We start from the raw sequence: 56,218 nt of genomic DNA on the forward strand, positions 1-56,218 counted from the left end.
AGCGGGTCAATACGATCATGAACGAAACCAGCAACGCGTTCGAGGAGCAATCGTCAGGCATCGAGCAGGTGAACGCCGCGGTCATCCAGATGGAGCAGACGATGCAGCGCAATGCCGCGCTGGTCGAGGAGGCCGCGGCTGCGGCGCTGTCGCTCGACGAACAGGGCTCGCGGCTGAGTGCGGCGGTTGCGCAGTTCCGTCTGCGTGACGCAGCGCTCGCCTGACGCACCGATGCTTGCGACCGGAGCGCGATCGTCGGGCCGCACGTGTGGCCGACGCGGTGCGCCGGTGTCGAAGCGGCACGGTTCTGGTGCGCACATCCTGACTGCCGACGTCGACGCGCTGCATGCACCGGCGTGGTGAAGCACGACAATCGGACGATCGCCGAACCCGGTGCGACGCGTTCTGCGTTCATGGCCCGCGAGGCGATGATGTCGCCGCCGCAATCCTTGTCGGCCAAGGCGGACGCGTATTTTCTCGAACGTTCTCCACAGGGTTATGCACGGAAATTGTGGATAACTCGAGGAAGACGAAGGACCGCCGACGGTTCGCGCGCGCGGGCGTCGCCATGCGACATCACGTACCGCGAATTGCTTTGCCGGAATGATCGTTTCGTGGCTGTCGAGAAAGGGCATAGCATGAAGACCCCTCTCGATTGGCCGCGCTATGCGTGGCCAGTCATCGCGACCGTACCGGCCCGACATGACGACACTGAACGACTATCTCCAACAGAAGCGCGACGCCTGGCTTGCGAAAAAAGAAGCCGCCCGCAGCCATCCGGATCTCAAGGCGACCCCGCTGAAAGCGACCGTGCGCGCGCTGGGCCGCAGCGGCGTGCGGGAGATCCGCATACGCGATTTCCAGGTGATCAGCGACAGCCCGCCCGATTTCGCGGGCTACAACCTCGGGCCGGCGTCGCCGGAGCTGCAACTCGGCGTGCTGGGCAGCTGCCTGACGCACATCACGCTGATTCAGGCCGCGGAGCGCGGCCTGAAAATCGACTCGATCGAGGTCGAAGTGACCGGTGACCAGCATCCGCTCGCGCAGCAACCGGGTTTCGAGCATGTGCCGGTGTTCCCGCACAACCTCCGCTACACGCTCGATATCGTGTCGCCCGAACCGCCGGAGACGATCCGCGCACTGCATCAGGCGGTCGAGGTCCTGTGCCCGATCTTCAACCTGCTGCGATTGCCGCAGACGATCGACGGCGAGTTGCGGCATACGCACGGTTGAGGTGCGCCGGTGCACCGGTGTGTTGCAGCCTGTCGCGCCGCTGCGGGGCGAGCAAGCGCACGATATCCTGCGTACCCTATCGGCGCGCGGATATGACTGCGATTCCTGTCGCACCGGTATTCCATGACGGATGCGTCGTCCCGGTGCCGTACGCATGCCGAGTGAGTCAGCCGGCGTGAAGTCAGGCTTCAGGGGGGTGAAGGTCACGCGTTCGGTGCCTCGTCTCGTCGGCACGATCCTGAAGCTGCTGGAATGCGTCCAGCAGCCGCGCGCGCAGCCCGGCCAGCGTCGGGTCGCGGCGATCGCGCGGCCGGGAGACCTCGACGTGGATCTCGTCATCGATGCGGCCCGGGTTGGGCGCAAGCATCAGCACGCGATCGCCGAGATACAGCGCTTCGTCCAGATCGTGCGTGACGACGATCGCAGCCATCCGGTGCCGCTCGACGACATCGAGCAGCAGCGTCTGCAACCGCATCCGGGTGATGGCGTCGACCGCGCTGAACGGTTCGTCGAGCAGCAGCAGGTCCGGTTCGCCGAACAGCCCGCGCGCGATTGCCGCGCGCTGGGCCATCCCGCCCGACAACGTGGCCGGCAGTTGCCGGGCAACCCCGGCGAGGCCGACTTCGTCGAGCAGCCGTGCGACGGACGGCTCGCGTCCGCCTTGCGGGCCGGCCGCAAAGCCGACGTTGTCCGCGATCGATAGCCACGGCAGCAGCCGCGGCTCCTGGAAGATCACGCCAACGCGCGGGGAGGGGCCGTCGAGCGCGATGCCGCCCAGCGTCACGCTGCCGCGGAAATCGGCGTCAAGGCCCGCAACGATCCGCAGCAGCGTGCTCTTCCCGCAACCGCTCGGGCCGACCACACAGACGATCTCGCCGCGCGCGACCTGCAGCGCGACGTCGGCGAGGATCGTGCGATTGCCATGACGCTTGCGGGCGATTCGCAGGTCGAGCAGCGGTGTCGTGGTACCCGCCGTGTGCGCGGAAGGACGCGTGCTCATGTCGGCACCTTGCGTGGCGTGTGGTCGAACGCGTCGCGCCAGCCGAGCCAGTGCGATTCGATGCGCGCCATCGCGCCGTCGGTCAGCTTGCCGAGCAACGCCAGCAGCAGGATCGCACCGAACACGAGATCGGGGCGCCCGGTTTCCCGGCCGTCGCTCAACAGGAAGCCGAGGCCACGCGTGGCCGCGATCAGCTCCGCCGCGACCATGAACATCCACGCGAGACTGAGGCCGGTGCGCAAGCCGGTGACGATCTGCGGCAGCGCGGCCGGCAGCAGGATGCGACGGAACAGCGCGAGCGGGCCGAGCCGGTACACCGCACCGAGCTCGACGAGCTTGCGATCGACGTCGCGAATGCCGGCGACCACCGCGAGGTGGACCGGGAAGAAGGCGCCGATGGCGATCAGCGTGATCTTCGGTGCTTCATCGATGCCGAGCCACAGCAGCAACACCGGCACCCAGGCGAGCGACGGAATCGCGCGCAGCGCCTGGAACGTCGGTTCGAACAGCGCGTCGATCCGGCGGCTCAGGCCCATCGCCGCGCCGACGACGAGCGCGAGCCCGGCGCCCGCGGCAAATCCCGCCGCAACCCGCAGCGTACTCGCGCCGACATGGCGCGCCACGCGCATGACGCCCATGCGCGCGAGCGTGGCGAGAATCTCGCTCGGCGCCGGGACGAGATGATTCGGCAGCCAGCCCTGCCGCACGACGACCTCCAGCAACGCGAGCGCCGCGAACGGCAGCGCGAGGCCCGCGATTCGCCATCCGCGCAGCGGATCGCGCCGGACGGCGCGTGACGCAGCGGGGCGGCGGGGGGCGAGCGCATCGTCGCGGGCGGCGGTATCGGTCATGGGCGGCAGGCTCAGCGCGACGCGCCGACGAGCGGGCGCGCGAACGCCGGATCGATCAGCGTATCGACGATCTTCGCGGGATCGACGCCGGGCCTGGTCAGCTGTTCGGCGGTCAGCACGGGCGCCGCCGCCTTCAGCGCCGCGCGCTGGGTGTCGCCGGGAACGGGATCGCTGAAGTCGTTGCGCTGCAGCTGCAGTGTCGCCACCGGCAGCGATACCTTCGATGCGTCGGCGACGATCTGCGCGGTATCGGCCGGATGCGCGACGATCCACTGACGCGCGCGATCGTAGACCTTCAGTACACGCGTGACGGCCTGCGGGTACTGGCTGGCGAACGCGTCGCGGACGTTCAGGAAACCATAGGTGTTGAATGCAACGTTGCGATAGAGCAGGCGAGCGCCGTCGTCGAGCTGCGCCGCGGCCATGTGCGGATCGAGGCCGGCCCAGGCATCGACCTGGCCGTTCGCGAGTGCGGTGCGCCCGTCGGGATGCTGCAGGTTGACGATCTCGACATCGTCGCGGGTCAGGCCGACCGTGTGCAGCGCGCGAAGCGTGAACAGGAACGGATCGGTGCCGCGCGTCGCGGCGATTTTCTTGCCCTTCAGGTCCGCGAGCGAGCGGATCGGCGAATCCTTGCGGACCACGAGTGCGGTCCATTCAGGGCGGGAGAACACGTAGACCGTATGAATCGGGTTGCCGTTCGCGCGGGCGAGCACCGACGCGAGACCCGCGGCGGAACCGAAATCGACCGCGCCGCTGTTCAGGTATTCGAGGGCACGATTGCTGCCCAGGCTCAGCACCCAGCGAATCGACGTGCGGTCGGCCTTGAATTCGTCTTCGAGCCAGCCGAAGTGACGGATCACCAGGCTCTCCGGTGAGTAGTACGCGTAGTCGGCGCGGATCTCCGCGGGTGTCGCGGCGCGTGCGTGCGCCGCGACGAGGCCGGCGAACGCGGCAACGAGGAGGGCCGCGGAGTGCCACGCGCGGGGCCAGGACAGCTTCATCGGGAATGCTCCGGAAGAGCGGCAAGGTGCCGCGAACAGTCAGGGTGACCGGCTAATGTAACGAAGCATCGGCGATCCGCGAACGAAGAAATCCGCGATTGAACATGTACGCTGCTGCTAAGCGCGGACGGCGAGCAACTTAATGACGCACGCCGAATAATTTATCGCTTTATATCGGTTGGGATAAGCGGATCGGAAGAACAGAATGCATGCGGCCGGAACGTGATGGCGGCGCGTGTCGAAAGGATCGCGGTAGCACCGGGTCTTTGTCGGTCGCGCATGTTGAACGCCCGACTTCCGGCTCCATGCGGACCTCGCCGATCATTCGGCGGAAAACTAAGGAATGCGATGAGTTCGATTGATCTGAATGCTGTCACGCCGGTATCGTCACCCATTCGCTCTGCAAGCGACGTCGCGCGCCTGATCAACACGGTGGGCAGCCCGGTCAGCCATGCCCGGATGATCGTATTGCTGGCGCTCGGCGGCGTCTTTCTCGATGCGTACGACCTGACGACGCTCTCCTACGGGATCGATGACGTGGCGCGCGAGTTCGGCCTGACACCTGCGCTGACCGGGCTGGTCGGGTCGGCGATCATGATCGGCACGATCTTCGGCAGCCTGATCGGCGGATGGCTGACCGACAAGATCGGCCGCTATCAGGTTTTCATGGCCGATATGCTGTTTTTCGTGGTCGCGGCGATCGCGGCCGGGCTGGCGCCGAACGTCTGGGTGCTGATCGGCGCGCGCTTCGTGATGGGGCTTGGTGTCGGCATCGATCTGCCGGTCGCGATGGCGTTTCTCGCGGAGTTCTCGAAGTTCAACGGTCGCGGCAACAAGGCGTCGCGGCTCGCGGCGTGGTGCCCGATGTGGTACGTGGCGTCCTCGGTCTGCTTCCTGCTGATCTTCGGGCTGTATTTCCTGCTGCCTGCCGAGCACGCCGGATGGCTCTGGCGCGCGTCGCTGATCTTTGGCGCGGTGCCCGCGCTCGTCATCATTCTGTTCAGGAACCGCTTCATGAACGAATCGCCGCTGTGGGCCGCGAACCAGGGTGATCTGGCCAATGCCGCGCGGATTCTGCGCGAGTCGTACGGGATTCACGCGCACGAAGCGGAGGACGCCCGACGCGCGCCGAGCCCGCCGCCCGTGCGAATCCGCGTGCTGTTCCAGCGCCCGTACCTGGGGCGCACGATCGTCGCCAGCGTGATGAATCTGTGCATCCCGTTCGAATACACGGCGATTGCCTTCTTCTTGCCGTCGATCCTGTCGCAGTTTCTCGGTGCGGGTGTGTTCGAAACGATCGCGGCGTCGCTGGCGCTGAACGTCCTGTTTGCGTTCACCGGCGGCTTGCTGGGCATGCGCCTGGCCCGTCGCCATGCGTCGCGTCATGTCGCGATCGCGGGATTCGCACTCCAGTGCGTCGCGCTCGTGGCGCTCGCGCTGGCGGGGCATCCGCATGGTGCAGTCGCGATCGGCTTCGTGCTGTTGATGCTCGGGACCTGGCTGTTCGCCGAAGGGTTCGGGCCCGGCGCGCAGATGATGATCTACCCGACGCTGTCGTATCCGGCGGCGATCCGCGGCACCGGCGTCGGCTTCGGGCGTTCGCTGTGCGGCATCGGTCAGGCGCTCGCGCTGTTCGTGCTGCCGATCCTGCAGGCCCGGCTCGGTACGGATATGTTCTGGGTCGTCGCGATCAGCGCCGCTACGCCGATCGTGTTCCTGCTGATCGTGCGTTACGAGCCGACGGCGCGTGATATCGACGACGACGGCGGTGCTTGAGCGAGGTCGCGGTCGCGCGTCATTGGGAACGCGAGCGCGCTGGGTGCGCGCGTCGTCGTTGCCACGACCGCAATGCTCGCCCGCTCGATGTGCGAGCGCGGAAGCAGAGTGCACGTAGGCGTCGCACCGGGTGGCGAGTGAGGGGAGAGGGGCGATCGGGCGGCGGATCGGGCGAGTGGTGGCCCGACGCACCGGTTTCTGCTCATCGTGAAGCCGGCCGGCCCGCACGCGGGCCAACCAGCCGATACATTGCCGTTACGCTCAGGCCGCTACCCGCTCGGCATCGCGCTTGACCTGCTCGATGTCGCGGAACTGCGCGGCCGGATGTTCGTCAGGCAGCCGCGCCGATCCGCCGAACAGTTTCTCGCGCAGCGTGCCGGGCGCATAGCCGGTCGGATACACGCCGCGCCGCTGCAGCTCGGGGACGAGATGACGCACGACATCCTCGAAGGTTTCGTGCGCCAACGCATACGCGAGATTGAAGCCGTCCACGTCGGTAGCGGCGACCCATTCCTGCAGGATGTCCGCGACGGTCGCGGCCGAGCCGACGAACACCGGGCCCAGGCCGCCGATGCCGCCCCAGGCCGCCAGTTCCTCGATCGTCCATGCGGTGTCGCCGCCCGCCAGGTGCTCGACCGCCGACACGATCGCATTCGTTTCGACGCGCCGGACGGGATCGCCCGGCGCGTACTGGCCGAAGTCGATGCCGGTCCAGCCGGACATGAACACCAGCGAACCGTCGTACGACACATACTGGCGATATTCGTCGAACTTTGCCTGCGCTTTCTCGTCGGTTTCGTCGACGATCACGGTGACGAGGTTGTAGATCAGGACCTTGCTCGCGTCGCGCCCGGCAGCCGTGGCCTGCGCGCGCACGTCGGCCACGTAGCGCGCGAGCTGCGGGCGGGTCGGCGCGGCGACGAACACGCATTCCGCGTGTTGCGCGGCGAACGCCTTGCCAGGGCCGGACGCGCCGGCCTGGAACAGCACCGGCGTGCGCTGCGGCGACGGTTCGCACAGGTGGTAGCCGGGTACGTCGAAGAAGCGGCCCTTGTGGCCGATCTCATGCACTTTCTCCGGATGCGTGAACACGCGGCCGTCGCGATCGCGGACGACCGCCCCGTCTTCCCAGCTCCCCTCGAACAGCTTGTACAGCACCTCGACGTATTCGGCCGCGACCGCATAGCGGTCGTCGTGCGTGCGCAAGCCGTGATCGCCGACGTTCTTCGCGCCGCTTTCGAGGTAGGACGTGACGATGTTCCACGCGAGCCGGCCCTTCGTGTGGTGGTCGGCGGTCGACAGCCGGCGCGCGAACGTGTACGGGTGCTCGAACGTCGTCGATGCGGTGATGCCGATGCCGAGATGCTCGGTCGCCATCGCGATCGGCGCGGCGAGCTGCAGCGGATCGTTGACCGGGATCTGCGCGGCCTGTTGCAGCGCGTGGTAATTGCTGCCTTGGTAGACGTCGTAATAGCCGATCACGTCCGCGATGAAGATCGCATCGAAAATCCCGCGTTCGAGCACGCGCGCGAGGTCGGTCCAGTAGTCGAGATCCTTGTACTGCCACGACCGGTCGCGCGGGTGGGCCCACAGCCCGGGCGACTGGTGGCCGACGCAGTTCATCTCGAACGCGTTGAAGCGGATGGTCTTGCTCATCGGGCGGCTCCTGTCGCTGCCTGCGTGTTCGCGCTCGCATCCACATCCGCGCCTGCGCCGTTGCCGATCTGCCAGACGAACGGCGGCGTGCGCCCGTTGATGACCCAGTCGCCGACGATCCGTGCCTTGTAGACGAGCGGATTGTGCGACGACACGGTGCGCGCATTGCGCCAGTGACGATCGAGCGCCGTCGTGCTGCGGGTCGCGGAAGCGCCGAGCGCGTCGAACAGGCGCGTCGCCGCGCGCAATACGAGTTCCGACACGACGAGCTGGCTTTGCGCGGATTCGATCTCGGCCGCGACGTTCGCATCGTGCTCGGCCGTTGCGTCGCCGCCGAAGTGCGCTTCGTAGGCCTGTTGCAGCGGCTGCGCGGCGCGCAGCGCGAGCGCGTCGGCCGCATAGGCCCACGACGCGATCTCGCCGATGACCTGTTGAAGCTGCGCGTCGTCGGCCGCGCGCGGGGCGTTGCCGTGGCTGTATACGCGGGTGCGGCGGCGTACCAGGTCGCCCGCGTCGCGCACGATCGCGTGGCCGATGCCGGCCAGCGTCGCGACGTGGAAGAGCTGGTAGAACGCCGTCTGGTACTTGAAGCGTCGCGCGAAGTCGGTGATGTCCCGTGCGTCGACCGCCGCGTCTTCGAAGCGCGTGGTGCCGCTGCCGGTCGTCGTCTGGCCGAAGCCGTCCCAGTCGTCTTCGCGGATCACGCCGGGCTGCGCGGTTGCCACGGCGACGATCACGTCGCGGCCGTCGTCCGCGCGTTGCGCGAACACGTCGATCCAGTCGGCGAACAGGCTGCCGGTGCTGTAGAACTTCCGGCCGTTCAGCACGAACCGGCCATTCCGTTCCGAAACCTTCGTGATGGTCTGGCCAAGCGCGACGTCGCCGGTTTCCGTCCACGCATTGCCGACGAGCTGGCCGCTCGCGAAGCGGTCGAACCACGTCTGGCGATCGGCGCCGGGCGGCGCGTTCAGCCAGTCCTCGACGAACGCGAAGTGCCCGCGCAAGGCCTGCGGCAGATTGGAATCGGCGGTGGCGAGTTCGATCAACAGCCGGAACAGCTGCGGCAGCGACGCGCCGGCGCCGCCGTCGTGCACCGGCAGCCGCACGGCGCCGAAGCCGGCGGCCTTCAGCCAGCCGATCGCCTCGTGCGGCAGCTCGCGGCGGTGCTCGCGTTCCGTGGTGCCGGCCGCGATGCGTTCGAAGATCGGCCTGAAGCGGCTGGCAAGCGCGTCATAGTCGGCGCCGGTGGAAAGGCGGGTTGCTGCGGGAGACGAAGTCATGCGGAGTCCTTGAAAGGCGGGGTCGTCGATGCCGGCAGGCCAGTATATGAAGCGCGCTGCCGACGATCCAATAACGGATTCGCACATCGTTATCGCCATCGGGCATTACGCCGGCGGGGCGGCGTGGTGTCGATGCTGAAGCGTCGATCTCACCGCTGACGCGCGGTTTCCTGCCTGCGGCGTGCCGGATCGTTTGTCGTCCGAAGGAATATCGTTGTGCGAATCGATCGGTTTGCCGGCATGCGGGGCGCTGCTAGATTGAATCTTTCCGTCAATCAGCAGGAGAGCCCGATGTCAGAGACGAGCGCCACGATCCAGGAACGGCCGGCCGATACGCAACCTCAGGCGGCCCGCGTGATCGCCGACGACGCGCAGGCCATCGCGGCCGCGCATGCGCTTGCGCAGCGGCTCGCGGAAGGGGCGGCCGAGCGCGACCGGGCGCGCCGACTGCCGCACGACGAGATCGAATGGTTCTCGCAATCGGGGCTGTGGGCCATCACGGTGCCGAAGGCCTATGGCGGCGCGGGCGTATCGCATGTGACGCTGACGGAGGTCGTGAAGATCGTCGCGGCGGCCGATCCGTCGCTCGGGCAGTTGCCGCAAAATCATTTCGGGCTGGTCGACGTGATCGCGCTGACCGGCACCGACGCGCAGAAGCGTCACTTTTTCTCGGAAGTGCTGAGCGGCAAGCGGTTCGGCAACGGTTTTTCGGAGAAGGGCACGAAGCACGTGCTCGACCTGAAGACGCGCGTGCGGCGGGACGGCGACGATTACGTCGTCGACGGCACCAAGTTCTATTCGACCGGGGCGCTGTTCGCGCATTACGTGCCGGTGCTCGGCCTCGACGACGAGCGCCACGCGTGGCTCGCGTACATTCGCCAGCCGACGCCCGGGCTGACCGTGATCGACGACTGGTCGGGGTTCGGGCAGCGGACCACCGCGAGCGGCACCGTCGTGCTCGACGAGGTGCGCGTGCCTGCGTCGCACGTGCTGCCGGCCCAGCGCGTGTCGGATCTGCCGACGTTGAACGGCCCGCTGTCGCAGATCATCCAGGCCGCGATCGACGCGGGCATCGCGAAGGCCGCGCTCGACGATACGCTGGCGTTCGTGCGCACGCGCACGCGGCCGTGGGTCGACAGCGGCGTCGAGCGGGCGGCCGACGATCCGCTGACGATTCGCGAGATCGGGCACTTGCACATCCAGCTGCATGCGGCGGAGGCGCTGCTCGAGCGCGCGGCGCGTACGCTCGACGAGATCGCGGCGCGCGACGACGTGACCGAGGGCGATGTGGCGCGCGCGTCGGTGGCGGTGGGCGAGGCGAAGGTGTTGACGACGGAGATTGCGCTGCTCGCGGGCGAGAAGCTGTTCGAGCTGGCCGGCACGCAGTCGACGCTGGCCGAGCACAACCTCGACCGGCATTGGCGCAATGCACGCACGCACACGCTGCACGATCCGGTGCGCTGGAAATATCACCTCGTCGGCAACTACTACCTGAACGGCGTGCGGCCGGCGCGCCATGCGTGGAATTGAACGCGTGGCGACCGTGGTGTGATGGCTCGGCGAGGGTTGAGCGCATCGCCGCGGTCGAATGCCTCACGCGATCATGAGCGAACCCGGCAATGCGTTCGTCGAAGCGCAATCGCCGGGTATCGGGCGGATGAATGCTGCCAGGCGGGTGTGACTGTCACGTCGCGGCGACGCGATGAAGTCACCGCACCCGATGCGTCGGCTTACCGGGGCGAGTCAGGCAGCGTGTAGTCGAAGCGGTACGAATGCTGGCCGTTGTCGATGGCAATGGTCATCGAGCCTGAGAGCCCCAGCAATTCTCCGGTTCCGGAATCGGGCACGACGGTGATCGATTGCTGCGGCTGCCCGCGCGTCATCGTGGAGCTGTGCTGCAGGACAAAACTGCCGTGGCGGCCGCCCAGCGCACCTTGCACGGTTTCCATCGCCACATAGCCGGCGGAGCCCTGGACGCTGCTTCGAAACGCGAGCATCTCTCCCTGACTGACGGCTTCCAGGTCGCCGTGATACTGCTTGTCCAGCGACATGCGGCCGAGCCCGGCGTGTTCCGCGACGGTACTCAGGGATTCCGGATTCAGCTTCACTTCAAACGGACCATTGGCCAGCAATGTCATCGCAGCGCTCCTCGTCGAATGGGCAACCCGGACTATAAACCAGCCGGATTCCGCCGGAGTAACGGTTTGCGCGATAGGGCGGAATCGAATACGAATCGGACGGCCTTCAGCCGCGGCGGCAACTGAAGGTCGCGGTGGCGTTGTCGGCGTTCAGCTGCGGATGAACGCGAGCAGATCGGCGTTGATCGTCTCGGCGTTCGACGTGGGCATGCCATGCGGGAAGCCGGCATACGTCTTCAACGTGCTGTTCCTGGCCAGCTTCGCCGACAGGAGACCGGAGTCGGCATACGGGACGATCTGGTCGTCGTCGCCATGCATCACGAGAACGGGAATCGTGGTGCTTTTCAGGTCTTCGGTGAAGTCGGTCTGCGAGAACGCGACGATGCCGTCGTAGTGCGCCTTCGCGCTGCCCATCATGCCCTGCCGCCACCAGTTCCAGATCACGCCTTGCGACGGTTTTGCGCCGTCGCGGTTGTAGCCGTAGAACGGGCCGGCCGGGACGTCGTAGTAGAACTGAGCGCGGTTTGCCGCGAGTTGCGCCTGGAGGTTGTCGAACACCGCTTTCGGCAGGCCGCCCGGATTGCTGTCCGTCTGGACCATCAGCGGCGGAACGGCGCTGATCAGCACGGCCTTGGCGACGGGGTCTTCGCCGTGACGGGCGACATAGTGGATGACCTCGCCGCCGCCGGTCGAATGGCCGACGTGCACGGCGCCTTGCACGCCGAGGTGTTTCACGACCGCGGCGACGTCGTCCGCGTAGTGATCCATGCCATGACCGTCCCAGACCTGGCTGGAGCGCCCGTGGCCGCGACGGTCGTGCGCGATCACGCGGTAGCCCTGTGCGAGGAAGTAGAGCATCTGCGCATCCCAGTCGTCGGCGCTGAGCGGCCAGCCATGATGAAAGAAGATCACCTGGGCGTCGCGCGGGCCCCAGTCCTTGTAGAAGATGTCGACGCCATCCCTCGTTGTGACGTATCCCATGTCTGCTCCTGTTCGGTGGGCGATGTCGATCCGTGACGGTCCTGCCGTTCGCGGTGGTCGCCAGGCGGGCGCTGCGTACGCGGCGGCATCGGCCGTCCGCCTGCCTTGGCGATGCACTCACTCTAGGTTTAAAGTTAGGTTTAATGTCAATGCGCTGGCGAGGCAGGTATGAGAATTGGGGAGCTCGCGAAGCTCAGTGGCCTGACGGCATCGCGGATCCGTTTCTACGAGGCTGAAGGGCTGCTCACGGCCGTGGAGCGCGGCACGAATGGTTATCGCGACTACGGCGACGATGCGGTGTGGATGCTTGAGATCATCGCCAGCGCACAGAGCGCCGGGTTCTCGCTGGAGCAGATTCGCCATCTGCTGCCGGTGAAAGCCGGCAACTGGCAGCATGACGGGCTGGTGGAGGCACTCGAACGGAAAGTCGCCGAGATCGAGGCGATGCAGAAGCGCCTCAAGGAGAACAAGGCGCAGCTGCTGGTTGCGATCGACAGCATCAAGAACCGGCCGACCGAGCTGAACTGCTCGGAGCGTACGCGATGGGTGATGGACCGGTTGCGCAATTCGGGCGAGGTGTCGACATCCGGCAAGGGGCGTCGCACGGCCGTCAAATGATCCGACATCGGCGCGGCGAGCGCCTGCCGGTCGCCCGGACGCAATCCGACGTGCCCCTCTACGCGGGCCCTTGACCTTAAAGTTGACTTCAATCTTAGAGTGCTTGCTGACGGCAGTGAGTCAGCGGGCATCGGGTGTTGCCTGCCACGGTCGATCATCGACGAGAGGCGACGAACATGGAAAGGCGGTTGACACAGGTCGAATTCGGACCACACAAGGTCGACGTGCCCGAAGGCGGGTACTACGACCGGTTCCGGATGAACCCTGACCTCGACGAGGTGGCGCGCGATCCCGCGGCGGGGAACATCGACTTTTTCCGTCGGATTCCGAAGCGTCAGGTGGAGTCGAAGGTCGGCCCGACCTGGGCGCCGAATTTCTACTATCGTTCCAGCAGCATTCAGCTGCTGTTCCTCGCGCCGCTCGAACGCCTGCGGACCACGCTGCCGGTGCCGCTCGAGCCGCTGCGCGCGCTGCCCGGGTACGGGCTCGTCGCGCTGACCTTCTTCTCGTATTCGGTGTGCGACAACGATCCGTATGACGAAGTGTCGGTCGCGGTGGTGATCCGGCGGCCCGGCGCGACAGGGTCGCACGCGCTCGAGCTGATCGACTCGATGCGGCGTCGGAGCTTCTTTGCGCACGTCCTGGCGCTGCCGGTCACCACCGAAATCGCGCGGGTGCGCGGCGTGCACGGCTATCAACTGCCCAAGTGGCTCGCCGATATCGACGTGAACCTCGGCGCCACCGCCAGCGCCCGCATTGCCGGCCCGGGCGGCCGGCCGGACCTGAGCCTGAGCGTGCCGATGCCCGAGCTGACCCGCGTCGCGTCGCAGTCGCACATGGGCACGTCGACGATGATCAACCGCATCGACGGCGAATGGCACCAGACATGGGTGCAGACGAATGCGCTATCGTTCGCCCAGCGCCTGCTGCCGCGCAACGTCGAGCTCGTGCGGCACGGCGGTCCGTTGAGCCAGCTGCTCGACGGGCTGGGCGCGTCCACCATCCTGCGTCTCGACGTGGTGAAGGACGCGCAGCTGGTGCTGAACCTGCCGACTCCCTTGAAGGCCTTCGATGAACCCGGAAAGCAACGCTGACACCACGCAACGCCGCGGCACGCCGGCGCCGAAGGCGTCGCCCACGACCCGTCCGATCCACGATCTCGTCGTGTTCGGCGCCACCAGTTTCGTCGGGCAGATCCTGGCCCGCTACCTGTCGGAATACCTGTCGGGCTCCGGAGAGGCGCTGCGCTGGGCCATTGCCGGCCGCTCCGAGGCAAAGCTCAGGCAGGTCAGGGATACGCTGGGCGCGGCCGGGCAGTCGGTGCCGATCATCGTCGCCGACGCGGCCGACGAAGCGCAGCTTCGAGCGCTTTGCGCGCAGACGCGGGTGGTCGTGTCCACCGTCGGCCCCTACGCGCTTTACGGGGAGCCGCTGGTCAGGATCTGCGCGGAAACCGGCACCGACTACTGCGACCTTACCGGCGAGACGCAGTGGATCAAGCGGATGATCGACAAGTACGAGCCGGCGGCCCGGCAATCGGGCGCGCGCATCGTCCATTGCTGCGGCTTCGATTCGGTGCCGTCGGACATGGGGGTGTTCTTCCTGCAGCAACAGGCGCGACAGCAGTGGGGCATGCCGGCCACGCAAGTGAAGATGCGTGTCAGGACGCTGAAGGGCGGCGCGTCGGGCGGCACGGTGGCGAGCGTGATCAACGTCGTCCGGGAGGCCGCGGCCGATCCCGCGTTGCGCAGGGAACTGCTCGATCCTTATTCGCTGTGCCCGAAGGGGCATGGCTTCACGATGCGCCAGCATGCGGTGCGGTCCGCCGCGTTCGACCGCGACTTCGATGCGTGGATCGCGCCATTCGTGATGGCGGCGATCAACGAGCGTATCGCGCATCGCACCAATGCGCTTGCCGGCAACGCGTACGGCAGCCGCTTCACGTACGACGAAGCGGTGATGACGGGTACGGGCCTCAAGGGCCGCCTGACCGCGGTGACGATGGTGGCGGGCCTCGGCGCGTTCATGGCGGGTGTCGTCGTCAAGCCGGTGCGCAGCCTGATGGAGCGCTTCCTGCTGCCGAAACCCGGCGAGGGGCCGAGCGCTGCGGCACGACTGGCCGGCCGCTACGATCTGCGGTTCTTCGGCCGTGCCGACGACGGGAAGACCTTGCGGGTGAAAGTCACCGGCGACCGCGATCCGGGCTACGGCTCCACCGGCAAGATGCTCGGCCAGGCCGCGATCAGTCTCGCACTGGATTGCGCGGGCGACGGCGTCAAGACCGGTCGCGGCGGCGGCTTCTGGACCCCCGCGACGATGTTCGACACGCGCTACATCGAGCGCCTGGTTCGCCATGCGGGGTTGCGTTTCGAAGTGATTTGAGCGCGTGCCGTTCGCCATTCGACAGGAAGCCGATAAAGATCGGATTGCGAATCAATATCAGGAGACAGCTGACAGTCACGACGGGGCAGAGGGCCGGACACGATCCGGCCGGGGAGTATCGGAACATGAAGATCGGGGAACTGGCGGAACGCACCGGCGTGACCCCTTCGCGCATCCGCTTTTACGAACGCATCGGTCTGTTGACGCTCGTCGAGCGCGAAGCGAACGGCTATCGCACTTATCCGCAGGAAGCGGTGACGGTGCTCGATCTGATCACGGCCGCGCAGCAGGCGGATTTCAGTCTCGACGAGATTCGCACCTTGATCCCGGCCGACCTCGCGCAATGGCCATGCGATTCGTTGCTGGCTGCGCTGGGCCGCAAGGTGCAGGACATCGAGGCGCTCGAGGCGCAGCTCGCGCAGCGCAAGGCACGGATCCTGTCGAGGATCGCCGAAATCGCCGCGAAGCTGGAGTCGGTCGATTGTGCAACCCGTGCGCAACGATGACTGCCGCGGATTCCACCCGGGCATGCGGCGGATCGCGGAAGCGGTGACGCTGCAACGGTCGCCGTCGATCGTGGCGAAGCAGTTGTGCGCCGGTCGAGCGGCGCTTGAGCCGCCGCCGGCGCATCACGTCACAGCAACGCGACGACCTGTTCCGCGGTCGCTTTCGCCGACTGCGGATTCTGGCCGGTCACCAGGCGGCCGTCGACGACGACGTTCGACGTGAACGGCAGCAGCGCCTTCTCGTAGCGCGCGCCGCGCTGCTGCATCTGCTGCTCGACGTTGTAGGGCACCTTCTTCGCGACGCCGGCCAGGATTTCCTCCAACCACGAATAGCCGGTGATCCGGCGGCCGGCAACCAGCAGCGAGCCGTCCGACAGCCTCGTGTTCAACAGCCCGCAGTAGCCGTGACAGACCGACGACACGATGCCGCCGCGCTCGTAGATCTCGCGCGTGAGCCGCTGCAACCCCGCATCATCCGGGTAGTCCCACATCACCGCATGGCCGCCGGTGAAGTAGATCGCATCGAAATCGGCCGGATCGATCTCGTCAGGGCGCGCGGTGCTGGCCAGCAGCGCCGCGTTGGCCGGGTCGGCGCGCCACGCCTTCGCGGCGGCGTCCACATGCGGCCATTTGAGCGAGCGCGGCTCCAGCGGCGACACGCCGCCCTTGGGGCTCACGAGCTGCTGCTCATAGCCTTTCGCCGCGAAGATGTGATGGGCATGCGTCAGCTCGGACAGCCACAGGCCGGTCGGTTGCGACGGATCGGCATAGTGCGCGACGTTGCTGACGACGTGGAGGATGCGCTTGCTCATGATACGGTTTCCCTTTCATCGGCCACGGGCGGGCGGGCGTCGTCGACGCACCGCCGGATTGTCGGATGGCAGTACCCATACCCATGACCTCGACAGGCTGCCGAGGCAAACCATAACCTTGAAGCAAAGTTGAAGGTCAAGGCCTTTTCGTTTTCGCCGCCTTCGCGGGATTCGCGGGCAGCACGAGTCCGTCCAGCAACGTGGTCAGCGCATCCTCGATCGCGTGATCGCCGACCTTCTCGCGCACCAGCCGCCCGTCGATCACCAGCATCGTCAGGCCATGCAGGTGCGCCCAGCAGGCGGTCGCCTGGCCGAGCGCCGGGCGCGGGCGGATCGTGCCGGCGCGCTGGCCGCGCTCCAGGATGTCGACGACCAGCAGGAACGGCGCCTGCACGCGCGGATCGAGATGGATGTCCGTGGGCTCCCCGGCATCCGCGGCAAACATCAGTCGATAGAGATCCGGGTTGCGCTGCCCGAACGCGAGATGGGCGTAGGCCAGTGCGAGCAGTACGTCCGGTGCGTGCGCCGCGGGATCGACGGACGCGACGAGGTCGTCGTGCAGCCGGTCGAAGCCGATCAGCGCGAGTTCGTGCAGCAACGCGGCCTTGTCCGGGAAATGCCGGTATGGCGCCGAGTGGCTGACGTTCGCGCGCCGCGCGATTTCGCGCAGCGTGAACTGCCAGCCCTGTTGCTCGTGCAGCGTGTCGAGCGCCGTTTCGATGATCGCGCGACGCAGATCCCCGTGGTGATAAGCCCTTTGCCCGGCGTCCGCATCCCCATCCGACGACATCGCGTTGCTCCTATGTTGACAGGGAACACATTGTGGTCCTATGATCCGCCGCATGCAAGTTGACAGTGTCTACATTGACGCAACCTCGTGAGGTGCACCATGGCCGTTTTCGCGGAATCCAGCTCGAGCTTCGACCCGGCGGTGTTGCTGGCCCGCCAGCGCAACGCGTTTGTCAGCGAGGGGCCGCCGAGCATGCAGCAGCGCAAGGCCCGGCTCGCGCGGCTGCGCGCCGTGGTGCTCGCGTATCGCCGCGAACTGGAGGAGGCGGTCAGCGCCGATTTCGGGCACCGCTCGCGACACGAGACCGCGATCATGGAACTGGTCGGCGTGATCCAGGCGATCGACTACCTGACGCGCAACCTTCGCCGCTTCATGAAGCCGCAGCGCCGGCACGTCGGGATTTTCTATCGGGCCGGGCAGGCGCACGTCGAATACCAGCCGTTGGGTGTCATCGGCGTGATGGCGCCGTGGAACTACCCGTTCGCGCTCACGTTCATTCCGCTGGCCACCGCGCTGGCCGCGGGCAACCGCGCGATGCTCAAGCCATCCGAACTGACGCCGCGCACCAGCGAGGTGATGCGCCGGATGCTCGCGGAGACCTTCCCGAGCGAAGAAGTCGCGGTCGTGCTCGGCGGCCCGGAAGTCGGCGCCGCCTTCAGCGGCTTGCCGTTCGACCATCTGCTGTTCACCGGCAGCACGCAGGTGGGCCGCAAGGTCATGAAGGCGGCCAGCGACAATCTGGTGCCGGTGACGCTCGAACTCGGCGGCAAGAGCCCGGCGATCGTCGCGAGAGGGCACGTCGACGGCCGGACGATGTCCAGCATCGTGTTCGGCAAGCTGTCGAACGGCGGGCAGACCTGCGTCGCGCCGGATTACGCGCTGGTGCATGAAGACGACCTCGACGCGTTCATCGCGCAATACGATGCGGCCGTCGCGCGCTTCTACCCGGACGGGCCGACCAGCCCGGACTACACGTCGATCGTCAGCGACCGGCATTACGATCGCCTGAAACGTCTCGTCGACGAAGCACGCAGCCAAGGCGCACGCGTGATCGAGGCGGGCGTGAACCCGCAGCAGGCGGCCACCCGCAAGCGGACGCTCGCGCCCACGCTGATCGTCGGGGCCGGCGACGATACGACCGTCATGCAGGAAGAGATCTTCGGGCCGATCCTGCCGGTGCGCACCTATCGCACGATCGACGAAGTCGTCGACTACGTGAATGCGCGTCCGCGGCCGCTCGCGCTGTATTACTTCGGCGCGCGGGACAGCGACTGCGCGTCGTTGCTGACGCGCACCACGTCGGGCAATGTCGGCATCAACAACACGCTCCTGCATGTCGCGCAGGAAGACCTGCCGTTCGGCGGCGTCGGTCCGAGCGGGATGGGGGCGTATCACGGCATCGAGGGATTCCGCGCGATGAGCCATGCCAAGGGCGTGTTCGCGCTGGGGCGCTGGAACCTGCCGAGCCTGCTGCGCGCGCCGTTCGGCAAGCTCGCGGATCTGTCGCTGGCGGCGCTGCTCGGGCGGAGCCGGGAACCGGAGGGCGTGCGGGCGGGATTGACCGCGAAGCGCTGAGACCGGCGGCGCACCGCGCCCGGCGCGCAGCGGTTTCGCAAGCAGCGCGCCGTGGGGGGGCGAACGCGAATGCGTCGGCGAGTGCGTGGTTCGGACCTCAACCGCGAACGATGCCCACCAAGGCTTGTTGCGCGTGCCTGCCCCGTTGCGCATGGCGGTTTCATCGCAAATCGTCGCGGTGAATTCGACGGCGGCCGGCATCGCCGCGCCATGCATCATCACGAATTCCATTTCCGGCAGCGCCGGCAAGCTGGCCGGAAAAACGGCGGCGGTGATCCATGTGCGCGGGCTTGGTTATCAGTCGCCGGGCTCGTTCACGCAAGCGGCCGGATTCGATCTTCAGCGCCCGCCGCGTGCGATGGCGAGCGCGACGCCGAAGCCGACGAGCAGACAACCGAAGGTGCGGTCGATCCAGTGGCGCAGTGCCAGCAGCCGATCGCGGACGGCCGTCGCGGAGAAGCACAGGGCCACCAGGCTGAACCAGCCGGCATGCGCGACGGCGATGAACGCGCCGTAGCCGATCTGCACGATCAACGGCGTGTCCGGCCGCACGGCCTGCATGAACAGGCTGACGATGAACACCGTGGTCTTGGGGTTCAGCGCATTGGTCAGGAAGCCGGTGCGCAGCGCGGCCAGATCGGATAGCGGTGCGGCCGGTGCATCCGGCTGCCCGTTGCCGGCCTTCGTCATGAGCATCTTCACGCCGAGGTAGATCAGGTAGATCGCGCCGACCAGCTTGACGGCATTGAAGAGCCACAGGGACTGGCGGATCAGCAGGCCGACGCCCAGCAGCGTGTAACTCACGTGAATCGTCACGCCGAGCCCGATACCCAGCGCGGTGAGCACGCCCGAACGGCGCGACAGCATCAGGCTGTTGCGCGTGACCATCGCGAAATCCGGCCCCGGGCTGATCACGGCAAGCAGTGTGATGGTGACTACAACTATCAACTCGGTCATCGTCTTGTCCTTGCGATTGATGGCTTGATGGCCCAATCTTATGGATCATGTTCCATCGGGAAAAGCGATGATTTCTGACCAGAATGGTGAGATTGACTCACAATCGGTTCGCGTGAACCTGCCTTCGCTGATGGCGCTGCGTTGCTTCGAGGCGGCGGCGCGTCACGAGAACTTCAGCCGTGCTGCCGACGAACTGTGCTTGACCCATGGCGCGGTGAGCCGCGCGGTGCGATTGCTCGAGGGCGACCTGGGCGTGGCGCTGTTTCTGCGGCGCAGCCGTCGCGTGTTTCTGACCGATGCGGGCCGCAAGCTGGCGCAGGCCGTCCATGAAGGGCTCGGGCTGATGCGGCACGCCGCGCAGGAATTGCGTACCGAGGCTGCCCGGGCGCGGCGCTGGGTTCTGTCGTGCGAGCCGACGCTTCTGATGCGCTGGCTGATTCCGCGCTGGCCGGATTTTCAGGAGCGGTATGCAGGCGTCGACATTCACCTGGCGGCCGCGGGTGGCCCGTTTTCATTCGACAGCGGCATCGACATGGCGATTCGACGCAATGACTTTGCGTGGCCAGCGGGTTATCACGCGGAGCGGCTGTTCGCGGAGAAGATCGGGCCGGTTTGCCGGCCGGACAAGGTCGATGCGTGGTTTTCCGCGCGTCGCGGCGATCGTTCATTGAAGAAGGACGCGCCGCGGTTGCATACGCGGACACGGCCGGACGCATGGAAGGAATGGGCGGTGGCGGCGAATCAGCCGGTGGCGGGCGGGCGCGGGCAGGTGTTCGACCATTTCTACTTCAGCCTGCAGGCGGCGGTCGCGGGGCTCGGTGTCGCCATGGGTCCGTGGCATCTCGTTCGCGATGATATCGAAAGCGGTGTGCTGGTCGCGCCGATGGGGTTCGTCGAGGATGGCTCGCATTACTGCTTGTTGACGCCGGAACCGGTGGCGGCGGGGAGTGCGCAGGCGGAGTTGCTGGGGTGGTTGAGGGCGGTGGTTGGATGAAGGGCGGCTGGCGACGTGTGCGATCGGCTGCCGCCTTGACGATCTTGCGAAGCCGCATGTGCCGCGACTCGATCGCGTGGGTCGTACAGACAATCTTCCGGATGTCATCCAGTCGCTTCTTTCGACCAACGCTTCATCGCCCGGCTGAATGCGGATGTGTTTTTATACCCCAATCGCGCAGCAATCTCCTTGATCGAATATTCCTTTTTGGAAAGATATTGCGACGTCAGGTCTTGACGTACAAGGTTGTGCATGGCGCTGAACGACGTTCCCATTTCCTGGAGTTTGCGCTGCAAGCTGCGCAGTGACAGTCCGAGCGCGCTGGAAAAATCGGCGATGTCTTGACACGCGGGGTTGTCATACATCAGGCCGAGCAGTCGTCCGATGAGGTCCGACGGGACCCAGTGCGCCAGTTCGAATTCGCGCTTTGCGCACGCCTTTTTTGCCAATTCGAATTCTATCGGGTGTGCGAGCGGAAGCGCGGTCTCAAGCGTTGATCGATCGAACTCAAGAAAATTTTCGCTGGAATTGAATTCGATCGGGCAGTTGAAATAGGCACGATAAGATTCCACGTGCGGGGGCTCCGGATAAGAAAATCCTATCCTCAGGAACGCCGGATACTTGCCGATCAAATCATGCATCTCCCGGCGAATGGCGGTGAAAACCATGTCGGTATTCAAAACAAGGAGATCCGAGCGATAGGTATACCCGCCAACCGCGATCCTGGCCACATCGCCCCTCGTCGTCATCCTCATTCTGAAATAACTGATCCCCAGCAATGGATGCTCGAAGCCCAGGCGCAGCGCGTCACCCAGCGTCGGGCTCACCAGCATCGCGTGGGCCCGCAGGCCGTACGATGTCACCGGGATCGCGTTTCCGATATGAAGCCCGATCGCGGTGTCGCCGGTTGCCTCGAGTGCATTCGCAAACAGCACCATTTCCTGCGCATGCGTGACCATTGCGTTGGGTCGCTCGACGTCCGAGGGGGAAATGCCCGTGCCTCTCAGCAGGACGTCGACGGGAACCCCCATACGCTTCATGAAGTCGAGCGTGACGAAGATGGTGTGAAGCGGCGCGGGACGTTGCGCTGCAGTGCGGTGACTGACGTCGGCTACCGGCTTCATTTGACGCCTTGGATCACGCATTTCCGAGCGACTTCGTAAACACGACCTGGCATCCATACTCGTCCAGTTCGCCGCGCTTCCACCCGAGACGCTGGTAGAAGCCATCGGCTCGCGAGCCTGGATCGGTCACGAGCGTGACTTGCGCCACGCCCTTCTCCTTCAACCACGTCAGCGCACGGTCGAGCAACGCGCGGCCGATGCCGGCGTCATGGAATGACGGCCTCACAAACAATGCAGTGATGAACGGCTTTTCGGTGATGACCGGCAGGCAGATCCCGACCACCTCATCACGAGATTCACAAATCCAGCCGCCTCCCTGCCTGATTTTCTCGATCAAGAGGTTGCGGTTGAGCAGGTGAACCTGGTGAGGATGGATTCTATTCTCGCTCACGGAGAATCGCACGTCATAAAAAGCGCCGATGTCGCGCTCGGTCATTCGGCGGTATTCCAGCTTCTCAGCAATGGCCATATTCGATATCGTTTCTCATCTCGTTATATGAAATATACGCGGTACGACTTAGGCAACTATCTCACGATTTTTGCAATTCCACCAACGATCATGACGCGGGAGCGGGATAGCTATCGACATGTGCCGCCGCGGACGGCCGTCGGCGTGGGGCGCGGCACCCGGCGACCGTTCATGGTGGTCTGGCGATTGGCCAATAATTTAATATCCCTACGATCACAATTGCACTAATTAGTGAATTTCCGTATCTGAAATAATTTGCCAAAAAATACCGAATGCCAAATTTATAATTTCATTGTCGCTCACGGGTAACACTTTGGCGCGAACGGCACGGGCAACCCCTGTAAATGAAGCAGTCAATTTGATACGCTTCCTGCCAATCGAACCGACCGATTTGAGGTTATTGGTAGTGCGCCAAGTCCCTATAGTCCACCTGCTGAAATCATGGCGGAAGATGTATAACCCGGCGGTGGCCGTCATGGTCGCGGGTGTTGTGCTTCCGATGATCGTCCTGGCAGTGGTCTCGCTCAGCGTGCCGCTCGACTTCGGCGGCGTTGCGTGGGGCAACTTCACTGCTCGGGCGTACGAGCGGGTTGTCTTCGATCGGGACTTTGATGGGTCGTTTGTCGTTCAGCGGGGGTATCTCGCCATTTTCGCGCGGTCGATGGCCATGGCCCTGCTGACCACCGCGGGATGTCTGTTGATCGGATTCCCGACGGCGCTTTTCATGGCGACGCGCCCGCGGAAGTGGAAAGCCGCGTTGCTGATCTTGATCACGATCCCGTTCTGGACCTGCGTCGTCGTCCAGATGTACGGGTGGATCATCATCATCGCGGACAACGGCCTGGTGAATCAGATATTGACCAGGGCGGGCCTCATGCAAGGCCCGCTCGGCCTGCTCTATACCGATCTCGCGACGGTGATCGGCCTCGTCTATGCGTTCACGCCATTCATGATCCTGCCGATCTTCGCGGCGCTCGATGATCTCGACTGGCGGTTGGTCGAAGCGGCCTACGATCTGGGCGCACACAAGCCGGCCGCGCTTGCCCATGTCGTCGTGCCGTGCTGCCGGCCGGGCATCATGGCGGGCGTCGGCCTCGTCTTCGTTCCGGCACTGGGTTCCTATACGATCCCGGGTTTGCTCGGTGGCAACCATGCTTTCATGATCGGCAACTTGATCGATTTCCAGTTCGCCGGTGGACGGGATTGGCCTTTGGGCGCTGCCATGTCGTTTGCATTGCTCGCCGTCGTGCTTCTGGCGATGCTCGTGTCTCGACTGGGCGTGCTCTTTCAACGACAGGAGCGCGTTCATGAGTTCGCGTGAACTGCGCCGGTTTCCGTTGACCCGTCCAATCGCATTCGCGGTGTTGTTGTTCCTCTATCTGCCGATGCTGATCGTGATAGGGATGAGCTTCAACGTCGGTCAGTCGGCCCTCATATGGGACGGGTTCGGTATCCGTGGTTACGTGGAAGCCTGGTCTGATCCGACCTTGGTCCGCGCCGCGAAGAACTCGCTGCTGCTGGCGTTGGCGTCGATGGTGCTTTCCACCACGCTTGCGACGAGTGCAGCGGTCGCCTGGTGGTCGCGAAGCGATCGGCGCGGTTTCGACCCGGCGGGACTTCTCATCGCGCTTCCTCTGGCAATACCCGAAATCGTGCTAGCGATCGCCACCATGATGCTGTTCTCGATGTTCGGGACCGAGTCCGCATTTGGCGTCGTCCTGTTCGCGCATGTGGTCTTTTGCGTGCCGCTTGCTTACCTGCCGATCAAAGCCAGGCTCAAGCGGATCGATCGCACCTTGCTCGAGGCCGCCGCGGACCTGTCAGCCACACCCTGGGCGGCGTTTCGGCACATCACCTTGCCTTTGGCGCTGCCCGGCATCGTCGCAGGGGCGCTGCTGTCGTTCGTCGCGTCGATGAATGACTACGTCACCAGTTACTTTCTCGCCGGGGCCGGCATGACCACGCTGCCAATGTACATCTTCAGTGCGATGAAGATCGGGATCACGCCCAAGGTCAGTGCGGTCTCGACCGTCGTCATCGGCCTTTCGTCGGTGCAGCTGATCGCGGTCTGGCTCATCGGTGCTCGAGGTAAAAAAAGATCCACGCCCACGCAATCCGAGATACATCACGCAAATCTCCAAGCAATAGGAACAGTATGAAAAAAACAATCGGGGCGATGCTGCTCCTTGCCGCTGTGACGACGCAGGCTGCCGAGCTTCATATCGGAAGCTGGCCGGGCATCCTGCCTGCGAACCTGATCAAGAAGTTCGAGACGGATACCGGGATCGAGACGACGCTGGACACCTATGCGAGCGATGCCGCACTGACCCAGAAACTGCAGGCGGGAGGCGGCGGCTACGACGTCGTGGTGGCCGGCGACTATTACGTCCCGGTGCTCGTGAAATCCGGCCTGTTGCTCAAGCTCGACAAGAGCAAGTTGCCGAATATCGCAAACATCAAGCCGGAATACCGTCATCCGGCATTCGATTCTCAGCGGGACTACGCGATGCCCTTTACGATCGTCCTGACCGGGTTTGCGTATGACAGCGCGCGCGTGCCGGGCGGCAGGCTCGACGATAGCTGGAAATCCTTTTTCGAGCCCCCCGCGGCACTGCGCGGCCAGATCGGCGCTCTGGACGTCGAGGAGGAGTTGTACATGGCCGCGAGCTGGTATCTGGGGCAGGACGAATGCACCGAGCGGCCCGAGGATGCGAAGCGCGTGCTTGACGTCCTGCAGAAGCAGAAGCCGTTCGTGAAGACATACAGCAACGACGGAACGATCGACCGTCTCGCGTCCAGGCAAATCACCGTTCAGCACATCTGGAATGGTGCCGCTGCGCGCGCACAGGATCGTCTGGCGAGCATCCGATTCGTGTATCCGAAAGAGGGCGTCCGGTTGTTCATGGATAGTCTGCTTATCCCGGCGAAAGCGCGGAACGTCGAATCGGCCTACAAGTTCGTCGACTGGATGATGCGGCCTGAAAATATCGCGCTGGTGACGAACGCGATTCGGTACAACAACGAGATCATCGGGTCGGAGCGCTACGTTGATCCTGCGCTGCTGAACAACCCCGCGACCAAGATGCCCGAGCAATACAAGGATAGGCTCAAACCGTACAAGATGTGCTCGCCTGCGGCGATTCAGCTACGCAACAAGGTCTGGCTGAAGTTGAAGGGAAATCAATGAGAAGTGCTGGAGCTTGCTGACTTCCTGAATGAATCCTCGCTGCATGTTGCCGAAATCAGGCAGTGACGCGTCGGAAGCGGCCGTAGACGATGCCGCGAACATCGTCTACGGCCTGAGCTTGGCGTACACATTGAGAGACCACCATGGCTGACCGCATACTCTGGCACTGTCGACCTGCCGAAACGCATGGCGTAGGCACGCCCGTGCGTCCCTCGGCACGAATCGCCGGATGCGATCGTCGACTACAGGAACCCTTGAACAGGCGGGGGGGGGGACACAAGCATCCCGGTGCCGACGGGCGCGCGGGCGCAGCGAGCGCGTCTTTGCACTTTCTCCGGTCGATCGAGCCTGGAATTCCATCTGGATCCCACTGTCGTAGCGCTTGCGCGCTCGGCATGCGGCCGGGTCATCAAGCAGCGAACGGACCAGCTTGTTCCGGTAAGAACAATTAGCCTCAGTTGCCGGCCCCGCCTGGCTTCTGCGACGCGTTAGCGCTCGGCGCAGGGCGCTCGCGATCGCCCCTCTCGATCGCGCTTTTTATTCCGAACGGCCATTGCGTTCGTTCGGTTAAGTATATTAAGCATGACGAATAATATTGAACTATGACGGTTGCAAATCGACCCGTTCAAAACATTGCACAAACCAAAGGAACCGAGATGTCGACCTACCTGGAGCTGAAAGCCAAGATGCGTACACTTCAAGCTCAGGTGGAACTTGCGCGCAAGAATGAAATGGAGAACGCCGTAAAGGACGTCCAGAAAGTCATTGCCGAGTTCAATCTGAGGCCTGAGGATTTGTTTGCCGGGATTCAATGTGTGTCGTGTCGGGTCAGGCGTCGCGCACCGGCGATCGCGAAATATCGGGACCCTGTGTCAGGCGCTGTCTGGAGTGGACGTGGACGGACACCGCGTTGGATTGCCGGACAAGATCGGGAGAAGTTTTTGATCCGCACGCCGACATAGCGGCATACAGGTTTCGGTGCATCCCAAACATTCGACCGCAAGGTGCCTGGCCCGCCTCGCTGCTCGGGAGTTTCCGGCGTCAGCTCGCTACCTGGATCGATGCCGGGCGAGCCGTGCATCAGAGTGACGGCACGGATTCCCCTGATGCTTTGTCTTGGCGCCGGTTCCTATTAGGGAAATCCCGGTAAAGCTCAGGGTTATCAAACGCGATTAACTTATATCAAACAAATTTTGACGACGATTTATGTTCCTGATATGGTTTTTCGCACCTGCAAAGCGCGGCCCGGTTGCGTTGGCGCTCGGTAAAAAGGTCGGCGTCCTTCGCCGGCGGCTGAACCGGACGCGCAATCGGCCTGCCATGGCGGCCGGTATTTCCAGGCCGTGTTGTCGTGCGCGTCGAGCGTGGTTCGGCTTCGTCATCGCTGACCGCGCGCGTGGGTATGGCGCGAGCATGGAACGTGACGATGCCGTGCTTCTTCGAAATGCCATCGAAGAAACGTTCGGTTTCGCGCGGTGATTCGCTCGGGTTCTTCGGCTGCGTGGATTTGGCACATATGCTCGTCCGGATCACGAATTCGGTGGCAGGACGTCAGTTCGAGTGAATTCTCGGGTGCTGGCCTATAGGCAAGACGCGCCCGGAAGTCGCCACTCAGGGGCGAGTCCCTTTGCGTGATCGACGGGGCGGTATTGCTGGAACTGGAAGGCAACGTGTTTGTGCTGCTTCAAGGCGGTTCGGCATGTTATCAATCCGCGTCGCCGTGGAACTGGAGCGGCAACGGAAGCAGGAAAGCGGCTTTCGTCCAGGCAGGGACGCCGCGATGGTTCTAATCGAGAAATTGCCGGACAGGTCGAGATGCGAGGCGCCTTCCTGCATGAAATTTTGAGGACGACGAAATGATTGAGTCAGATACGCCGATCTGGAGAACATGACGCCGGCCGTTGCGGCTCGAGACGACGCGCAGGCCGTGCGCCGTCATCTGCATCCGAATACAACAAAAACCGTTTCAAACAATCCCGAAACCACTCCTGACAGTGAAATACCGATGAAAAACAAGAAAATCAAGGTCAGCGTTATCGCTGTTGCCGCCTTCGCAGCATCGTCGGCAGCAATGGCACAGTCGTCGATCACCCTGTACGGCATGCTCGATGCGGGTATCGGCTACACGTCGAACATCAATGGCCACAAGCGGTTCGGCCTCGACGGTGGTGCCGCAGGTTCGAACAAGTGGGGCCTCAGGGGGACGGAAGATCTCGGTGGCGGCCTCAAGGCAATCTTCAAGATCGAAAACGGCTTCAACATCGGTACAGGCGGCATAGGCGGCCAGGGGCCCATCGGTTCCACGCGTTCGCTATTCAACCGCCAGGCTTACGTATCCCTCGCTTCCGATCAGTACGGTACCGTGCGTCTGGGGCGCCAGCTCGACGCGGTGACGGAAATGGTTCAGGTCCTGACGGGCGACGCCATTTCGGCGTCGACATTCTCGACCCCGGGCGACGTGGACAACAACGACAACACGACGAACCAGAACAGCGCCGTGAAGTATATTTCGCCGCTCATCCATGGCTTCCAGGCTGAAGGCGCGTACTCGTTCGGCGGCGTTGCGGGTTCGATGGGTTCGGGACAATCGTGGTCGGTGGCTGCGAACTACGCCCAGGGTGGTCTGACGGTCGCCGGCGGCTACTTCCATGCCGCGAACCAGGGTGAGAACGGGTGGATGAACGCAACAGCGCAACCGAGTTTCGGTGGGGCGCTGGGCTATCCGAGTTCGGGTTACAACGGCGGCAATGCGTTCAAGAGCGCGGGCATCGCACAAGTCGCGACTCAATACCAGATTGGCCCGTACACGGCCGGCTTGCGCTACTCGAATGCTCAGTACCAGGGCAACGCTGGCCAGCCGTCGATCCACTTCAACGTGTTGGGCGCTCTCCTGCAGTACCAGGTCACCCCGGCGCTGTCGCTGGCGACCGGGTACACGTACGTCTACGGTTCCGCAGCCACGCCCACGCTGGCTGCTCAAGGCCGCACGATGGCGTCGATCAACCAGGTGTCGCTGGGGGCGACGTACTCGCTGTCGAAGAGCACCGCGTTGTACGCGATGGGCGGGTACGTTCATGCTCAGGGCGCTCAGGCTTCGGTTGCCGACTTTGGCAACACCGCATCGGGCGGCAACCAGGTTCAAGTCAACATCGGCATGTACCACGGCTTCTGATCGCCGGCGCGGAAGTCCGGAGTAGTGGCTGCACTACTCCGGCAAAGCGGCACTCTGCTGACCGCGCTTCACCTCGAGCGGGTGTCCTGAGCTGAAAATTCCTCTCGTTGATCGTTCGTCCTGCAGGCAGTGACGAAGGGATTGCTTGACGAGACGGTCATCCCGCATCGGCACCGCGACCAGCGGCGAATGGCGGCGCCTGGGCGATGCGCACGGCTCCGGACGACTCCGAGGAGACACCTGCCTCACCCGGTAGAATGATCGGCACTCCGCTCTGGATGCGGCCGCCGTTCCCATTTCGCGAGGCCTGGCGATGAAGGTGACGATTGCGTACATCGACGAACCCCCTTTTGGATGGACGGAACCCGGAGGTGGCGCCACCGGCGCCGACCTTGAATTGGCCGATGCCATTCTTCGGGCGATCGGCGTCACGCAGATCGAGCATCGACCGACGACGTTCAGTGAATTGCTGCCCGGCGTTGCGACCGGGCGCTGGGACATGAACGTTCCGCTCTTCGTCACGCCTGAACGCGCCGAAACGGTGGCGTTCAGCGTGCCCGTATGGGGGATCGGAGACGGCTTTCTGGTTCGGGCCGGAAATCCGAAAGGCCTCGACAGCTATGCGTCACTGGCCAAATGCGCCGACGCCCGCCTCGGCATCATTGCCGGACAGGTTCAGCACGACTCGGCGAAAGCGGCGGGCGTAAGCGGGGACCAGATAGTCATGTTCGCGCAACAAGCCGACGCGATCGATGCGGTCCTCTCCGGAGAAATCGACGCATATGCGAGTACCGCCGTCGGAAATCGCATCGTGGCGAATCGGATCGGCGGTTCCGCGCTCGAGGCCGTGCCGCACGTGCGGGGAACGGCGGATCAGCAACAGGGGCTCCCGCTCGGCGCGTTCTCGTTCAACCCGCGGGACAGCGATCTGCTCGAGGCGGTCAACAGGCAACTCCGTGCGTACCTGGGTTCGCCGGACCATCGAGCCAGAATGGCGGCATTCGGCCTGACGCAGAGCGAGATCGATCCCGCACTCGCGCAGTGAGCATGAAGCGGGCGTCGACCGGCGGCGGCCGAACGGCAACGCCAGATCGATGGCTGACGTGTCAGTGCCGCTCTGCCGATGATCGATTTCAGGCCAATCCTTTTCAGGCAGGCGAGCCGCGAGCGTGGCGTGCTGAGCAGGAAGCACGCGTTGCCTGACAGCCTCCGTTGATCTGCCGCACCGTCGCCCGTTTGCGCGTCATTCGAACTGATGCCGTATCGGTCGTCGGGTTGCGTTTCTTCGTCGTATTTCATGGAGCGATCGGCGATATCGGGCAGACGGAAGATCCGTATTCGCTAAAGGTAACGACGATCCCTGGCGGACCGCATGGAAAATGGATCTCCAGGGCATCGTGGCGTGCTGAGCAGACTGGGTCAACGTGCCTTGTCCGCGCAAGGCTTCACCAATGGCACGGACGAGCAGCCCGCAAAGTATGCTGCTTCCGGAAACGCACCAGGCAAACCCGCAGAGGATGAAGGGGGCGCACCCAGCCAGCGTGACCGATGTTCAAGGTGCCGCCTCGGGCGAACGTCAACCGCCGCGCCGCGTTCAGATCCCCATCCGCTCCGCGACACCGTCCCGATCGACGAACTTGTGTTTCAGCCCGGCCGCGACGTGCATGACCAGCAGCAAGCCAAGCGTCAGCACCAGCGCGCGATGCAGTGCATCGGTCAGGAGCCGCAGCGGTTCGTCGCGGCCGACCAGCACCGGCAATTCCGCGATTCCGAAGAAACTGACCGGATGGGCGCCAGCGAGGCGGTGCACGTAGCCGGTCAGCGGCACGAGAAACAGCAGCAGGTACAGCACGCCGTGCAGCGCACCGGCGATCCGCGCCTGCCACGCCGGCACGCTGGCCGGCAGCGGCGGCGGTGTATGCGTCGCACGCCACGCGAGGCGTGGCACGGTCAGCATGAAAATGAGGCTGCCGATCGACGCGTGATAGAACAGGATGCTGTTGAACCGGGACGAGTTGTGCGGAAATGTATCCATGTAGATCCCGATCAACAGGTTCGACAGGATCAAGATTGCGATCGACCAGTGCATGGCGATCGCGAAGCGTGTGTAGGCGACGTGGTCAGGGCGTGACATTGCGGTCTCTCCGTTGCGGTGGGGCGTAGTGCACCGGCTCGTTCGGCGTGGTGAGCGGCGCGATGCCCCGATATACCGGAGCCGGCTGGGTTTTATTCCCGCGGGACGAATCGGTGCCGTTTTTTTCGTGTGGAAGGCAATCGAAATGTCTTGAAAGGTTTGCGGTGTTCTTGGCGGCGTTGCGCCGGCCGCAATACCCGAAACGCATGAAGTGCGGTTTGTTTCGGCTCGGCCATCACCGACGTTCGACGGACATGCCAACGGTCGCTTGCCGTCACGGCGCCCGTTTTTCCGCGAGCGGGATCGCCCGGGCCTACGACGCAGCGCCGAACACGATGACGCATCGCGCCGCTTGCGTAGATCGCGGGAGCCGGGTGGGGCGGCGACGTCGCCGGAGAGTCGACATGTCGCCCGGTCCGCAGCCGCTCGACTTGACGGCGCGCAGCCCGAATATCGTCGCGGCACTCAACTCTTGTCCAAATCTGTCGTTAACTCAGGGCGGCTGCCCCTGCAAGGGCAGGGCTCCGGCGTCTGGGTCCGCCGGACCAGGGATCGTCAAATGCGGCATCGAGGCCAATGTGCCGCGCTCGCCGCCACGACGCTTCAAACGATGGATCGATTCCCGTTTGCGAGTTCGATGAGTGCGCAACCATTCGAGGCAAGTGAGATCGCACCGTGCTTGTCGCCGCGGGCGAGTCCGCAGGTTGCCGAATCGGAGTGCGCCGGCAGTTTTTTTCGTCTTGGTTAGAGAATGTATCCGAGCAGCTACGATGTTCCGATTGCGCGCCTCGTCGCGCGTCAGATTCTGTCCTGCGCGCCCGCCACGCCGGTGCGGGAGGTCGCACGACGCATGTTCGCCGAGCGTTGCAGCTCGATCGTCGTGATGGAGGATGAGCAGGTCGTCGGGATCTGGACCGAGCGTGATGCGCTGTCTGCCGGCGACGAACCGCATGCGCTCGATCGGCCCGTCAGCGAGGTGATGAGCCGCCCGGTGCTGACGCTCGAGGCCAATACGCCGCTGGGTGAAGCCGCGATGAAGTTCAAGCAGTCGGGCGTGCGGCACTTCGTGGTGGTTCGCGATGGCGCCGTGATCGGCGTGCTGACGCAGACCGACGTCGTCGTGAACCAGGGGCCGGAATTCTTCCTGCACCTGAAGCCGATCGAATCGATCCGCGTCCATCCGCCCGTTGTGGTGCACGAACAGGTTGCGCTGCACGAGGTCGTCGCACGGATGCGTGCGCAACGGCTCGATGCGATCCTCGTCGGCTACGACGACGGCGAGCACGGCATCCTCACCGAACGGGACATCGTCCGGCTCCTGGCGGACGGCGGGGTGCGAGGCGCGGTCGGGGCCTACGCGAGCAAGCCGCTGCAGATGCTGACCGCGAAGCAGAGCCTGTATGCGGCGCAGCGCTTCATGACCGAGCACAATATGCGGCACGTCGGCATTCAGGACGAGGCGGGCAGGCTGGCCGGGCTGCTCTGTTTCGCGGACGTGCTGCAGAGCATTGAGCACGAATACGCGAACGAGCTGCGCAGCGCGTTGCGCGAGCGCGACGAAGCGCTGGGTCTCGCTCGCTTCAACCTGCGCATGGCGGATCGGGTGTTCGAATCGGCGCTCGAAGGCATCATGGTGACCGACCGGCACGCGAAGATCGAGCGCGTCAACCAGGCCTTCACGCGCCTGACCGGATACACCGAGGACGAAGTGGTCGGGCGCAATCCGGCCCTGCTGAGTTCCGGGCGCCAGACGGCAGATTTCTACCAGCGGCTCTGGCATTCGCTGACGACCGATGGCCACTGGCAAGGCGAAATCTGGAATCGCCGCAAGACCGGCGAGCTGTTTCTCGAATACCTGACGATTACCAGCATTCGCGACAACGATGGCGAGATCTCGCACTATGCGGCGATCTTCTCCGACATCACGCAGCGGCGCCAGGCGGAGGAGCGGCTGGGCTATCTCGCCACGCACGACGTGCTCACCGATCTCGCGAACCGGGCGCTGTTCGAGGAGCGGCTCGCGCACGCGATCGTTCAAGCGAAGCGGCTCGGCCGCAAGGTCGCGGTGATGTACCTCGATCTCGACCGTTTCAAGCTGGTCAACGACACACTCGGCCACAACGCCGGCGACGAGGTGCTGAAGATGGTCGCGGGGCGCATCGTCTCGACCGTGCGCGCGAACGACACGGTGGCGCGCATGGGCGGCGACGAATTCGCACTCGTGCTCGAGGAGCTCGACGATGTCCGCGACGTCGGGCGAGTGGCACGCAAGCTGCTGGACGAAGTGGGGCGGGCGATCGATATCGGTGGTCGCGAGATCTTCGTGACGCCGAGCGTCGGCATCAGCATCTATCCGGACGACGGCACCGAGGCGGAGCACCTGATCCTGCTCGCGGACCAGGCGATGTACGGCGCGAAGAGCCGGGGCAGGAACGTGTTCCAGTTCTTCGAAAACAAGATGACGTCGTCGGCGATGGAGCAGCTGGAGACGCTCGGCGAACTGCACCGCGCGCTCGAGCAGAACGAATTCCGCCTGTTCTACCAGCCGCAATACGATCTGGCCAGCGGCCGGATCGTCGGTGTGGAGGCGCTGTTGCGGTGGATGCATCCGCGCAAGGGCCTGGTGCCGCCGGGCGACTTCATCGGGCTCGCGGAGCGATCGGCGCTGATCGTTCCGATCGGCCGGTGGGTGCTGCGCGAGGCCTGCCGGCAGGCGCGCCGCTGGCTCGACGAGGGCTTCGAGTTCGGGCGTGTGTCGGTGAACGTGTCGGCAAGGCAGTGCTTCACGGACCATTTTCTCAGCGACCTGACGACCATCCTCAGCGAAACCGCATTGCCGGCCGAATGCCTGCAGCTCGAGTTGCTCGAAAGCATGGCGATGAACACTCGCGAGGAAATCGGCATCCTGCTGCGCGAGCTGGCGACGCGGGGCATCAGCCTGGCGATCGACGATTTCGGTACGGGTTATTCGTCGCTGGTCTATCTGAAGGATCTGCCCGTCGATACGCTGAAGATCGATCGGTCGTTTCTCACGGGTTGCGGTTCAGGCAGCACGGACGACGCGATCGTGCGCGCGATCGTTGCGATGGGGCGCGCGCTGGGGCTTGATGTCGTGATGGAGGGCGTCGAGACCGAAAAGCAGTTGGCTTTCCTGCGGGAGATCGGCTGCCACCAGGTGCAGGGCTTCCTGTTCGCGCGGCCGCAGCCTGCCGAACAGCTGGTCGGGCTCTCGTCGCGCGTCGGCACCGAATTGCTGACCGAGTGAGTCGGTTGCCGACGCACGCGGCGCGCACGGGCTGCCGCGCGGTGCGTTGACCGGTACGTTGTGGATACAGCGCCGGTTCGCGGCAGGGTGTCGTGAATCCTGGTATCAGTCAGGCGCGCACGATGACTCGAACCGGGCCCGGGGCCGCACGCGGCGCAATGCGGCAGCCCGGCGTGCGCACTAATTCACGCATTCCGGCACCACCGGGTCATTGCTGTTCGTGTAGACGAATCCGTCGGAGATCCACTGATTCGATTCGAGTCGATACCAAAGCCGTGTGGCGCCCCAGTTGCCATTCACGGAGTCGCCGTACCGGTGGCAAGCGAGCTGCACGGTGCGCCCGTTCTCGAGCGTACCGACAATCGGCGCCGACAGTGAAGGCGCGCTGCGCAGGTTCGCCTGTCCCGGCGCCTGTACACGCGCGCTGACGGGCGTGGAAGGTTCGCCGGAATCCGCGCTCCCGTAGTTGACCAGCCAGGCCTGCGGGGAGACGCGCCGTTGATTGCGAACCGCGTATCCGGAGTACGGTGAAGTGCCCTCGAAGAATTGCCAGCCGCCGATCGTCATGCCATTGACGGACACGTCATTGCCATCCTTGCTCAACGAAAAGTGAACGTGCGGCCCCGTCGTTTGACCGCCGCACGGCAGGCCGTTTCCGACGGTGCCGAGATATTCCCCCTGACGGACACGTGTGCCGCTGTTCAGCGACGTCAGCTGAACCATGTGGTAATAAGTCGTCGCATAGCCATTGTCGTGAACCACCTTCACGATCGCGCTGCCGTTGCGCTCGCAGCTCTTGTAAAGATAGCCGTCTCGCGCCGCCAGCACGCGGCCGTTGCCACCCGAGAAATCGAGCGAGTTATACGGCCTGCTTTGTCCGGACCAGCCGTGTGCGCCGCCCGTCCAATACCACCCGGCATTCTGCTCCCACGGCAACGCAAGGCCCGGTTGCGGCAATGCCGCCGCCCGCGGCGCAAGCGAGGCGCGTCGTGACGCGAGATTCTTTCGCTCGTCGGCCGCGAGCAGCGTGGGTGGCGCCGCATCGAGCAGTTCTCCGAACTTGCTGCTGCCCTCCACACCCGTGATCCATCGGCCATTCACGTTGCGCGCGATGAACAGCTTCGTGACGGGATCGGCGGATTCGTCATCACGCAGGATTTGCGTCGCAGTACCCAATATCCATCCGGAAACGTCATCGGTCTTTATTGCCTCGACCAGCCCGCTGTCCGACTGGGCCGGCAGTGCCAACGTCCTGCCCGATCGGGATTCAAGCGCCTGCTCGATCGAGCGTTGCAACGACGTCTCGATTGGCGCCGCATGGGCGATTTCGGCCAGGCCGGCTGCAATCAGCAGCATTCCAGTGAGGGTTTTAATCGAATTCGATGCGGAACGACCTGATAAATTGCGCATAGTTAAATGCACCACGGATAGGGTTTGCAAGAAGTTCACGACAGCGGCGTCAAGCCTACATCATTCGTCATTCATTGCAAGAAAAATGCAATGTATATTTGTCTTATTTTAAGTGGCTGATAAAGTTGAAATTATTGATTCGATAATTTCAACGTGATTTTTTCGATCCTGAAACCGGAGTCGGTCGATCTGGAGTCGTCTTTCTGGTTTCGATGGATTTTCGATGAATCAAAGCGGTTTGATCGAGCAGATATCTGTCTCCATTCCGGCGCCACACACGAAACAATCGGTCCAGGCGGGAGCATGGGGTCACTGTCGCGCGATGCGAAGAGCGCTGGTCAACCCGACAAGACTGCACATTCACCGGTTGCTGCAGTGCCAGAGCCGCGGCAAGTGGATCAAGGCCGCCGCCTCAGCGGCATCACTCAATGGCTGCTGGCGCTTGCCGGACAAGATGGCATCCCGCTCTTCGCGCAGGTCGTGCCTCTGCTGGCAAGCCAGGTTGATAAAAGCGTTCTCCGCGCAATGAAGCCCGTCGTATGCCGATTCACTGGTTTTCGTCCATCCTGGCCTGCCGGTGAATCTGCGAACCGGTTCAGGATGTCGACATGGTCGAGTTGCGACTGGCGATCAAGCGGTCTCGACTCGCACCGCAATATATCGAGGCGAGAATGGGCCCGGATTTTTCCCGACATGCAGGGTGTCGGTTTGCGGTCACGGAATATTTATTGAAAACTGGCGTGCATTATTCAGCTCAGGTCACGCCAATGCGTGAGTGCTCAAAAGACATTCCCGAAACATGGCGACCGGATGCGCAACGATGGCGCTTTGCGCGGCGTAGGTTGCCGTCGTCGGCAAATGCGAATGCGAACGCATCCCGGCCGAGGTCATGCAATCAATTCGCCGCGATCGATTCATCGGCGTGTTCATGGATGCGCTTGAACCGGTCTTGCCCGAGCAATGGTGTTCGTCAGGTCATTGGGCTAGAGTGAACGCTTCCCCGGCGCCTTCGAACCGGCTTCCCCCCTACGCGGATCATCGACGAGGCCAAACCATGCAACTTCAAACCGGTAACCTGTTCGCCACCGAAGGCCGGCGCGGCGGCGATGAGCAAATCGATCTCCTCGTCACGGGCCGGCATCTGAACGTAGAGCGAATCGTATCGATGGGGCACACGAGCCCCGACGGCTTTTGGTATGACGACTCACGCGCCGAATGGGTCGTGTTGCTGTCGGGCGCAGCCGTACTCGAATTCGAAGAAGGCCCGACGCGCCATGAAATGCACCCGGGCGACTACGTGCTGATCGAGCCGAATTGCCGCCATCGCGTTGCGTGGACGCACGAAGAAACGCAATCCGTCTGGCTTGCGATTTATTACGAACGTTGAATCAGGAAATATTGGGCGGACTGCGATCGGGCGCGTAGCATGCCGCCACGCGCCGAATGAGACAAAGCTTCATCAACCGGAACGGTCTTTGAATACCGCCGGTATCGATGCCCAAAAAACAGGACGGCGCGCTGAACCGCACGCCGTTGCACGTCTGGAATCTTATTCCTGGATCAGGAATCGATTGCGATTCTTCGCGTCCTTGATCCATGCGGGCGCGCGACCACGGCCCGACCAGGTTGCCCCGGTCTTCGGGTCGCGATACTTTGCCTGCACGGGGGCGGCCGCTTGCTTGGCCGGTCGACCACGGCGCGTACCGAAAATGTCTTTCTCGGTAATGCCGAATTCCGCCACCTTGGTGCGGATGTCGTCGACGATCGCCTGGAATTCCGCGGCACGTGCAGCTTCGGCTTTTTCGGCCAAAGCTTCCATTTGGGCTTTCAGTTCCTTGTACGTTGCCATGTATCACTCTTCAGGTTGAGTACACACATGATAGCGGTTTCAGCGGAAAATTTTGAGGAAATTCTCTTCCACGACGCGTTTTGTTGTCGATAAGACGACACGGGACTGCTTCGAACACCTGAAAAGTGTGTCATGTTTGAGAAATCGTAGAGGCTTACCCGGAGACTTTTAACGGCAGCGGCACGTCGCTTTGACCGTTCCCGGCGGGTTTTCTTCTTGAAGACAAGCGGCGCAAACTTAACTACGCTTTACATTTTTTCTGAAGTATCGGGGAATTCACCCATGAACAGAGACGATAAGCTGAGCCGGATCGCGGCCGAATTCGGCTTCAATCCGGACGAGGAAATCAGGATCGGCGGAAAGTACAGGCCCGTTCTGGTCGACGGGAGCACGGCCTACATTGCCGGTCAGATTCCGCGGATCGGCGATGTGGTGCATTTCGTTGGCGTAGTGGGGGAATCCGTTTCGCTCGACGAAGCGCGCCGGGCCGCCGGCGTATCGGCGCTGCGTGCGCTCTCGCTGATCAGGAAGCACTGCGGCACGCTCGACGCGATCGCGACGGTGCCGCGCATCACCGTCTATGTGCGAAGCGCGGCTGACTTCACGATGCAAAGCGAAGTGGCTGACGGCGCATCCGATGTTCTGTACGCGGTGCTTGGCGACGCAGGCGTCCATACGCGCTCGTCGGTCGGCGTGCTGCAATTGCCCAAAGGCGCGTCGGTGGAAACGGATTTCATTTTCGGGTTGAAGCATGGCGATGCCGATCGCTGACTGCAACAGGTCGCATCTCGCGGGTGCGTAGGTTAGCGAAACATTCAGGTATCCGGCGCACGTCGTGCCTGCGAGTGACAACGGGCACCTGCAATGCCGAAAGAAAATGAAACGGCTGGCGAACGAATTCGAGACGTCGCTCGACGAAGAGGATCTCGCGAAGGTTCAGGCGGCATTCGATACCTGTGATGCGAACCTGCGCGGTGGGGGGGGAAGGTGGGCTGCGCTGTCGTGCGACCTGCATCGAGACGATCTCGCTCGTCGAGCAAGGGCGGGCGGACGCTGCCGTGACCGACGCATTCGGCGTACGGCGCTCCACGTTCGCGCTCTTAGTCGTCGCGCATGGGGGCCGTGCACTACGCCCGTGCACGCCACACATCCGCGCGTCCTGTCTACCCGACGGCAGTGCACTGACTGCGCGCCGTTCAAGCGGCCGGTGCGATGGCACCTCATCGCCGGCCGGCAACCGCATACCTGCCGCGCGTCCCCGGGCTTCCCGTAACAACTGGAAATCACCGTCCCGCCAATCTCGCCCGTATCCCCACTTTGGGAGATGCGATCACCCGACAGCAAGCCTACGATTGACCGCAGGGCATCGGGTCGGATGTCATCAGAACAAACGGACAGGCCCGCCGTTCCGTGTCGAAATCAGTGAATGCCCACGAGGTTGACTGACACAGCTTCTGCGTACGATGGCGACACGACGTGTGCGGTGAGTCGTTTGCATCGCAACACGATGGCGCGTTGATGACGGAAGGCCTGTTGTCGTATTTCGGGGAATTTCAATCAATATGCTGGCACGAGACTATGCAGAACGAGAGCTCTCTCACATTCAGAGAATGGTCGCTCTCCTGGACAGCGAGACGAACGCTGACGATGTGTCGATGTCGGGCGCGGGGCGCGTGCGACATCCGAGCTACTGGCGCGGGCGAATCGAGGAGCTGCTGTCGGCGCCCGATGTGCCGCGCCACGTCCGGACGCTCAGCGAAGCGGTGCTCGCGAAGCTCGACGCGATGGAGATGCGGTTCGCGACGATGAAGTAAATACATCGTCGGATGCGGCGCTTACATGCGCTCCATCGCGTTGCCGACCGGATGGCCGGTCGCTTGTCCGGGCGTCATCACGTCAAGCAGGGCCGCGCGAAACGCAGCCATCTCCGCAGCGGTGCCGATGGACACGCGAAGATACGCCGGCGGCCCGGACTCGCGAATCAGGACGCCGTGGCGCAGGAGTCCGCTCCAGATCCGGTGCCGATCCGCAAACTCGCCGAACATCACGAAGTTGGCATCGGAATCGGCTACCGTGAGGCCCAGGCCACGCAGCCAGCGGACGGTCGAATCGCGTTCGGCCTTGATGGTCTCGACTTGCGACAGCATCTCGTCACGCGCGGCCGGCGCCGCGCAGGCCGCTGCCTGGGTAAAGGCGGACAGGTGGTAGGGCAATCGAACCAGCTTCAGCGCTTCGACGACCGCCGGCGCGCACGCGCAATACCCGACGCGGCCGCCCGCGAACTTGAACGCCTTGCTCAACGTGCGGGTGACGACGAGCCGCGGATGCTCGGGCAGCAGCGTCACCGCGCTGGGGACGCCGTGACGCCGGAACTCCGCATAAGCTTCGTCGACGACGACCACGCCCGGCGCGACGTCGAGTATCGCGCGGATATCGTCGATCGGCAGCGCGGTGCCGGTCGGGTTGTTCGGCGACGTCAGCAGCACCACGCTCGGCTGGTGCTCGCGCATGCTGTCGAGCGCCTGACCCCGATCCAGCGCGAAATCCCGGGTGCGCGGCAACGTATGCAGGCGCGTGAAAGTCGTGCGGCAGTATTCGTCATACATGGGATACGCGGGCGTGAAGGCCAGCGCCGAACGCCCCGGGCCGCCGAATGCCTGCAGGATCTGCTGGATCACTTCATTCGAGCCGTTGGCCGCCCAGACGCGCGAGGCGTCGACCGTCACGCCGGTGTCGTGCGTCAGATACGCCGCCAGATGCGCTCGCAGCTCGGCAAAGTCGCGATCGGGATAGCGGTTCGCCGCGCGCGCCGCGTCGGCCACCGCGGTCGCGATGCGCTCGACGAGCCCGGGCGACGGCGAATACGGATTCTCGTTGACGTTCAGGCGGACCGGCACATCGAGCTGCGGCGCCCCGTACGCGTGCTGCAGCTTGAGATCCTCGCGCAGCGGTAAATCCGGCAAGGCGATTGCTTTCCAGGGTTGTGGCATCGAAAACACTCCATACGGGTTCGATTGATCGGCGCGGCGGGTTTATGAGGCGGCAAAAAACAAAAAAGGCGCCGGAGGCGCCTTGGTTGTCGTCTTGATCGGGCATTCACCCGACGCAATTGCTAGATGCGAAACGAACCACGGCGCAACCGGGGGCGGCCGTGGTGATGGTGCAGCGAGAGCGTGGTGTTTCGAATCGTCATGCGCCGCATCATGGCATGCCGTGATCCGGATGAAAAGCGATCGGCATCGCGTGTGCCGGAAAAACGGCCATTACAAGCGGCCATTACATCAGACGATAAACGGTAACAAACGTGGTATTTCGATCAAGCGCAAACGAGTGATTCAAACGTTGGCGCCGATTGACTAAGATGCGCAGAAGACGTTCGACAAAAACGCACGGCGCGGGGTGGCCAGATGCAAATGAACGGATTGATTCCATCGGCATGGGTCGATGACGTCTATGCTGCGGCACTCGGCGATCAGCGATGGGAAACGGTGCTGGACGGGCTGCGATCGTGGGTCGGCGTGCGCATGGTCACGCTGCTGTCGTTCGACGACGCGGCGCGGGTGCCGGCGATCGAGCAGGCGGCGGGTGACGACGCGTCATGGGTCGCCGCGTGTTACCACGCCTACAACACCGAGTTCTATCTGTACGACCCGGTCGTGCCGGTTGCCGCCAACTGGCCGACGGGCCGCTGGTTCGAGGACGTCAAGCACCTGTCTGCGCACCAGCGCGCGCACAGCGCGTTCTACCAGGAATTCCTTCACCCTTACGGGCTCGGCAGCATCTCGGGCCTGTACATCCTTCGCAGCGAGGGCGCCGGCGCATTCCTCAGCGTCCAGAGCGGCCCCGAATCGCAAGGCCTTTCCGATGACCAGCGCCACGCGATCGAAACCATGGGAATGCACATCGGCCGCGCGCTGCAGATCCAGGCACGGATCGGCGCGCTCGAGGCACGCGTGGCCGCCGCCGAATCGGCGCTCGACGCGATTCCGGTGCCGGTGTTCCTGCTCGGCGAGCAGCGTGAGCTGCGCTACACGAATCGCGCGGCCGATCAACTGCTCGCGGCGGAACCGGCGCTGCGGGTCGTGAACGGGCGATTCGCGCCGGAAGGCTGTGTCGACGATGCGCAATGGCGGCACGCGTACGCGCGCGGCGGGCTGCTGTTGCGGCGCTCGACGGGCGAGCCGCTGCCGCTGGCGCTGATGCCGGTGCCCGAGCAGTCGCGGCTGATGCGAGAGCGGCCGGGCGTCGCGACGTTGATGACGGCCGCCGACCTGCGTTCGCCGTCGGCCCGCGCGCAACGGCTGCGCGTGTTCTACGGGCTGTCGTCGGCCGAAGCCGATCTCGCCGTGCTGCTGTGCTGCGACGGGCTGTCGCCGCAGGAGTGCGCCGGGTTGCGCGGCGTGTCGATCGGCACGATCCGCACGCAGATCAAATCGATCTACGCGAAGACGGCAGTGGCGCGCGCGGCGCAACTGACATCGCTCGTCATGCAGACGTGATGGCGCGGGGCAGGCGTGGGGCCGGCGCAAGCCCGTTATTGGCGTGAACGGACCCTGGGCGCCTGCCGCCGCCCGGATTCCCTGTCGTTCCCTCCGGGTCGTGCCGCACGCGGCGGTGCGTGGCCGGCGCGCGCATGGCATCGCGCCAACGGACTGGCAATGTGATCGGTCATCCTATGACTTATGCAAGCGAAGCGAAAGATTGCTTCCCGGCGTCGGCGGAAGCAATGGACCATCGCTCCGGCTCGAATGCGGCTCCCGATCCAGAAAACGTTTCGCGCAAATTCGCCTAAACAGAGAAAACGATTCCCTGAAAATTCCCCTATACCTGGCATGACAATGCTTCTACGGGTATGCACCAAGTGAGTTAAACGATTAACCGACGTACATTCGCGTCAACATGTCATACGACGTATGACTCAGCGGTCAGCGCGCACGGCGCCGAAGCATGCGCATGCCGGCGGATCGCCGCGCAACAACGAGCAAAACCATCAAGGAGACTGACGATGAAGCACCGATTCAACCGCTCCCGTATTGCCCTGGCCGTCGCGCTGATGGCCGGCTGCGCGATGTCCGCCCAGGCGCGCGTGTTCCGCTCGGCGGACGTGCATGGCGACAACTTCCCGACCAACATGGCCGTGAAGTTCATGGGCGACGAACTGTCGAAGCAGACGGGCGGCAAGGATTCGATCAAGGTGTTCGGCAACAGCGCGCTCGGCTCGGAGAAGGACACGGTCGACCAGGTGCGGATCGGCGCGATCGACATGGCGCGCGTAAACGGCGCGTCGTTCAACGAGATCGTGCCGGAATCATTGATCCCGTCGTTCCCGTTCCTGTTCCGCGACGTCGACCATTTCCGCAAGGCGATGTACGGCCCGGCCGGCCAGAAGATCCTCGATGCGTTCACCGCGAAGGGGATGATCGCGCTGACGTTCTACGAGAGCGGCGCGCGCTCGATCTACGCGAAGCGCCCGGTGCGTTCGCCGGCCGACATGAAGGGGCTGAAGGTGCGCGTGCAACCGTCCGACCTGATGGTCGACGAGATCAAGGCGATGGGCGGCACGCCGACGCCGATGCCGTTCGCCGAGGTGTACACGGGCCTGAAGACGGGGCTGGTCGACGCGGCCGAAAACAACATGCCGTCGTACGAGGAAACGAAGCATTACGAAGTGGCGCCCGACTACTCGGAGACACAGCACGCGATGACGCCGGAAGTGCTGGTGTTCTCTAAGAAGGTCTGGGACACGCTGTCGCCGCAGGAGCAGGCGGCCATCAAGAAGGCGGCGGCCGATTCGGTGCCGTACTACCAGAAGCTGTGGACCGCGCGCGAAGCGTCCGCGCAGCAGGCCGTGACGAAGGGCGGCGCGAAGATCCTGCCGGCCGCGCAGATCGACCGCGCGGCGTTCGTGAAGGCGATGCAGCCGCTGTGGACGAAGTACGAGAAGACGCCGCAGATGAAGCAGATCGTCGACGAGATCGAGGCCACCAAGTGACGCGTCGCACTTCCCTGAACAGCGCAGCGGCCGCGGGCGGGGCGGCCGCCGCCCCGGACGGCGAGGCGCCGGCGCGGCCGCATGCCGCGCGGCTCTTGCGCTGCGTGAACGACGTGCTGTTGCGCGTGCTGGCCGTGATCGCGTCGGCGTGCCTCGCGGTGCTGACGGTGCTGGTGTTCTACGCGGTCGTGATGCGCTACGTGTTCGAGAACGCGCCGGATTTCGTCGAGCCGATCGCGCTGCTGCTCGTGATCGTGATCGCGATGTTCGGTGCGGCGATGAAGGTGCGCGACGGCGGCCATATCGGGCTCGATTCGCTCGTGCGCCGGCTGCCGCCGACATCGCGCGCGGTGGTGATCGCGATCCAGCACCTGAGCCTGATCGCGTTCGCGATCATGATCATGGTCGGCTGCGGCAGCATGGCCGCCGAGACGATGGGCGACCGCATCCCGATCATCGGGATTCCGGAAGGTGTGCGCTACCTGATCGCGATGCCCGCGGCGATCGCCATCATCCTCTTCTCGCTCGAGCACCTGCTCGCGCTTCGTCGTTCTTCGCCGGGACAATAACGCCATGGAACTCGCGATCCTGTCCGTCAGTTTTCTGATTTTCCTCTTGCTGGGCGTGCCCGTGTCGTTCGCGCTCGGGATAGCCTGCGTGCTGACCTATATGGTCGAAGGCTTGCCGATCGCGACCGCGATGCAGGCCATGATCTCGGGGATGAATGCGTTCTCGTTCCTCGCGGTGCCGTTCTTCATCTTCTCCGGCGAACTGATGCTGCACGGCGGCATCGCGGACCGGATCCTGCGCTTCGCGCAGGCAACGGTCGGCCACTTCCGCGGCGGCCTCGGGATGGCGAACGTCGTTGCCTGTACGCTGTTCGGCGGCGTGTCGGGCTCGCCGACCGCCGATACGTCGGCGATGGGCGGCGTGGTGATTCCGCTGATGAAGCGCGAAGGCTACAGCGCCGCGTACGCGGTCAACGTGACGACGCATGCGTCGCTCGCCGGCGCGCTGATGCCGACGTCGACCAACATGATCATCTACGCGTTCGCCGCGCAGGGCATCACCGGCATGCTGCACGGCCAGCCGGTGAGCGGCGTGTCGATCGGCGACCTGCTGTTCTCGGGGCTGCTGCCGGTGTTGTGGGTGATGGGCTTCGTGCTCGCCGCCGCGTACTGGCAGGCCGTGCGCCACGGCTATCCGCGCCGTGAAGACGGTTCGTCCGCGCTGCCCGCGTTTCCCGGCTGGTATGCGGTGCTGCGCAGCTTCGTCGGCGCGGTGCCCGGCCTGATGGTGATCGCGATCATCCTCGTGTGTGTCGCGAAGGGGATCGCCACCGCGACCGAAGCGGCCGCGATCGCCGTCGTGTACTCGCTCGTGCTGACCGCGGTGGTCTACCGGACGCTGACGGCCGAGAAGCTGCGCCGCGCGCTGTCGCATGCGGCGCGCACGACGGGTGTCGTGCTGCTGCTGATCGCGGTGTCCAACATGCTGCGCTTCCAGATGTCGTACCTCGAGATCCCGGATGCGATCGAAGGGCTGCTGAAGCAGTCGACCGCAGCGCCCTGGCTGATGCTGCTGTACATCAACATCATCCAGGTGTTCCTCGGCACGTTCGTCGACATGGCCGCGCACATCCTGATCACGACGCCGCTGTTCCTGCCGATCGCGATGGCGTGCGGCGTCGGGCCGGTGCAGTTCGGGATAATGCTGCTGCTGAACTGCTCGCTCGGCCTCGTGCACCCGCCGATCGGCTCGGTGCAGTTCGTCGGCTGCGCGATCGGCAACGTGTCGATCGGCGAGACCACGAAGATGGCGTGGCCGTATTACCTCGCGATCTTCAGTGCGATCAACATCGTCACGTACCTGCCGTTCTTCTCGACCTGGCTGCCGAGCCTGATCAGCGGGCACGCGGTGTTCTGACTCTCCGATCGCATGCCTCGCCCGACGCGGCGCCTGACGACCGAGGTTGTCCGGCGCCGCGGTTGTTTCCGCGGCGCTTGTTCAATTCACCGCAGGGCACCTGAACGCTCAATCCTGCCGCGTATCCGGCTCGCCGTGACCGCCAGCCGACCGGTCATCACGCCAATCCTCAAGCTCGCGCCACAGCGCCGGGCGCGCATGATCGCGCGGCGGCAGCCGGATCACGTAGGCCACCCCTCGCACATTGACCACGACGCCCGAGTCGGGCAGCGTGGCCGGGATGCCGGAGAACGGCGGCTCGGCATCCGGTTCGGAAGCGGTGCCCGGGCCGGGCGGGTGTCGAAGGGTCATGCGAATTCTCCGTGGCGCCGCGCAACGGCGCATCAATAGCGGACACGCCCGATCAGACCCAGCGGGTCGACGGCGTGCTGGACGGCGGCGGCGACCTGCCGTTGTGCGGCCGGCACATGCTTGCGGTAGTACGCGACGTTGACCGGCCCGACGCCATGCTCGGCGCTGAAGCAGCCACCGGCCCGCACCACGCGGTCGTACAGCGCGCCGCGCAGCGCCACCTGCTGCAGCGGCCCGTAGCGTTCCGCACTGGCATGCGGGATCGACACGACGAGATGACAGCCGCCGTCGCCGAAATGCCCGAACGCGTAACAGCGCAGCGACGGATGCGCGGCCGCGATCCATTGCTCGGCATCCGCGACGAACGCGGCCAGTGCGCTGCGCGGAAACGACACGTCGAACGACAGCGGCAGGCCATCCTGCGCAACCGCGGCCGGCAGTGCATCGCGGATTCGCCAGAACCGTTCGGCCGGCGCGCAGGCCGCGTCGAGCACCACGCGTTCGCCCGCCAGCGCGTCGAGTGTCGCGATCGTGCGTTCCTCGAGCAGCGCATCGAGCCCCGCCATGCCGGTCGCGATCTCGACCAGCGCATAGCACCCAGCAGCGTCGGCGTCGAACGGAATGTGTGACGCCGGAAACGCGGCGGCGACGCAGCCGACGGCCGCCGCCGACATGAATTCGAATGCCGACAGCATCTCGCCGAACACACGCTCGAACGCGAGCAGGCCGGCGAGCGCCGCGTCGTACGACGCGAACGCGACGAACGCGGCGCACGACGATCGTTCGAGCGGCGCGAGGGCGAACGACACGGCCGTCACGAGCCCGTTGGCGCCGTTCGCGCCGATGAAGCATTGCGTGACGTCGAAGCCCGCGTTGCGTTTGCGCAGCGGCGCGAGCGCGTCGAGCACGGTGCCCGCCGCATCGGCGAGCACGACTTCGACGCCGAGCACGTTGCGGCGCACGTCGCCGTACTTGATCAGGCGGCTGCCGCCCGCGTTGGCGCCGACGAGGCCGCCGGCCGCTGGATCGCTGCCGAGGTCGATCGGCAGGCAGAGGCCGGCTTCGGCCGCCACGCGGTTGATGTCGGACAGCCGCACGCCGGCCTCGACCGTGATGCTGCGATTCGCCGCGTCGAACGCGCGAACGGCACGCATCCGGTCGAACGACACCACGCATTGCGTGCCGCTGCGATCGGGCACGGCGGCGCCGACGAGCCCGGTGCGCGCGCCCTGCGCGACGAGCGCGATGCGGTGCGCGACGGCGATCCGTGCGAGCGCGCTCGTGTCGGCGGTCGAGGCCGGCCGCGCGACGCCGAGCGCAATGCCGCCGTGGAGCGTCACGTCCGTCGTGTAGGGCTCGCATGCGTCGTCGGACGCACCGTCGAGCCAGCCGTCGCCGAGCGTCGCGGCGAGCGCGTGCCGCTGCGCGGTGCGGTCGGGCAACGCGCTCATCGTCAGCCGGCCCGCACGAGCTGCTTGCGCAGTCGGCCGCGCACGACGACCAGCGCGATCAGCGGCACGACGCCGCCCCACAGCGGACTGTGGCGCATCGTGATCGACACCGCGAGCGCGACGACGGTGACGGCGAGCAGCACGATCGACAGCGAGCGCGCCCGGGCGTGGTCGACGAACGTGCCGTCGACGAAGCCGCCGTCCGACCACGCGGTATGCACGATGCCGACGACCAGCACGCAGACGAGCATCGCGGCCGGCCCGAGTTCCTCGCCCCACAAACGGCTACCTGTGGGCGATACGAGCGCGAGCACCGCGCCGATCACGAGGAACAGGTCGACGCCGATCGCGATGCTGTTGCGGTCCGCGCGGCGGATCAGCCACGCGCCGTGCACGAGCGCGAGCACGCCGCCGATCAGGAACGCGTGGGTCCAGCGCACGTCCGGCTGCTCGGGGCCGAGCCGGCCGTAGAAAAGGAACACGATCGCCGGCAGGAAGTTGCTCGCGTGCAGCAGGTAGTCGGTTATGGGATTGCTCGATTTCATCGGGTGGTTCTCCTTCGTCGAAACGTCGAAACGTCGAAACAGCGGGCGACGCGTCAAGCGTCGTGCCAGCGGAACAGCCGCACGGCGGCGAACAGGAACAGCGCCGTGCTCGCGGTCATGCCGAGCAGTTGCGGCGCGAGTTGCGCATACGGGGCGCCGTCGACCAGCGCGCCGCGCAGCGCGACCGCGAACTGGTTGGTCGGCAGGAACGCGAGCACCGCCTTCAGCCACGCCGGCGCGTCGTGCATCGGGATCGTCAGGTCGCTGAAGAACAGCAGCGGGTAGTAGGTGACGTTGCAGGCGAGTTCGGCGGCGGCCAGCGATTGGGTGCGGCTCGCGAGCAGCACGCCGATGCTGAGCACCATCGCCGCGCCGAGCAGCACGATCGGCAACGCGCGCAGCCCGTCCGGCGTCGCGATCGGCAGCGCGATGCCGAACGCGACGCGTGCGACCGTCAGCAGCACGAGCGCCGACAGCGCCATCATCACCATCCGCGCGACGATCAGCGCGGCGAGGAACACGCCGCGCGAGACCGGGAAGCACACGTACAGCTTGAACGTATTGCGTTCGCGCAGCGACGCGATCGAGGTCGTCGTCGAATTGAGGCCGATCGCCATGAACGCCATCACGAGAATGCCGGTCGCGAAGAACGCGCCATAGTCGAACGGGCGGCGCGCCGGCGCCGCGTTCTCGTAGCGCACCTGCGCGGCGGGCACCCCGAGCCGCTGTGCGGCGCAGCGCGCGAGCGCGATCTCGACGACGCGCGACGCGGCCTTGACCGCGAGCGAGCCGTTGAAGTCGTAGCGGATCGTCGCGGGCGTGCGCTCGTCGGTGCCGAGCACGACGGTCACGCGATCGGCCGCCGCGCCGCGGCCGTCGAACGTTGCCTTCACCGTGTCGCTGTGCGAGAGGCTGGCGACGATCTGCGCTTCGCAGGCGCGGCTGTACGGCGTTGCGCCGCCGGGCACGTCGAACGCGATGTCGGCCGTGCCGAGCGAGCCCGAGCCGCCGAACGCGAACAGCATCACGCTCAGCAGGAACAGCGGGAACACGAGCGTCCAGAACAGCGACGAGCGGCTGCGCAGATAGCCGAGCAGCTCGTTGCGCACCAGGATCAGGAACACCTTAGTCATGGGAAGGGCCCTCGGTACAGAGGCGCAGCAGGTCGCCCGGCGTGCTCGGCGCGAGCGCGAGATGCTGGATGCCCTGTTCGCCGACGATCCGGTGCACGTTCGGATGCAGCGTCGCGTCGCCGAACACCTCGACGACATGCGTGGCCGATACGCGCACCCCGGTCACGCCCGGCAGCGCCGCGAGGCGCTTGCGCAGCGCGCGCGCATCGGCTTCGTCGCGGCAATGCAGGACCGCGCGCGCATCGCCGACCAGCTCGGCGCGCAGCGCGTTCTTGTCGCCCTGGTAGCGCACGCCGCCGTCGCGCACCCACACGAGATCGTCGACGACGGCGAGTTCCTCCTCCGCGTGGCAGATCATCGCCACGCTCGTGCCGCGTGCACGCTGGCGCAGCAGGTCGATCACGACGCCCGCATAGCGGCGGTCGAGGCCGGTGAACGGTTCGTCGAGCACGGCGAGTTCGGGCCGGTGCGCGAGCGCGACGTAGAGATCGACGCGCTGGCGCTGCCCCTTCGACAGCGCGCGGCAAGGCTTGTCGAGCAGTTCGGCGATGCCGAGCGCATCCGTGACCGCCGCATCCGTGCGCACGTACATCGCGCGGTGCAGCGCGACGATTTCCGACACGCGCAGATGGTCGGGATACTCGACCTTCTGCAATTGCGCGCCGATGCGCCGCAGCGACGGCGTATCGCGCATGAAGCGCGTGGCCGGCACGTCGAGCACGCGCACGTCGGTGCCGCCGCGCCGGAAGCCGAGCAGCGTCTCGAGCAGCGTGGTCTTGCCGGAGCCGTTCGGCCCGACGATCGCGGTGACGGCGCCGAGCCGGAACCGCACATGCCGTGCGGAAAAACGGAAATCGCCGGCCGCGACGTCGATCGCGCGCGCACCGAGCGCCGCGCCCGGCGCGTGCGCATCGGGCAGCGGCGGCGTGGCCGTGCGCAGCGGCCGGTCGAACGCGGTGTGCGGGCCGAATAGCGCGCGCACGGAGGCGAGGAACGAATCGCTCATCGTTGCATCCTGTCAGTCGAACAGCATGACCTGCGTGTCGCGCGCGCCCCGATACGGGTTGCGGCCGTGCGCGACCAGCATGTTGTCGACGACGAGCACGTCGCCGGCCTGCCACGGGAACGCGAGCTCCTCGTCGTCGAACGCGTCGTAGATCGCGACGAGATCGTCGAACGGCATCGGCGACCCGTCGCCGTAGCGGATCTCGTACGGGAACGCCGCGCGCCCGGCGTACATGCGTTGCAGGTAGCGGTAGCTGAGCTCGCCCATCGAACGCGGGTTCGGGTGTTGCGCGCTCGCCTGGTTGAACCACACCGTCTCGCCGGTGCGAGGATGCGTGCGCAGCGCGCTGCCGACGTGCGACACGGTCACGCTGCCGTCGTCGAGCCAGCGGCAGCCGACGCCGCGTTCCGCGCACAGCCGCTCGACCTCGTCGCGCTCGCACGTGCCGAACGCGTCATGCCACGGCCGGTGGTATTCGGCGAACGGCAGGTTCGGGTTGGCGGCGAGGCCGTCCGCGCGATCGCCGGGTGCCGCGAAATTGCGCAGGTACATCACGCCGCGTTCGGCGAACCGTTCGCGCAGCGTGGCCGGCACGCGCGCCGTCACGCGCCGCATGTCGCAGATCGGCGTCTCGCCGCCCGCGTCGGCCGGCAGCCGGCAATAGAATGCGACGAGGCGCGGGAACGCGGGCATGTAGGCCATCTCCTGGTGCAGCCCGATCTTGAACGGCGGCGGCATGCGGGTCGATTCGTAGACCTGGCCGTCGATCTGCTTGCGGGGCGCCGCGCCCGCCGTGTAGCCGTTCGCGTGCGCCGGATACAGCGCGCCGAGGCGGCCGAACGCGGCGGTGTCGGGTACCGCGAAGCCGCGCCACAGCAGCGCACCGCACGCGTCGAGCAGCGTGTCGATCGTGTCGAGCCGCGAGCGGTACCATGCGACGAACATCTCCGGCGAGGTCGCGAGTTCGGCGCTGCGCGGCGTCACGCACAGCGGCAGCGTCGCGCCGGGCGCGACCGCCGAGCAGTGCACGTCGTCGGCGCCGAGCCGCGCGGCGGCGTGTGCGGCGAGGAAGGCGAGGTCGGTCATCACTCAGGCCAGCGCCGGTTTCTTCAGCAGGATCTCGAAGCCGAGCGCGCCGAGCCCGGCGCTCGGGCTGTAGATCGACGCGACTGCCGCGAGACCGGCTTCGGCGACGAGCGCATGCGCTTCGTCGAGCGTGATCTTTTCCTCGACGTGGGTCGGCGGATAGTCGGCGGCGGCGCGCATCTCGGTGAAGCGGTCGAGCAGGTGCTGCGGCGCGTCGCGGCGCATGTCGTGGACGAGCGCGATGCCGCCCGGCTCCAGCACGCGATACATCTCGGTGAGGCTCAACGCCTTGTCGGGCAGGTGGTGCAGCGTCGCGCGGCCGACGGCCATCGTCAGCGTGCCGTCGTCGAACGGCAGCGCGAGCGCGTCGCCCACGCGCATCTCGATCGTGTCGTCGAGATCGAGTTCGTGGATGCGCGGGCGGCCTTCGTCGAGCATCGCCGGATCGAGGTCGATGCCGACGTAGCGCCAGCCGCGCATCGCCGGATCGGTCGCGAGCCGTACCGGCACGACGCCGGTGGCCGTGCCGATGTCGGCGATCACGCCGGGCGTCATCCCGCGCGCGAGCTGGCGGATGCGGCTGATGAACAGCAGGTCCCACGGTTCAAGCGTTTCGGTGGCGAAGCGATCGTAGTCGTTCGCCGGGCGCAGGTTCTTGAGCAGCATGACGTTCCTTTTGCTGAGTGCGGAGGGAGGAAGGTTCACAGCCAGCCGACCGGCACGGCGGCCAGCAGCCGTCGCGCGGTCGCGCTGTTGACGCCGAAGGCAGGGCGGCGCCGGCGTTCGACCGCATGCGCGGCCATCGCCGCGATGCGCGCGCCGAGCCCGACGCCGACGCCCCACGACGGTGCGGCGACACCGAGTTCGAGCAGCGTCGCGGCCGTCAGGAAATCGATGTTCGGCCGCAAGGCGCGGCGGGCGCCGGCTTGCGCGCAGCACGCGTCGAACAGCGTCACGTACGCGCCGTCGAAGCCTTGCGCCGCGAACCGCGCGCGCATGTGCGGCGGACGCGGGTCTGCCACGAACAGCGGATGGCCGAAGCCGTACAGCGTGTGCTTCGCGTCGAGCGCCGCATCGATCGCCGCGCGCCCGGCCGCGTCGAGCGCGGCGGGCGGTGCGTCGGCGCCGCCCGGGACCGACCGCGCGAGCGCGGCGAGCCAGTGCATCGCTTCGAGTGCGGCGCCGACGTGGGACGGTCCGCTCGCGAGGAAACCGGATGCGATCGCCTGCGTGAGCGTGACGCCGGTGCCGATCGCGACACGCGGCGCGAGCACGGTCGGCGTGATGTAGCCGAAGCCGGCGTGCCACGCGACGAGCAGCATGTCCATCGCGGCTTGCGCCGGGGCATCGGTGCGCGTCGCGCCGGTCAGCACGAGCATGCGTTGTGCGTGGTTCGACGTGGCGGCGAGCGCTGCGCCGGCTGCGTCGTCGCGCACGGCGAACGGGCGGCCTTCGATCGCCGCGTGCAGCAGGAACGGCGCGGCGGCCGCGCACAGCAGCATCGTGTCGAGATCGGCGTCGCCCGGCGCTTCGCCTTGCATGCGGGCCGTCACGTCGTCGAAGCCGCGCAGCAGGCCGGATGCGGCCGCGAACACCGGCGCGACGCCTGCCGCGCCGAGATCCGCTGCGACGGATTGCGCGGCCGAGCCGGGCGCCAGTGCATCGGCGAACGCCGCGAGCCGCGTGCCGATTGCCGCCTCGTGCGTGCGATGCGCGGCGCTGCCGGGCGCGACGTCGAACCACAGGTGCGCGAGCGCGCCTTCGAACGTCGTCGCGCCGATCAGCGCGTTCAGGTCGAGATCGCGCACGCGCAGCGCTTCGGGTTCGAGCGTTGCGCCGTCGAGGTCGGTGCCGCGATGGCGAGTCGCCGGGCGGCCGAGCAGGTTGCGCGGCGCGTCGCCTGCCGCGGGGCGCGTGGCGGCCGAGGCTGTCGCGCCGGAGTCGAGGGTCGTATCCATGTCATTCCACCTGCGCGAGTTCTTCGCTGCTGACGCTGATCGCCGCCTGCGCCATCGCGGCGATCACGGCCGCGTGCTGGTCGACGACGGGCAGCACGTTCGCGAAGTAGTAGCGCGCGCTTTTCAGCTTGCCGCGATAGAACGCGAGTTCGGCGGGCGTGTCGGCGGTGTCCGGCGCGTCGAGCCGGCGTGCGGCGATCGTCGCCGATTCGAGCAGCACCCACGCCGACGTGACGACGCCGAACATCTCGAGAAAGCGCGTGTAGAACTGGCTGCTGCGATGCGTGTGGCCGTCCTGCACGTCGCGCGCGATGTCGTCGAGCGCGGCGGCGATGCGGTCGGCGCCCGCGCGCAGCGCGTCGAACAGCGGGCGCAGCTCCGCATGCGTGCCCGCGTGATGCTGGCGTGCAAGGAACGCATCGAGCTCGTCGCGGTAGTACTGGATCAGCCGCGAATGACGGCCGAAGCCGAGCTTGTCGCGCACGAGGTCCTGCGCCTGGATGTAGTTCGTGCCTTCCCAGATCGACAGGATCTTCACGTCGCGCGCGTTCTGCTCGACGGGGCTCGCATCGGTATAGCCGAGCCCGCCGTGCACCTGGATCGCGGTTTCGCAGATCCGCCATGCCTGGTCGGAGATGAACGCCTTGCAGATCGGCGTCAGCAGCAGCTGGAGCTTGCGATGGCGCTCGATCTCGGCCGGATCGGCATCGGGCGTGGCTTCGAGCATCGCCGCGCGCGTCGCGGTCGCGGCGAGCTTGCCGAGCAGGCCGCGGCAGCCGTCGACGCGGCTCTTCATGTCGACGAGCATGCGCTGCACGTCCGCGTGCTCGACGATCGCGACGCGTGCGGCGTGGGTGTTCGACGCGCGCTCGATCGGCCGGCCCTGCAGCCGGCGCCCCGCATACTCGACCGCATGCAGGTAGGCACTCGACGCGACGCCGACGCCGAACATCCCGGTGCTCATCCGCGCCTGGTTCATCAGCGGCATCAGTTGCAGCAGGCCGACGTTGCGGCGGCCGCCGAGCAGCCAGCCTTTGGTCGTGCCGTTCGCGCCGAACACGAGATGCGTGTTCGCGCAGCCCTTGAGCCCCATCTTGCGCGGCAGGCCGATGCAGTCGACATGGTTCGGCTGCAGTTCGCCGGTTTCCTCGTCAGGCCAGAAGCGCGGCACGACGAGGCACGACAGCGAGAACGAGTCGGGCGACGCGGTGTCGATGCGGCCGAGCACGAAGTACAGCGTGTTCTCGGTCAGCTCGTGCATGCCGGCCGAGATGTAGACCTTCTCGCCATCGATCGCATAAATGTCGCGTTCGAGCGGCGTCGCGCGCAGCGCGACCGCGGTGAGGTCGGTGCCGGCCTGCGGTTCGGTCGCACAGAAGCAGGCGTCCCAGCGGTACGCCTCGAGCGGCGCGATCAGCGCCTTCTGGTGCGGCGTGCCGTGCATCTGCAGCAGCTTGATCGCGGGGCGCGTGAAGCCGCCGTACGTCATGAACGACGGGTTCGCGCCCATGAACATCTCGTAGATCATCTGCGTGACGATCGGCGGCAGCCCGTGCGCGGTGCCGAACAGCGTGTTCGACCATTCGTCGCGAAACCGTGCCCACAGCGCGTGGAAGTGCGACGGAATGCGCACCTGGCCGTCGTCGAGCAGCGTGCAGCCTTCGACGTCCGCCTGCTGGTAGCTGCGGCCGAGATCGAGCGCGAAATCGCGCGCACGTTCGAGCAGCGCATCGATCGACGCGCGGTCGTGCGTGCCGTACAGGCCGTGTTCCGCCAGGAACCGCTTGTCGGCCTCGAACAGTTCCCACAGAAAGAAGCGCAACTCGCGCAGGCTCACCTTGTAGGCGCTCATCACGCGTCTCCTTCGATATCGAGTGCGGCATCGAGGCCGCCGGCGAGGTCGACGACGGCCGCCGCCGCCGCGCCATGCAATGCCGCATCCCACACGAGCACCGTGCGGCGTTCGCCTTCGTCGAGCGCGCCCGCGAGCCGGATCAGCGCGGCGGCCGATTCGGCCGACGACAGGTGGCCGGCGGCTTCATGCTGGATGCGGGCGGCGACCGGGATCGATGCGGCGTCGGCCACGCGCGCCGCGAAGCCGGGGTCGAAGCCGGGCGGCACGCACCAGTCGATCTGGCCGGCGCGCAGCCCGGCCATGTCGAGCGCGCGGCGGATCGCGCGCGCGGCGACCGGTGCGAGCGCGTCGCGTAGTGCGACCGGCGCGTCGGCCCACGGATCGGCGATCGACGGCCCGAATTCGATCGCGACGGACCGCACGCCGCCCCAGTCGGCCGGTTCCGGCGCCGGGCCCGCGCGCGACACGAGCAGCGCGGCCGCCGCGTCGCCGTAGCCGACCAGGTCGCCGAACTGGCGGAAGAACGGATAGAGCCACTTGTCGCTGAGGATCACGAGCGCCTGGTCGCCTTCGTCGAGCAGCCCGTCGAGCAGCATCAGCGCCGAATACCAGCCGAGCGTGCCGTTCTGGCCGAGCGCGAACGGCGTCACGCGCTGCAGGCCGAGCTCGTACTGCATGCGGCCGACGACCGAGTCGCCGATGCCTTCGTTGAGCGCGCAACTCGCGACGATCACGTGGGTCGTGCGGGCCAGCTGCCCGGAGCCGAGCTGGTCGCGCAGGTCGAGGGCCGCGTCGGCGGCCAGGTCGGCGAGACTGCGCCCGGGCGGCGCGACCCGCAGCGTGGGCCGGCCGCCCGGCGCGAGGCGCGTGCTTTCGTCGGGCGTCAGCGCCCCCATGCCGCGCGGCCGCGCGAAGCGTGCCTGCGGCAACAGCAGGTGCCGGTAGCCGGGATGGCGTTCCTGGGCCTGGATCGCGCTGAACACCACGGCGGGCGGCAGCACCACGACGCCGCCGGACAGGGCCAGCGTGCCGGGCTCGGCGACGCGGCGCGCGCCGAGGCAGGTTTCATCGAGCGTCGACAGGGTCATGCGGCGGTCTCCTCGTTCGTGCGCGCGAACGCGTCGCGATACTGGTTTTTCAGCGCGGGGCGGTCGATCTTGCCGTTCGGGTTGCGCGGCAACGCCGGCAGCGGCTCGACGACGAGCGGGCTCATGTAGGTCGGCAGCGCGTCGCGGCAGGCGCGCGCGATGTCGGCGCGGCATGCGTCGGCGTCGAGCGTCGAGACGACGCACGCGGCGATCGCTTCGCCGAGCGATGCGTGCGGGACGCCGAACACCGCCGCTTCGCGGATGTGCGGCAGCGCGAACAGCACGTCCTCGACTTCGGTCGGGCTGACGCGATAGCCGGACGTCTTGATCATGTCGTCGCCGCGCGCGACGAAATACAGGTAGCCGTCCGCGTCGCGCCGCACGATGTCGCCGGACCACACGGCGACGTCGGGGCGCGGGATCTCGCCGTGCCGGCGCGGCAGCGGGCGAAAGCGCTGCGCGGTCAGCTCGGGCCGGTTCCAGTAGCCGAGCGTGACGAACGCGCCGCGATGCACGAGTTCGCCGGGTTCGTCGGCCGCGCATTCGCTGCCGTCCGCGCGCAGCACGAGGATCTCGGCGTTCGGCACGGCCTTGCCGATCGACGTCGGGCGCAGCGCCGCGTCGGCGGGCGGCAGGTAGGTCGAGCGGAACGCTTCGGTCAATC

52 protein-coding genes and 3 pseudogenes (2 of these 55 cut by a window edge) are annotated in these 56,218 nt (G+C 65.6%); 27 read left to right on the forward strand and 28 right to left on the reverse strand.

The features are described 5' to 3' along the window. Positions 1–224, forward strand: the 3' portion of a protein-coding gene (locus tag HWX39_RS16935) for a methyl-accepting chemotaxis protein (protein WP_175969148.1). 1,342 nt of this gene lie to the left of the window's left edge; only the last 224 of its 1,566 coding nucleotides appear in the window; its start codon lies off the left edge, out of view; its stop codon occupies positions 222–224. Positions 225–702: 478 nt separating this feature from the next. Then, positions 703–1,233: an OsmC family protein gene (locus tag HWX39_RS16940; protein WP_175969149.1), complete on the forward strand. Its 531-nt coding sequence runs from the start codon at positions 703–705 to the stop codon at positions 1,231–1,233. A 181-nt stretch (positions 1,234–1,414) separates the two neighbouring features. Here HWX39_RS16940 and HWX39_RS16945 read toward each other — a convergent pair whose 3' ends face one another. The 3 genes from HWX39_RS16945 to HWX39_RS16955 are packed head-to-tail and all read right to left on the reverse strand — an operon-like array spanning position 1,415 to position 4,088. After that, a complete protein-coding gene (locus HWX39_RS16945; protein WP_175969150.1) occupies positions 1,415–2,233 on the reverse strand; it encodes an ABC transporter ATP-binding protein in 819 nt (272 codons plus the stop codon). Further along, complete coding sequence (locus HWX39_RS16950; RefSeq protein ID WP_175969151.1) at positions 2,230–3,084, reverse strand: ABC transporter permease; 855 nt, start codon at positions 3,082–3,084, stop codon at positions 2,230–2,232. The genes HWX39_RS16945 and HWX39_RS16950 overlap by 4 nt, the downstream gene beginning before the upstream one ends. An 11-nt stretch (positions 3,085–3,095) precedes the next feature. Further along, the gene (locus tag HWX39_RS16955) at positions 3,096–4,088 is read right to left on the reverse strand and encodes an aliphatic sulfonate ABC transporter substrate-binding protein (protein WP_175969152.1); all 993 of its coding nucleotides are present in this window, start codon (positions 4,086–4,088) and stop codon (positions 3,096–3,098) included. Positions 4,089–4,436: 348 nt separating this feature from the next. Between HWX39_RS16955 and HWX39_RS16960 the strand changes: the two genes are divergently transcribed. Beyond that, the gene (locus tag HWX39_RS16960) at positions 4,437–5,864 is read left to right on the forward strand and encodes an MFS transporter (RefSeq protein WP_175969153.1); all 1,428 of its coding nucleotides are present in this window, start codon (positions 4,437–4,439) and stop codon (positions 5,862–5,864) included. A gap of 261 nt (positions 5,865–6,125) precedes the next feature. Here the strand turns inward: HWX39_RS16960 and HWX39_RS16965 are convergent, their stop codons facing one another. After that, positions 6,126–7,520, reverse strand: coding sequence for an LLM class flavin-dependent oxidoreductase (locus tag HWX39_RS16965; RefSeq protein ID WP_175969154.1), 1,395 nt, complete (start codon positions 7,518–7,520; stop codon positions 6,126–6,128). Then, complete coding sequence (locus HWX39_RS16970; RefSeq protein WP_175969155.1) at positions 7,517–8,800, reverse strand: acyl-CoA dehydrogenase family protein; 1,284 nt, start codon at positions 8,798–8,800, stop codon at positions 7,517–7,519. Before HWX39_RS16970 ends, HWX39_RS16965 begins: the two co-directional genes overlap by 4 nt. A gap of 291 nt (positions 8,801–9,091) precedes the next feature. On the opposite strand from HWX39_RS16970, the gene HWX39_RS16975 reads away from it, so the two are divergent. Then, the gene (locus HWX39_RS16975) at positions 9,092–10,330 is read left to right on the forward strand and encodes an SfnB family sulfur acquisition oxidoreductase (protein WP_175969156.1); all 1,239 of its coding nucleotides are present in this window, start codon (positions 9,092–9,094) and stop codon (positions 10,328–10,330) included. Positions 10,331–10,530: 200 nt separating this feature from the next. Here HWX39_RS16975 and HWX39_RS16980 read toward each other — a convergent pair whose 3' ends face one another. Then, complete coding sequence (locus HWX39_RS16980; protein WP_175969157.1) at positions 10,531–10,938, reverse strand: DUF3224 domain-containing protein; 408 nt, start codon at positions 10,936–10,938, stop codon at positions 10,531–10,533. Positions 10,939–11,088: 150 nt separating this feature from the next. After that, positions 11,089–11,919: an alpha/beta hydrolase gene (locus HWX39_RS16985; protein ID WP_175969158.1), complete on the reverse strand. Its 831-nt coding sequence runs from the start codon at positions 11,917–11,919 to the stop codon at positions 11,089–11,091. A 168-nt stretch (positions 11,920–12,087) separates the two neighbouring features. Here HWX39_RS16985 and HWX39_RS16990 point away from each other — a divergent pair, with 168 nt between their 5' ends. The 4 genes from HWX39_RS16990 (at position 12,088) to HWX39_RS17005 (ending at position 15,425) form a co-directional block, all read left to right on the forward strand. Beyond that, positions 12,088–12,537, forward strand: a complete 450-nt coding sequence (locus tag HWX39_RS16990) for a MerR family transcriptional regulator (protein WP_175969159.1) — start codon at positions 12,088–12,090, stop codon at positions 12,535–12,537. A gap of 176 nt (positions 12,538–12,713) precedes the next feature. Beyond that, positions 12,714–13,631 carry an acetoacetate decarboxylase gene (locus HWX39_RS16995; protein ID WP_175969160.1) on the forward strand — a complete coding sequence of 306 codons (918 nt, stop codon included), beginning with the start codon at positions 12,714–12,716 and terminating at the stop codon, positions 13,629–13,631. Continuing rightward, positions 13,609–14,919 (forward strand): saccharopine dehydrogenase NADP-binding domain-containing protein, encoded by a 1,311-nt coding sequence (locus HWX39_RS17000; RefSeq protein WP_244135030.1) that lies wholly within the window; start codon positions 13,609–13,611, stop codon positions 14,917–14,919. Before HWX39_RS16995 ends, HWX39_RS17000 begins: the two co-directional genes overlap by 23 nt. Positions 14,920–15,044: 125 nt before the next feature. Then, positions 15,045–15,425: a MerR family transcriptional regulator gene (locus tag HWX39_RS17005; protein ID WP_175969161.1), complete on the forward strand. Its 381-nt coding sequence runs from the start codon at positions 15,045–15,047 to the stop codon at positions 15,423–15,425. Between the two features lie 128 nt (positions 15,426–15,553). On the opposite strand, the gene HWX39_RS17010 is transcribed toward HWX39_RS17005, so the two are convergent. Both HWX39_RS17010 and HWX39_RS17015 read right to left on the reverse strand, forming a co-directional pair. After that, positions 15,554–16,237 (reverse strand): type 1 glutamine amidotransferase domain-containing protein, encoded by a 684-nt coding sequence (locus HWX39_RS17010; protein WP_175969162.1) that lies wholly within the window; start codon positions 16,235–16,237, stop codon positions 15,554–15,556. Positions 16,238–16,373: 136 nt separating this feature from the next. Further along, on the reverse strand, positions 16,374–17,027 hold the full coding sequence (locus tag HWX39_RS17015; protein ID WP_175969163.1) for a TetR/AcrR family transcriptional regulator: 654 nt from the start codon (positions 17,025–17,027) through the stop codon (positions 16,374–16,376). A 99-nt stretch (positions 17,028–17,126) separates the two neighbouring features. Here HWX39_RS17015 and HWX39_RS17020 point away from each other — a divergent pair, with 99 nt between their 5' ends. Next, positions 17,127–18,602, forward strand: coding sequence for a coniferyl aldehyde dehydrogenase (locus HWX39_RS17020; RefSeq protein ID WP_175969164.1), 1,476 nt, complete (start codon positions 17,127–17,129; stop codon positions 18,600–18,602). 123 nt (positions 18,603–18,725) lie between these two features. Here the strand turns inward: HWX39_RS17020 and HWX39_RS36295 are convergent. Then, positions 18,726–18,851 (reverse strand): annotated as a pseudogene (locus HWX39_RS36295) (LysR family transcriptional regulator); the annotation flags it as partial. Between HWX39_RS36295 and HWX39_RS36825 the strand changes: the two are divergent. Further along, a pseudogene (locus HWX39_RS36825) lies at positions 18,835–18,951 on the forward strand (FMN-dependent NADH-azoreductase); the annotation flags it as partial. The pseudogenes HWX39_RS36295 and HWX39_RS36825 overlap by 17 nt on opposite strands. Here the strand turns inward: HWX39_RS36825 and HWX39_RS17025 are convergent. Further along, positions 18,942–19,559: a LysE family transporter gene (locus tag HWX39_RS17025; RefSeq protein ID WP_175969165.1), complete on the reverse strand. Its 618-nt coding sequence runs from the start codon at positions 19,557–19,559 to the stop codon at positions 18,942–18,944. The pseudogene HWX39_RS36825 and the gene HWX39_RS17025 overlap by 10 nt on opposite strands. A 67-nt stretch (positions 19,560–19,626) precedes the next feature. Between HWX39_RS17025 and HWX39_RS17030 the strand changes: the two genes are divergently transcribed. Beyond that, positions 19,627–20,553, forward strand: a complete 927-nt coding sequence (locus HWX39_RS17030) for a LysR family transcriptional regulator (protein WP_175969166.1) — start codon at positions 19,627–19,629, stop codon at positions 20,551–20,553. Positions 20,554–20,657: 104 nt separating this feature from the next. Here HWX39_RS17030 and HWX39_RS17035 read toward each other — a convergent pair whose 3' ends face one another. Together HWX39_RS17035 and HWX39_RS17040 are read right to left on the reverse strand one after the other, a co-directional pair. Then, positions 20,658–21,677: an AraC family transcriptional regulator gene (locus HWX39_RS17035; RefSeq protein ID WP_175969167.1), complete on the reverse strand. Its 1,020-nt coding sequence runs from the start codon at positions 21,675–21,677 to the stop codon at positions 20,658–20,660. A gap of 13 nt (positions 21,678–21,690) precedes the next feature. Then, positions 21,691–22,146, reverse strand: coding sequence for a GNAT family N-acetyltransferase (locus HWX39_RS17040; RefSeq protein ID WP_175969168.1), 456 nt, complete (start codon positions 22,144–22,146; stop codon positions 21,691–21,693). 451 nt (positions 22,147–22,597) lie between these two features. Between HWX39_RS17040 and HWX39_RS17045 the strand changes: the two genes are divergently transcribed. The 7 genes and pseudogenes from HWX39_RS17045 to HWX39_RS17075 all read left to right on the forward strand — a co-directional run bounded on the left by HWX39_RS17045 (position 22,598) and on the right by HWX39_RS17075 (position 29,550). Next, on the forward strand, positions 22,598–23,467 hold the full coding sequence (locus HWX39_RS17045) for an ABC transporter permease (RefSeq protein WP_175969169.1): 870 nt from the start codon (positions 22,598–22,600) through the stop codon (positions 23,465–23,467). Beyond that, positions 23,454–24,305: an ABC transporter permease gene (locus HWX39_RS17050; RefSeq protein ID WP_175969170.1), complete on the forward strand. Its 852-nt coding sequence runs from the start codon at positions 23,454–23,456 to the stop codon at positions 24,303–24,305. Before HWX39_RS17045 ends, HWX39_RS17050 begins: the two co-directional genes overlap by 14 nt. Continuing rightward, positions 24,302–25,333, forward strand: a complete 1,032-nt coding sequence (locus HWX39_RS17055) for an extracellular solute-binding protein (protein WP_175969171.1) — start codon at positions 24,302–24,304, stop codon at positions 25,331–25,333. Before HWX39_RS17050 ends, HWX39_RS17055 begins: the two co-directional genes overlap by 4 nt. 656 nt (positions 25,334–25,989) lie before the next feature. Then, complete coding sequence (locus HWX39_RS17060; RefSeq protein ID WP_175969172.1) at positions 25,990–26,295, forward strand: H-NS histone family protein; 306 nt, start codon at positions 25,990–25,992, stop codon at positions 26,293–26,295. A gap of 244 nt (positions 26,296–26,539) precedes the next feature. After that, a pseudogene (locus HWX39_RS36300) lies at positions 26,540–27,123 on the forward strand (DNA-binding protein). Positions 27,124–27,338: 215 nt separating this feature from the next. Then, the gene (locus HWX39_RS17070; RefSeq protein ID WP_175969389.1) at positions 27,339–28,505 is read left to right on the forward strand and encodes a porin; all 1,167 of its coding nucleotides are present in this window, start codon (positions 27,339–27,341) and stop codon (positions 28,503–28,505) included. A 313-nt stretch (positions 28,506–28,818) separates the two neighbouring features. Further along, positions 28,819–29,550: a transporter substrate-binding domain-containing protein gene (locus HWX39_RS17075; protein ID WP_175969174.1), complete on the forward strand. Its 732-nt coding sequence runs from the start codon at positions 28,819–28,821 to the stop codon at positions 29,548–29,550. A gap of 549 nt (positions 29,551–30,099) precedes the next feature. Here the strand turns inward: HWX39_RS17075 and HWX39_RS17080 are convergent. Then, a complete protein-coding gene (locus HWX39_RS17080; protein ID WP_175969175.1) occupies positions 30,100–30,639 on the reverse strand; it encodes a cytochrome b/b6 domain-containing protein in 540 nt (179 codons plus the stop codon). Between the two features lie 751 nt (positions 30,640–31,390). Between HWX39_RS17080 and HWX39_RS17085 the strand changes: the two genes are divergently transcribed. Then, a complete protein-coding gene (locus HWX39_RS17085; RefSeq protein ID WP_175969176.1) occupies positions 31,391–33,904 on the forward strand; it encodes an EAL domain-containing protein in 2,514 nt (837 codons plus the stop codon). 180 nt (positions 33,905–34,084) lie between these two features. Here HWX39_RS17085 and HWX39_RS17090 read toward each other — a convergent pair whose 3' ends face one another. Next, a complete protein-coding gene (locus tag HWX39_RS17090) occupies positions 34,085–35,314 on the reverse strand; it encodes a peptidoglycan DD-metalloendopeptidase family protein (protein ID WP_175969390.1) in 1,230 nt (409 codons plus the stop codon). A gap of 153 nt (positions 35,315–35,467) precedes the next feature. Here HWX39_RS17090 and HWX39_RS17095 point away from each other — a divergent pair, with 153 nt between their 5' ends. Next, complete coding sequence (locus HWX39_RS17095; RefSeq protein WP_175969177.1) at positions 35,468–36,046, forward strand: hypothetical protein; 579 nt, start codon at positions 35,468–35,470, stop codon at positions 36,044–36,046. Positions 36,047–36,368: 322 nt separating this feature from the next. Then, on the forward strand, positions 36,369–36,701 hold the full coding sequence (locus HWX39_RS17100; protein ID WP_175969391.1) for a cupin domain-containing protein: 333 nt from the start codon (positions 36,369–36,371) through the stop codon (positions 36,699–36,701). 162 nt (positions 36,702–36,863) lie between these two features. Here the strand turns inward: HWX39_RS17100 and HWX39_RS17105 are convergent, their stop codons facing one another. Next, complete coding sequence (locus HWX39_RS17105) at positions 36,864–37,163, reverse strand: H-NS histone family protein (protein ID WP_011350136.1); 300 nt, start codon at positions 37,161–37,163, stop codon at positions 36,864–36,866. Positions 37,164–37,445: 282 nt separating this feature from the next. Here HWX39_RS17105 and HWX39_RS17110 point away from each other — a divergent pair, with 282 nt between their 5' ends. Further along, complete coding sequence (locus tag HWX39_RS17110; protein WP_175969392.1) at positions 37,446–37,934, forward strand: RidA family protein; 489 nt, start codon at positions 37,446–37,448, stop codon at positions 37,932–37,934. 791 nt (positions 37,935–38,725) lie between these two features. Then, complete coding sequence (locus tag HWX39_RS17115; RefSeq protein ID WP_175969178.1) at positions 38,726–38,977, forward strand: hypothetical protein; 252 nt, start codon at positions 38,726–38,728, stop codon at positions 38,975–38,977. A gap of 21 nt (positions 38,978–38,998) precedes the next feature. On the opposite strand, the gene HWX39_RS17120 is transcribed toward HWX39_RS17115, so the two are convergent. Further along, on the reverse strand, positions 38,999–40,153 hold the full coding sequence (locus tag HWX39_RS17120; protein ID WP_175969179.1) for a histidinol-phosphate transaminase: 1,155 nt from the start codon (positions 40,151–40,153) through the stop codon (positions 38,999–39,001). 423 nt (positions 40,154–40,576) lie between these two features. On the opposite strand from HWX39_RS17120, the gene HWX39_RS17125 reads away from it, so the two are divergent. The 4 genes from HWX39_RS17125 to HWX39_RS17140 all read left to right on the forward strand — a co-directional run bounded on the left by HWX39_RS17125 (position 40,577) and on the right by HWX39_RS17140 (position 45,081). Then, a complete protein-coding gene (locus HWX39_RS17125) occupies positions 40,577–41,662 on the forward strand; it encodes a helix-turn-helix transcriptional regulator (protein ID WP_244135032.1) in 1,086 nt (361 codons plus the stop codon). A 506-nt stretch (positions 41,663–42,168) separates the two neighbouring features. Beyond that, on the forward strand, positions 42,169–43,155 hold the full coding sequence (locus HWX39_RS17130) for a TRAP transporter substrate-binding protein (RefSeq protein WP_175969181.1): 987 nt from the start codon (positions 42,169–42,171) through the stop codon (positions 43,153–43,155). After that, positions 43,152–43,724 carry a TRAP transporter small permease gene (locus tag HWX39_RS17135; protein ID WP_175969182.1) on the forward strand — a complete coding sequence of 191 codons (573 nt, stop codon included), beginning with the start codon at positions 43,152–43,154 and terminating at the stop codon, positions 43,722–43,724. The genes HWX39_RS17130 and HWX39_RS17135 overlap by 4 nt, the downstream gene beginning before the upstream one ends. A 4-nt stretch (positions 43,725–43,728) precedes the next feature. Then, positions 43,729–45,081 carry a TRAP transporter large permease gene (locus tag HWX39_RS17140; protein WP_175969183.1) on the forward strand — a complete coding sequence of 451 codons (1,353 nt, stop codon included), beginning with the start codon at positions 43,729–43,731 and terminating at the stop codon, positions 45,079–45,081. 108 nt (positions 45,082–45,189) lie between these two features. Here the strand turns inward: HWX39_RS17140 and HWX39_RS17145 are convergent, their stop codons facing one another. The 11 genes in view from HWX39_RS17145 to HWX39_RS17195 are tightly spaced (at most 53 nt apart) and all read right to left on the reverse strand, a layout consistent with a single transcriptional unit that may run on beyond the window. Continuing rightward, the gene (locus HWX39_RS17145) at positions 45,190–45,432 is read right to left on the reverse strand and encodes a hypothetical protein (RefSeq protein ID WP_175969184.1); all 243 of its coding nucleotides are present in this window, start codon (positions 45,430–45,432) and stop codon (positions 45,190–45,192) included. 32 nt (positions 45,433–45,464) lie between these two features. Continuing rightward, positions 45,465–46,883, reverse strand: coding sequence for an FAD-binding oxidoreductase (locus HWX39_RS17150; protein ID WP_175969185.1), 1,419 nt, complete (start codon positions 46,881–46,883; stop codon positions 45,465–45,467). A 2-nt stretch (positions 46,884–46,885) separates the two neighbouring features. Then, positions 46,886–47,428, reverse strand: a complete 543-nt coding sequence (locus HWX39_RS17155) for a permease (protein WP_089448834.1) — start codon at positions 47,426–47,428, stop codon at positions 46,886–46,888. A 53-nt stretch (positions 47,429–47,481) separates the two neighbouring features. Continuing rightward, a complete protein-coding gene (locus HWX39_RS17160) occupies positions 47,482–48,561 on the reverse strand; it encodes an ABC transporter permease (protein ID WP_175969186.1) in 1,080 nt (359 codons plus the stop codon). After that, on the reverse strand, positions 48,554–49,567 hold the full coding sequence (locus HWX39_RS17165; RefSeq protein ID WP_175969187.1) for an ABC transporter ATP-binding protein: 1,014 nt from the start codon (positions 49,565–49,567) through the stop codon (positions 48,554–48,556). The genes HWX39_RS17160 and HWX39_RS17165 overlap by 8 nt, the downstream gene beginning before the upstream one ends. A gap of 12 nt (positions 49,568–49,579) precedes the next feature. Beyond that, entirely contained in the window at positions 49,580–50,653 is a 1,074-nt protein-coding gene (locus tag HWX39_RS17170) for a TauD/TfdA family dioxygenase (protein WP_175969188.1), read from the reverse strand. 3 nt (positions 50,654–50,656) lie between these two features. Beyond that, positions 50,657–51,319: a class I SAM-dependent methyltransferase gene (locus HWX39_RS17175; protein ID WP_039347774.1), complete on the reverse strand. Its 663-nt coding sequence runs from the start codon at positions 51,317–51,319 to the stop codon at positions 50,657–50,659. A 35-nt stretch (positions 51,320–51,354) separates the two neighbouring features. Then, entirely contained in the window at positions 51,355–52,611 is a 1,257-nt protein-coding gene (locus HWX39_RS17180) for a citrate/2-methylcitrate synthase (RefSeq protein WP_175969189.1), read from the reverse strand. A 1-nt stretch (position 52,612) separates the two neighbouring features. Continuing rightward, a complete protein-coding gene (locus HWX39_RS17185; protein ID WP_175969190.1) occupies positions 52,613–54,463 on the reverse strand; it encodes an acyl-CoA dehydrogenase in 1,851 nt (616 codons plus the stop codon). Then, positions 54,463–55,554 carry a hypothetical protein gene (locus HWX39_RS17190; protein ID WP_175969191.1) on the reverse strand — a complete coding sequence of 364 codons (1,092 nt, stop codon included), beginning with the start codon at positions 55,552–55,554 and terminating at the stop codon, positions 54,463–54,465. The genes HWX39_RS17185 and HWX39_RS17190 overlap by 1 nt, the downstream gene beginning before the upstream one ends. Next, on the reverse strand, positions 55,551–56,218 hold the 3' portion of the coding sequence (locus HWX39_RS17195) for an acyl-CoA ligase (AMP-forming), exosortase A system-associated (RefSeq protein WP_175969192.1). Its footprint extends 907 nt past the window's final position; 668 of the gene's 1,575 nt are visible here — the last part of the coding sequence; its start codon lies off the right edge, out of view; its stop codon occupies positions 55,551–55,553. The genes HWX39_RS17190 and HWX39_RS17195 overlap by 4 nt, the downstream gene beginning before the upstream one ends.

This window comes from Burkholderia sp. BCC0322 (assembly GCF_902833045.1).
In the GTDB taxonomy this organism is placed as follows: Bacteria; Pseudomonadota; Gammaproteobacteria; order Burkholderiales; family Burkholderiaceae; genus Burkholderia.

Bases quoted from the DNA above. Each gene is read 5' to 3' on its own strand.
- HWX39_RS17070 (WP_175969389.1), top strand. From the start codon at position 27,339: ATGAAAAACAAGAAAATCAAGGTCAGCGTTATCGCTGTTGCCGCCTTC.
- HWX39_RS17005 (WP_175969161.1), top strand. From the start codon at position 15,045: ATGAAGATCGGGGAACTGGCGGAACGCACCGGCGTGACCCCTTCGCGC.
- HWX39_RS16990 (WP_175969159.1), top strand. From the start codon at position 12,088: ATGAGAATTGGGGAGCTCGCGAAGCTCAGTGGCCTGACGGCATCGCGG.
- HWX39_RS17120 (WP_175969179.1), bottom strand. From the start codon at position 40,153: ATGCCACAACCCTGGAAAGCAATCGCCTTGCCGGATTTACCGCTGCGC.
- HWX39_RS17010 (WP_175969162.1), bottom strand. From the start codon at position 16,237: ATGAGCAAGCGCATCCTCCACGTCGTCAGCAACGTCGCGCACTATGCC.
- HWX39_RS16975 (WP_175969156.1), top strand. From the start codon at position 9,092: ATGTCAGAGACGAGCGCCACGATCCAGGAACGGCCGGCCGATACGCAA.
- HWX39_RS17035 (WP_175969167.1), bottom strand. From the start codon at position 21,677: ATGAAGCCGGTAGCCGACGTCAGTCACCGCACTGCAGCGCAACGTCCC.
- HWX39_RS17125 (WP_244135032.1), top strand. From the start codon at position 40,577: ATGAACGGATTGATTCCATCGGCATGGGTCGATGACGTCTATGCTGCG.
- HWX39_RS17170 (WP_175969188.1), bottom strand. From the start codon at position 50,653: ATGACCGACCTCGCCTTCCTCGCCGCACACGCCGCCGCGCGGCTCGGC.
- HWX39_RS16940 (WP_175969149.1), top strand. From the start codon at position 703: ATGACGACACTGAACGACTATCTCCAACAGAAGCGCGACGCCTGGCTT.
- HWX39_RS17115 (WP_175969178.1), top strand. From the start codon at position 38,726: ATGCTGGCACGAGACTATGCAGAACGAGAGCTCTCTCACATTCAGAGA.
- HWX39_RS17085 (WP_175969176.1), top strand. From the start codon at position 31,391: ATGTATCCGAGCAGCTACGATGTTCCGATTGCGCGCCTCGTCGCGCGT.
- HWX39_RS17015 (WP_175969163.1), bottom strand. From the start codon at position 17,027: ATGTCGTCGGATGGGGATGCGGACGCCGGGCAAAGGGCTTATCACCAC.
- HWX39_RS17060 (WP_175969172.1), top strand. From the start codon at position 25,990: ATGTCGACCTACCTGGAGCTGAAAGCCAAGATGCGTACACTTCAAGCT.
- HWX39_RS17100 (WP_175969391.1), top strand. From the start codon at position 36,369: ATGCAACTTCAAACCGGTAACCTGTTCGCCACCGAAGGCCGGCGCGGC.
- HWX39_RS16965 (WP_175969154.1), bottom strand. From the start codon at position 7,520: ATGAGCAAGACCATCCGCTTCAACGCGTTCGAGATGAACTGCGTCGGC.
- HWX39_RS17140 (WP_175969183.1), top strand. From the start codon at position 43,729: ATGGAACTCGCGATCCTGTCCGTCAGTTTTCTGATTTTCCTCTTGCTG.
- HWX39_RS17055 (WP_175969171.1), top strand. From the start codon at position 24,302: ATGAAAAAAACAATCGGGGCGATGCTGCTCCTTGCCGCTGTGACGACG.
- HWX39_RS17040 (WP_175969168.1), bottom strand. From the start codon at position 22,146: ATGGCCATTGCTGAGAAGCTGGAATACCGCCGAATGACCGAGCGCGAC.
- HWX39_RS16945 (WP_175969150.1), bottom strand. From the start codon at position 2,233: ATGAGCACGCGTCCTTCCGCGCACACGGCGGGTACCACGACACCGCTG.
- HWX39_RS16980 (WP_175969157.1), bottom strand. From the start codon at position 10,938: ATGACATTGCTGGCCAATGGTCCGTTTGAAGTGAAGCTGAATCCGGAA.
- HWX39_RS17000 (WP_244135030.1), top strand. From the start codon at position 13,609: ATGAACCCGGAAAGCAACGCTGACACCACGCAACGCCGCGGCACGCCG.
- HWX39_RS16960 (WP_175969153.1), top strand. From the start codon at position 4,437: ATGAGTTCGATTGATCTGAATGCTGTCACGCCGGTATCGTCACCCATT.
- HWX39_RS17030 (WP_175969166.1), top strand. From the start codon at position 19,627: ATGATTTCTGACCAGAATGGTGAGATTGACTCACAATCGGTTCGCGTG.
- HWX39_RS17175 (WP_039347774.1), bottom strand. From the start codon at position 51,319: ATGCTGCTCAAGAACCTGCGCCCGGCGAACGACTACGATCGCTTCGCC.
- HWX39_RS17090 (WP_175969390.1), bottom strand. From the start codon at position 35,314: ATGCGCAATTTATCAGGTCGTTCCGCATCGAATTCGATTAAAACCCTC.
- HWX39_RS17025 (WP_175969165.1), bottom strand. From the start codon at position 19,559: ATGACCGAGTTGATAGTTGTAGTCACCATCACACTGCTTGCCGTGATC.
- HWX39_RS17020 (WP_175969164.1), top strand. From the start codon at position 17,127: ATGGCCGTTTTCGCGGAATCCAGCTCGAGCTTCGACCCGGCGGTGTTG.
- HWX39_RS17105 (WP_011350136.1), bottom strand. From the start codon at position 37,163: ATGGCAACGTACAAGGAACTGAAAGCCCAAATGGAAGCTTTGGCCGAA.
- HWX39_RS17050 (WP_175969170.1), top strand. From the start codon at position 23,454: ATGAGTTCGCGTGAACTGCGCCGGTTTCCGTTGACCCGTCCAATCGCA.
- HWX39_RS17145 (WP_175969184.1), bottom strand. From the start codon at position 45,432: ATGACCCTTCGACACCCGCCCGGCCCGGGCACCGCTTCCGAACCGGAT.
- HWX39_RS16955 (WP_175969152.1), bottom strand. From the start codon at position 4,088: ATGAAGCTGTCCTGGCCCCGCGCGTGGCACTCCGCGGCCCTCCTCGTT.
- HWX39_RS17185 (WP_175969190.1), bottom strand. From the start codon at position 54,463: ATGAGCGCCTACAAGGTGAGCCTGCGCGAGTTGCGCTTCTTTCTGTGG.
- HWX39_RS17190 (WP_175969191.1), bottom strand. From the start codon at position 55,554: ATGACCCTGTCGACGCTCGATGAAACCTGCCTCGGCGCGCGCCGCGTC.
- HWX39_RS17155 (WP_089448834.1), bottom strand. From the start codon at position 47,428: ATGAAATCGAGCAATCCCATAACCGACTACCTGCTGCACGCGAGCAAC.
- HWX39_RS17045 (WP_175969169.1), top strand. From the start codon at position 22,598: ATGTATAACCCGGCGGTGGCCGTCATGGTCGCGGGTGTTGTGCTTCCG.
- HWX39_RS17180 (WP_175969189.1), bottom strand. From the start codon at position 52,611: ATGGATACGACCCTCGACTCCGGCGCGACAGCCTCGGCCGCCACGCGC.
- HWX39_RS17130 (WP_175969181.1), top strand. From the start codon at position 42,169: ATGAAGCACCGATTCAACCGCTCCCGTATTGCCCTGGCCGTCGCGCTG.
- HWX39_RS17080 (WP_175969175.1), bottom strand. From the start codon at position 30,639: ATGTCACGCCCTGACCACGTCGCCTACACACGCTTCGCGATCGCCATG.
- HWX39_RS17165 (WP_175969187.1), bottom strand. From the start codon at position 49,567: ATGAGCGATTCGTTCCTCGCCTCCGTGCGCGCGCTATTCGGCCCGCAC.
- HWX39_RS16970 (WP_175969155.1), bottom strand. From the start codon at position 8,800: ATGACTTCGTCTCCCGCAGCAACCCGCCTTTCCACCGGCGCCGACTAT.
- HWX39_RS16985 (WP_175969158.1), bottom strand. From the start codon at position 11,919: ATGGGATACGTCACAACGAGGGATGGCGTCGACATCTTCTACAAGGAC.
- HWX39_RS16995 (WP_175969160.1), top strand. From the start codon at position 12,714: ATGGAAAGGCGGTTGACACAGGTCGAATTCGGACCACACAAGGTCGAC.
- HWX39_RS17150 (WP_175969185.1), bottom strand. From the start codon at position 46,883: ATGAGCGCGTTGCCCGACCGCACCGCGCAGCGGCACGCGCTCGCCGCG.
- HWX39_RS16950 (WP_175969151.1), bottom strand. From the start codon at position 3,084: ATGACCGATACCGCCGCCCGCGACGATGCGCTCGCCCCCCGCCGCCCC.
- HWX39_RS17075 (WP_175969174.1), top strand. From the start codon at position 28,819: ATGAAGGTGACGATTGCGTACATCGACGAACCCCCTTTTGGATGGACG.
- HWX39_RS17110 (WP_175969392.1), top strand. From the start codon at position 37,446: ATGAACAGAGACGATAAGCTGAGCCGGATCGCGGCCGAATTCGGCTTC.
- HWX39_RS17160 (WP_175969186.1), bottom strand. From the start codon at position 48,561: ATGACTAAGGTGTTCCTGATCCTGGTGCGCAACGAGCTGCTCGGCTAT.